The organism is Methylorubrum extorquens, from assembly GCF_024169925.1.
In the GTDB taxonomy this organism is placed as follows: Bacteria; Pseudomonadota; Alphaproteobacteria; order Rhizobiales; family Beijerinckiaceae; genus Methylobacterium; species Methylobacterium extorquens_A.
Genome location: NZ_JALJXF010000001.1, coordinates 550815 through 607157, shown reverse-complemented (window position 1 = coordinate 607157; position 56343 = coordinate 550815). Strand labels below are relative to the sequence as shown.

Sequence of the window (56343 nt, the reverse complement as noted above, 5' to 3'; positions counted from 1 at the left end):
CCGCTCGATCAGCCGCAAACCGCTCCAGCAGGCGGCGCAGAGAGCGTGCGGCTGACCGGTCGCCGCTCCGCAGGACACGCAGGTCGGAGGATAGATCAGACCGATGACGGTCGAAGCGATGCGCCCTACGCCGCTCCACAGAGCGGGTCGTCCGGGCGCCGCCATCGATAGACGAATGTCGTCAAGCTACGCTGTCAGTGCGCGCCGTTTTGCTGAGCGCCCTGCTGAGCTGCCTTATCCCGCTTGTTCGCCTGATGCCGGCCGACGGCACAGCCAGCCGCGGCACCCATGACGCCGTGTCCGGCCATGTGCCCGGCCACGCCACCCACCATGGCGCCCTTCAGGCAACCCTTGGCCTCCGCGGTGCTGGCCAGCGCGACGGCGACAAGGATCAGAGCGGCGCGGATCAGAATCCGTGTCATCTTCAACCTCCTCGATCGACGAGCAAAACGGAGAGACCCGGATTCCGTTCCAAGGCCATCCCAACCGATGATAGTGCAGAGGCACGATTCGCGAAATCGTGAAACGGCGCCTGCACGAACAAAGAGATGCCTGCGGACACAGCGCCGGAGCCGAACTCACGCCCTGGCCGCCGCACCCTCGGATCCCCATCTCCCCGATCGATGAACGAGTCCGCCCCCCTGTTTGATCCCGCTCTCGTTCGCCGCCGCATCGCGCGTGCGCAAAGATCGGGTTATGCCGGCTTCCTGCTAGAGCGGGTCGCCGAGGATCTGGAGGATCGTCTTGCGGCGGTCACCCGCTCTTTTCCCGTCGCACTCGATCTCGGTACGCCGCTTCCCGTTGTGTCCGAGCGCCTATTGCAGAGCGGCCGGGTCGAGCGGATGATCCGCCTCGCTCCGATCTCTGAGCCAGCCGGCTCGGTGGTCGGCGACCCTGAAGTGCTGCCATTCGGTGGGAATGCCGGGTTCGACCTTGCGGTGTCGGCCCTGGCGCTTCAGCACGTCAACGATCTGCCGGGCGCCCTGCTGCAGGTGCGCCGGGCACTCAAGCCCGACGGCCTGTTCCTCGCCGGCCTGCTCGGAGGTGCGACGCTGACAGAGCTGCGCCAGGCCTTCCTCCAGGCCGAGAGCGAGATCGAAGGCGGCGTGAGCCCGCGCGTGGCACCTTTTGCCGAGCTGCGCGACCTCGGCGGCCTGCTCCAGCGGGCGGGCTTCGCCCTGCCGGTGGTGGACGCGGACACGATCACTGTGCGTTACGGCGACCCCTTCGCGCTGATGCGCGATCTGCGTGCCATGGGGCTGACCAACGCCCTGCACGACCGCCGCCGCGTGCCGCTGCGCCGGGCGACGCTGATGCGGGCCGCCGCGATCTACGCAGAGCGCTTTTCCGATCCGGACGGGAGGCTGCGGGCGACCTTCGAGATCCTGTGGCTGTCCGGCTGGGCACCGCATGAGAGCCAGCAGAAGCCGCTGCGGCCCGGTAGCGCCAAGACGCGGCTCGCGGACGCCCTCGGTGCCGCCGAGCATCGGTTTCCGATCCGGGAGGAGCCGGCATGAAGGAGCCCGGCCCCGCTCATCCGATCACCATCACGCCCCACCCGAGGCCCGTGCGGGTACGGCTCGGCGGGCGCGTCGTTGCCGAGACGCGGCGGGCGCTGAAGCTGTGCGAGGCGGGCTACGACCCCGTTCTCTACCTCCCGCGCGAGGATGTCGCTGCGGAGGCGCTTGCCCCGAATCCGCGGCGGACCTTCTGCCCCTACAAGGGCGAGGCCTTCTATCTCGACCTGAGCGTCGGCGGCGCGACCCAGGAAGCGGCGGCGTGGTCTTACGAGAACCCGTTTCCGGCGGTGGCGCGCATCCGCGGCCACGTCGCCTTCTATCCCGACCGGGTCGATGCGATCGAGGCTTGAGGGTCGCCCTACCCCTCAACCTGAGACCAGAACCCCGACTTGCGCCCATGCGCCTTGCGAAGCTGTGCCGCGTACTCGGCGTGGCTCGGCGTCAGATCGCCCGGCGCCAGTTCCCGCGCGAGTTCGCCCAGGCGCATCAGATGGCGGGCGCCGTGACCGTAGGCGGGCGAGCGGCCGCGTTCGAGGATGTCGTCGATGAGCGCGCGATAGAGCACGCTCGCCGCGAGCGGATGGTCCGGCTCCAGCGCTTCGGCGGCCGGGGCGAGCAACTCCCAGATCCGGCCCGACCATGCGTCGCGCCGATCGAGCACGAGGCGGGCGGCGCGGTCCAGATTCGGCCAGCGGATCAGGAAGTAGAGGCCGCCATGCGGGTCCTTGCGGTTCGCGGCGTGGGCGAAGGCGCGCTCCAGAGCCTCCTCGTCCTCGAAGTCCGGCAGGCGGGCGAGGTAATCGCGCAGGGCCTGCGGATCGAGGCTCTTCTCGAACCGCGACCAGCGTAAACCTTGCGCCTCGTCCTTGTGGCCGAGCGCGTCGAGGATGCGGATCTCGACCGCCTCGCGCTCGCGTTCCGGGCCGTCGGGATCGAAGCCGCCGACGATCAGATCCTCGCGGGTCATCACGACCGTGCCGCGCTTCTGCTTGCGGCGAATCCAGTCGAGGGCCTCGGCGGCGCGGCCTGCCGCGAGCAGCCGCTCGGCCACCGCCCCGAGATCGGGCCGCTCGGGCGACATCTCCAGTTCGAGGGCGATGAACGCGTCGGCGTCACCGCGGGCGTCGGCGATGACCTGACGCAGGCGGATGAGGCTCAGACGGTGGTAGCGCCGCTCCCATTCCTGCCCGGCCATCTCGAAGACCGCCGGCCCGGCCTTCTTCGTGGCCGATGCCGGAAGCTTGGCGAGGGCTTCGACGAGATGTGCGTCGAGCGGTTCGAGCGCGGCCTTCGGCAGCTTCGGCAGGAGATCGACCAGCAGGGCACCGACGAGGCCGAAGCCATCGTCGTCGAGACCGTCGAGTGCGCGGGTCGCGAAGCCCAGCGCGGCATCCGCCGAGAGCCCCGCCGCGAGGCCTGCGGCGGCTTCGGCGGCGGCCTCGTAGACGGCATGCACCTGTCCGGCGGAATCATCGACCCGCTCCAGCGTGGCGCTGGCGCTCTGGAGGAAGCGCAGCAGCCGGTCGAGGGCCATGCCGGCATCGAGCGGCTTCAGGTCGGAGAGGATGGTCGCGAGCGTGGCGTCGAGGTCGGAGGCGAAAGCCCGGCGCTTCTGCCAATCGATGTAGCCGCGGGCCTTTTCCAGCGCCGAGAGGCGGCGGTCGATCAGGGCCGCCACCCTGTCGGGTCCCTGGAGCGCGGCGATCGCGGCACTCACCCGCTTCTTGAACGGCGCGCTCTGGCCAACCTCTTCGAGGATCAGGGCGATGAGCCGCTCCTGGCTGAGTGCCGCGAGGTTTTCAGCCGTCGGCGTGGTGCTGCGGGATTTTTTGGGCGGCTTCGATTGGGTAGGCGCTTTCGCCGACACTCCACTCTCGACCGCCGCCTTCGCCCGTCGCGCCATCGTTTCCCCCTTCAGGCCTCGGGCCCGGTCAGGGTCCGAGCAGATCGATCAGGAAGGGGATCAGCGGCAGATCGGCCGGCGGCATCGGTAGATCGCGCAAAGCCCCCGGCCGCACCCAGCGGAGTGCCTGCGCCTCGCGCGACTGCGGAAGCCCCTCCCAGCGCCGACAGATGTAGAGCGGCATCAGCAGGTGGAAATCCGGGTAGGCGTGGCTCGCGAAGGTGAGCGGCGCAAGGCACGGCTCCTTCACCGTGATGCCGAGTTCCTCGGCGAGTTCACGGATCAGCGTCTCCTCCGGCCGCTCGCCGGGCTCGACCTTGCCGCCGGGAAACTCCCAGAGGCCGGCCAGCGCCTTGCCCTCGGGGCGCTGGGCCATCAGCACCCGCCCGTCGGCATCGACCAGGGCCGCCGCGACGACGAGAAGAAGCTTGAGCGGGGTGCTCATCGGCTGATCGCGAACACGGCATCGACCTCGGCCGAGGTCTCGATCGCTCCCGCCACGACCGGCACGGCGGTGCGGCCGCGGGGGGCCGGCGCTTTCATTGCCATGGCGGAGGGCATGGGCCGGGGCGACTCGGCTCGCGGCGGCGATTCGATCGAGACGACGGTGCCGAGTTTCACACCGGTCGCCTCGGCGATGCGCTCGGCCTGGGCGCGGGCATCCTTGACGGCGGCGACCTGCACGGCGGCCTCCGCCGCGGCTGGGTCGCGCAGGCCGAAGCTGATCCCCTGGATCCGGTTGGCCCCGGATTCGAGGGTGCGCCGCATCAGTTCGCCGAGCTTGCCCATCTCGGCTAGGCGCACCCGCACGCGATTGCCCGCCGTGTAGCCGTCGTCCCGCTCGCCCATCGAGCCGTCGGGTTGGCGCACGGTCTTGGTCCGCGGCTGCAGGGTGATCGAGGAGGTGCCGATATCGGCCTCCGCCACACCCATTTCCCTGGCGCTCGCGACGATGCCTTTCGCCGCTTGGCTCGCAGCATCGAGGGCGGCGGCCGGCGTGGCGCCGCGGGTTTCGACGCCGATTTCCACCGAGGCAAAATCCGGCGCGACCTCCTGCGAGGCCCGGCCGATCACCCGGATGCGGCCGTTCTCGTCATCGGCCACGGCAGGCGTCGCCATGGCGAACAACAGGACGGGAACGGCGAGCGCGGAAAAGAGCTTCACGAGCGGTAGTCTCCGTTGATGGCGACGTAAGCCTTGGTGAGGTCGCAGGTCCAAACGCGCGCCCGACCCTGGCCGAGGCCGAGATCGACCCGCACGGTGATCTCGGGCCGCCGCATCACGGCGCTGGCCGCTTCCTCGCTGTAATCGGGGTCGCGTGCGCCCTGCACCGCGACGCGCACGTCGCCGAACCAGATCGCGAGGCGGTCGCGGTCGGCGGGCTCGCCGGCCTTCCCGACGGCCATCACCACGCGGCCCCAATTGGCGTCCTCGCCGGCCACCGCGGTCTTCACCAGCGGCGAGTTGGCGATCGACATCGCGATGCGGTGGGCGGAGGGATCGCTTTCGGCACCCTCGACCTCGACGGTCACGAGCTTGTTGGCACCCTCCCCATCGCGGGCGACGAGCTGCGCCAGTTCGATCAGCAGATCGTCCAAGGCCGCCCGGAATCCGGCGAGCCGCGGATCGTCGGCCTGCGTCACCGCCGCGTTGCCGGCGGCACCGGTGGCGAAGAGCAGCAGCGTGTCGGAGGTGGATGTATCGCCGTCCACCGTCACGCAGTTGAATGATGTCTTCGTGCCCGCGCTCAGCAGGTCCTGGAGCACGTCCTGCGGCAGCGCCGCGTCGGTGAAGGCGAAGGCCAGCATCGTCGCCATGTCGGGGGCGATCATGCCCGCGCCCTTGGCGATTCCGTTGATCGTTACCGGCACGCCGTCGATCTCGACCCGGCGGGTGGCGAGCTTGGGGAAGGTGTCGGTCGTCATGATCGCCTGCGCGGCCTGCGCCCAGGCGTCGGCGCCACCCTCGGCGCGTCCGGCGCATTCGGCCAGCACGCCCTCGAACTTGCGCGCGTCGAGCGGCTCGCCGATCACGCCGGTGGAGGCGATCATCACCGCCTCCGGGGCGCAGGCGGCGGCCCGGCCGGCGATCTCTGCCGTCAGCGCCACGGCTTCGCGACCCTTCAGCCCGGTGAAGGCGTTAGCGTTGCCCGAGTTCACGACGAGCGCCCTTGCGCCCTTCCTGGCTTTCAAGGCGTCACGGCACCAATCCACCGGCGCGGAGGGACAACGCGAGCGGGTGAACACCCCCGCCACTTGCGTGCCCTCGGCCAGGGCGACGTAGAGCACGTCCGTGCGGTTCTTGTAGCGGATGCCGGCCTGCGCCGTGGCGACGCGCACGCCCGCGATCTCTGGCAGCGACGGCGAAGCGGCGGGTGCCAGGGGGGAGATCTCGGTGGATGACATCGTTCGTCGGCTCCGTCTCGTACCCGCTCTCGCCCATTCGGCCGCATCGGGAGGGGCGGCCTCGCATGCGCAGGCGACACGGGCATGAACGTCATGGTCGCGGGTCGCTGTCTTGCGTCCTCCGGGCCTCACGTCAACACGCGCGGTAAGGCCCCCGGCCGTGAGACGGCGTCTCCCCGGCGCTTCTCATGCGGGGCGCAGACCGGTTGGGTCGGGATAGCTCGTTTTTCAGCGATGCAACTCAACGATGCAGAAGACAAAGGCCTGTCGAATCCGCCCTCGAAATCTGTTGCGGAAACTGTGTCTCGAAAAATGCACCTTCGCCACGGTCGAGCGTTGCCGCTTGTATGCCTTACGCAACCTGCTTAACCTAGAATGATGCAGCGCACCCAAGATCGTGAGGAAGCGACCATCGACCTCGATCCCGTCCGCTCGGATGGACAGGTGGGTGGCAACGCGGCCCCGCGCAGTTGCTACGGGGTCCAGGTGCTGGTCGCCGGACGCCGCAAGCAGTGGCGCGATGAGATCAACGGGCAGATCCGCCGGGCCGGCTACAGCGCCATCTCCGTTGATTCGGCCGTCGATGCCCTCACGGTGCTGGTGCTCGGCCTGCCCGTCGATGTTCTGGTGACCGATGCCGAACTGCATGGCGCGCTCGGCCTCAGCGAGCTCGCCGCCGAAGCGCGCGCATTGCGACCGAATCTCGGCATCGTCGTCGCCTGCGACTCGGCGGTCAACGACTGTGCCGACCTCGTGCCGGCGGACGCGCTGCTGATCTCCTCCCTGGGCCCGGAGGAGGCCGTCGCCTCTTCGGTCCGCGAGGCGATGGCGGCCCGCGCCGGCTGATCCCGCCTCCCCATCGCCGCGCCCGCGACGATGGGGCCCGTACCCGACGGTAGGCCGGGTATGGCAGCCTCCGCGCCGGAGGACCAACGCCATGACGATTCGCCGCCGGGACTGCCTCGCGATGCTCGCCGTTCTCGCGGCGGGCCGCGCCCATGCCGCGGAAGCCGGGCCGGCGGGCGCCTTCGCCTTCGACAAACCGGAGGGAGGCGGCCTTCCACTCTCGGCCTATGCCGGCAAACCCATCCTCGTGGTCAACACCGCGACCGCTTGCGGCTACGCCCCGCAATTCGTTGGCCTTCAAGGCCTCTGGACACGCTTCGGCGCGCGGGGCCTGACGGTGATCGCGGTGCCGTCGCCCGATTTCGGCAATCAGGAGCCGCTCGACGGCGCCGCCATCGCCGAGGCCGCGCGAAAGAATCACGGCGTCACCTTCCCGGTCACGGACAAGACCCATGTCCGGGGGCCGTCCGCCCATCCGTTCTACCGCTGGGCGGCCGAGCAGAAGCCGGGGCAGAGCCCGCAATGGAACTTCCACAAGTACCTCGTCGGCCGTGACGGCACCCTGCGCGCCGCCTTCGCGACCCAGGTCGATCCGAGCGATCCGCGCATCGTCAGTGCCATCGTCGCGGAACTGGGGCAGGCCTGAGCGAAGGTCCGTGTGGTTCTACCGGCCCGGAATGTCGGCCGGCGGCAGCAACCCGCGCTCGATCCGCCCCGACGGTAGGGGACGCCGGGCGCGCGGAGCCTGAAGGCGCCGCTCCCGCTCGGCCATGAGCGGCGCTGCGGACGGGCCGCTCGAGGGGTAGTTCGAGGCGAAGGGGTTCGGTGGCACGCCTTGGGCCCGGCATGGCAGGGCCGCGAGGCAGAGGCTCGCGGCGGCGAAGACGGTGCTGGAGCGCATCGGCGGCAAGATTTTCCGGTCGTCGGGGACTCGCGCCGGCACGGGGCGCCTCCCCACATGCCAGCCGGCCGCGTCATCATTGCGGCCGGAAAGATCGAGCCAAAGATCGCGTCATGGAACCGCACAGTTTCGAGCAGGACGGCACCGTCTACGAGGTTCGCTTCGAGCGGACGCCGGAGGGCTGGATTGCGCATATCCGGCCCGAAGGCTGGACCGAGGCTCACGTCGTCGCCTTTCCGGAAGGCGTCGGCTTCGATCGGGACGACGTGCGCGGCTCCCTGATCGCCGGCTGCGAAGCCGCTGTGGCCCGCCTCCCGCGCCGTCCGCCGACCCGGCATTGAGAGGGGTGAAACGGAACCTACGGCATCCTGGCCGGTTCGGGCTCCAGCACGTGCAACGAAACACGTTGGAAGCGAACGGGATTTTGCGATGACCGAGGTGACCTACCACATCGTCGAGCACGACGGCGGCTTCGCCTACAAGGTTGGCGACGTGTTCTCGGAGACCTTCCCGAGCCGGGCGGAGGCGTTGCAGGCGGCGCAGGCCGCAGCCGCCGAGCAGCAGGTTCCAGGCTCGACCGAGGGCATCCGCTACCAGGACGGGAGCGGCCAGTGGCACGACGAGACCGCGCAGGGCAACGACCGGCCGGTGGCCAAGGTCGCGGAGGACTGAGCTCCCTCAGCCTTCCAGGGTGATGAGGCCGACGCTGCCGCCCGCAGCAGCGGTGTTGACGGTCAGCGTCCGCTCCGTGGCGAAGCGAGCGAGATAATGGGGACCGCCGGCCTTCGGGCCGGTGCCCGACAGGCCGGAGCCGCCGAAGGGCTGGCTGCCGACGACGGCGCCGATCATGTTGCGGTTCACGTAGACGTTGCCGTGCGGCAGGGCCTCGGCGATGCGCTCGGCAGTCTCCTCGATCCGCGAATGGATGCCGAGGGTGAGCCCGTAGCCGCCGGCCCGGATCGCCGCGATGACCGAGCCGAGGCCGTCCGCCGGGTAGCGGGCGACGTGGAGGATCGGCCCGAACACCTCCTGCCGCAGATCGGCGACGCCGCCGATCTCGAAGATGTGGGGCGCCACATAGAGGCCGCCCGGCGCCGCGCCGGCAAAGTGCTCCCTCGCCGAGGCCTTCATGGCCAGGATGTGCGCGTCGAGCCGTTCCTTCGCCCCGGCGTCGATCACCGGACCGAGATCGGTGGCCAAATCGCGGGGGTCGCCGACCGTCAGCTCCCGCGCCGCGCCGGCCACCGCCGCGATCATCCTGTCGGCGACGTCCTCCTGCACGAGGAGCAGGCGCAGGGCCGAGCAGCGCTGGCCGGCGGAGCGGAAGGCCGAGACCACCACGTCGTCGGCCACCTGCTCGGGGAGCGCCGTGGCATCGACGATCATCGCGTTGATGCCGCCGGTCTCGGCGATCAGCGGCAGGATCGCGCCGTCGCGGGCGGCCAGCGCCCGGTTGATCCGCTGCGCCGTCGCCGTGGAGCCGGTGAAGACGACGCCGGACAGGGCCGGATGCTCGATCAGCGCGGCGCCGGTCTCCGGTCCGCCGGGGACGAGGTGCAGGGCGCTTCCCGGAATGCCGGCCGTGTGGAGCAGGCGCACGGCGAGGTCCGCCGCCAGCGGCGTCTGCGGGGCCGGCTTGGCGACGACGGCGTTGCCGGCCATCAGCGCCGCGGCGACCTGCCCGGTGAAGATCGCGAGCGGGAAATTCCAGGGCGAGACCGCGACGAACACCCCCCGGCCGACGAGGCGCAGGCTGTTGGCCTCGCCCGCCGGGCCGGGCAGGCTCTGCGGTTCGCAGAACAAATCCCGGCCCTGCGCCGCGTAATAGCGCAGGAAGTCGATCGCCTCGCGCCACTCGGCCACGGCATCGTCGAGGGTCTTGCCGGCCTCGGCTTGCAGCAGGTGCAGGAGCCGGTCCTGCTCCCGCACGAAGGCGTCGACGGCTCGCTCGAGGCAGGCGGCCCGCGTGCGGGCGGGCGTCGAGGCCCAGGCCGGGAACCCCCGCGCGGCTGCCGCCATGGCGAGCGCGGCGGTGGCGGGGTCCGCCTCAATGACGCTGCCGAGCGCCGCGCCGTCGATGGGGCTGACCACCTTTCGGGCACGGCCGGTCTGGGCGGTCCCGTCGATGATCGGCGCGGCCTCGGCGGGGCCGGCGCCCCTCGCGACGGCCTCGGTCCATCGCTGCAGCGCCGCGCCGTCGCCGAAGGCGAGCCCCGGCGAATTACGGCGCTCGCGCCCGAATAGGTCGCGCGGCAGCGGGATCTTGGGGTGCCGAGCCTGCGAAGGCGTCTCCACCAGGGCCTGAGGCCGGGCGAGAAGGTCGGCCACCGGCACCGCGGGATCGGCGGCGCGGGCGACGAAGGAGGAGTTCGCGCCGTTCTCCAGCAGCCGGCGGACGAGATAGGCAAGCAGCTCGCGGTGGCCGCCGACGGGCGCGTAGACCCGCTGGCCGATGCCCGGCGCCCGCTCGGCGAGCCGCTGATAGAGCGCCTCGCCCATGCCGTGCAGGCGCTGGAACTCGAAGCCGGCCTCCTCGTCCGCCGGACGATCGAGTAGCCCGGCCAGGCCGAGCACGCTCGCCACGGTCAGCGCGTTGTGCGTGGCAAATTGCGGGTAGAGGCGCGGGCGCAGCGCCAGCAGCCGCCGGGCGGCGGCCAGATAGTTCAGGTCCGTCATCGCCTTGCGGGTGAAGACGGGATAGTCGGCCACCCCTTGCGTCTGGGCGAGCTTCACTTCCGTGTCCCAGTAGGCGCCCTTGACGAGGCGTACCATCAGCCGCCGGTCGTGCCGCTCGGCGAGTTCCGCGACATGGTCGATCACCGGAAGGCAGCGCTTCGAATAGGCCTGGATCGCCAGCCCGAACCCGTCCCAGCCGGCGAGCGCCGGATCGGCCAACACGGCGGCGAACACGTCGAGGGAGAGTTCGAGCCGCTCCGCCTCCTCGGCGTCGAGGGTGAAGTTGAGGTCGTGGGCGCGGGCGTCGCGGGCGAGGTCGCGCACCACCGGCACCAGCTCGGCCATCACCCGCGCCGCTTGCGTCGGGGCATAGCGCGGATGCAGCGCCGAGAGCTTCACCGAGATGCCCGGCCGGGCCGGAATCGGCGCGTTGCCGGCCTCCCGCCCGATCCGGGCGATGGCGCGGGCATAGGCTTGGCGGTAGCTCTCGGCGTCGTCGGCCGTGCGGGCGCCCTCGCCGAGCATGTCGAAGGAGAAGCGGGAACGGCGGGCCGCGCCCGAGCCGGCCCGCTTGAGTGCCGCGCCGATCTCCTCGGCCAACACGAATTGCCCGCCCATCACCCGCATCGCCCGGTGGGCCGCCGCGCGCACGGCCGGGCGGCCGAGGCGGCGGACCATGCTTCCCAGCGTCGCCTCGGGCGTGTCCTGCGGGCCGACGAGGCGGGCGCCGAGGCCGAGCGCCCAGGACGCGGCCTGGGCAAGACCGCTCTCCGACCGCACCGCGTGATGGGCGAAATCACCCTCGCGCAGCTTGTCGGCGATCAGCCGGTCGGCGGTGGCCGCATCGGGCACCCGCAGGAGTGCCTCGGCGAGGCTCATGAGGGCGAGACCCTCGCGGGTCGTCAGCGCATATTCCCGCAGCAAGGCCTCGACGGCGCCGTGGCCGGCATCCGCGCGGATCGCGCCGATCAGGTCGGAGGCGAGCCGATCGACCGCCGCCTCCGTGGCCGCCGGCAGGGGCGCCTCCCACAGCAACGCCTCCGCCAAGGCGGCATCGTCCGGGGCATAGCAGGCCTGAAAACGCGACGGAGACATCGGACCATCGGTCATATGAGAGAGTAGCACTCTCTCTGTCGTCCGACAGACCAATTCCGTCATTTAAGAAAACGGCGGTCCGTGATCGCCCCGCGCTCGCTCTTACGGCCTCGCGCCGGGCGGGCTGATATCGAGCGGCTGCGCCTCCGGAGCAGGCGCCGGCTCGGCTTCGATCCGGGCGCGGCGGGCGGCTTCCTCAGCCTCGCGCTGGCGGGCTTGGCGCGCTGCCTCCTCGGCGGCGGCCTGCTGCGCCTTGATCCGGGCCTGCCGGGCCGCCTCCTCGGCGGCGATCCGGGCGCGGTCCATCTCGATGCGGGCGCGGCGGCGCTGGCGCTCGCTCTGGTCGGCATCGAACAGCTCGATCTTCTCGAGTTCGCGCTGGAGCACGAGGGCGGCAAGGCCCGTCGTCAGAGGCGCCGCGTCGAGCCGCCGCTCGGGCGCGGTGAGCGGCCCGCCGAACCCGAGCTGGATCGAGGGCGCCGCTCCGGACCAGCCCTTCGGCCCGGCCGCCGCCGTCAGGGCGCCGCGGGCGTCGAGAGCACGACCGCGCAGATCGACCTGAAGCGTGCCGTTCCAGCGCGCCGAGCCGAGATCGATGCCGAATGGGCCCGTGCGCAGGGTGCCGGCCGAGAGAGTGAAGGGGGCCGAAATCGGCCCCTTGGCCCGAAGCGCACCGGCGGACAGCTCTTCCGACACGAGCGCCTGGAGCCGTCCCTCGCGCAAGGGATCGTCCTCGGCCAGCGCCTTGCCGAGTGCCCGGTCCACGGCGCCCGCGTCGGCGCTGGGGAGCGCGAGATCGGCGAGCCGGATCTCGCCGTTGCCCGAAAGATCGTTCGCCAGGGCGCTCAGGCTCACGCCCGTGGCGCCGAACCGCAGGGCTGCCGAGAGCCGGCCGGTGATCGGCCTTGCCCCGATCAGGCCGGTCAGATCGGCGCCCTCGACGCTGCCCTCGCCCGACACCGCAGCGGCGCCCGCCGGCCGGGCCAGGGTGATGCTGCCGGCCAGCCTCCCTCCGGCGAGACCGGCCGAGAGGTCGCGCAGGCTCAGCGCGTCGCCCTCGCGCACCAGCGTCAGGCTCGCATTGTCGGCGACGAGGCCCCGGCCGAGATCGAGCCCACCGATCTTGAGGCCGAGGCTGACCTGCGGCTGCGCCGGCACCGCGGCGAAGCGTCCGGTGCCGTCGGTGGGCAGGACCGTCGCCGCAACCAGCGCCGGCAGGGACAGGCGGGCGAGCGTGGCGCTGCCGGTCAGCGCGCCGTCCGGGGCGCGGTCGAGGGCGGCGGTGAGGTCGGTCCCCGCCACCTGCCCCGTGACGTCGGCGTGCAGCGCCGCATTCCGGCGCGACAGGGCCACGGTGAGAGCCACGGGCAGCGGCCCGGCCACAGGGCCGGCACTGCCGGCGAGGATCAGGAAGGGGGCAAGGTCGGGCGCTGCCAAGCGCAGCGTGCCACCGGTCGGAGGGCGGTCGAGGGCATCGAGCAGGATCGGGCGCGACGTCGCGACCGTGAGGCCGGCAAGATCGCCTTCGATGCCGAGCGCGAGCGGCGGCGTGCCCTCCTGTCCGGCCTCGGCGGCGGGCCGGGCGCCGGTCAGCCGCAGGCGCCCCGGCTGGCGCAGGGCGACAATGTCGTCGCGGCCGAACCAGCGGCCGGTCCTCTGCATCGTCAGCGCCGCGTCGAGGCGGTCGATTCGGCCGGAGCGAGTCAGCAATGCAAGGTCGAGATCGCCCTCGCCGGCCTTGCCTTTCGCGGATGCGCGCAACGCATCCGCCTCACCCGATTCCCGTTCCAGGGTTAGATCGAGGGCCAATCCGCTCTGGCGGACGCTCTGTGGCACGAGGCGGGCCTCGGGCAGGAAGCCGCGCTCCAGCAGGGCCAGCAGCGGTGCCGCCTTGCCGGCCGTTACCCGGCCCTCGATCCGGCCCGAGCCGTCCGGCGCGATCCGCCCGGCGAGCTGGGCGCTCGCACCCGCGAGGTCGGCGATGTCGAGCGTATCGACGACGAGGCTGGCCCCGTCCGATTGCAGGCTGACCGCGATGGTGCCGTTGCCGGAATGCGCGCCGGCCGGTCCATAGCGCACGTCACGCGCCTTCAGCGTCAGTCCGAGGTCGTGCCGATGCAGGCCCGACATGAGCTCACCGAGGGGGGGCAATTCGGCGATGTCGATGCCGTTGGCGGAAAGCTGTGCATCGAGCCGCCCGCGCCCGTTCGCATCGGCCCGCAGGTAACGGGCGTTGCCGGTGACGCGGGCCTCGCCCAGGGCGAGGCGCAGGTTGCGCAGCGACAGGTCGCTGCCGGCCGCCGAGAGGTCCGTGCCGATCTCGAAAGCGCGCCCGTCGAGAATCGCCGTCACGCTTTCTTCGGCGCCGATCCGGCCGAGATAGCGCCCGACGGCCTCCGAGTTGCGCGCGGCGATGTCGATATGCCCGGTAAAGCGCGGCGAGCCCGACAGCTCGGCCTCGCCGGTTGCTGCGACGGTCGCGGCCCCCGGCGCCCTGCCCTCGAAGCGGCGCAGCACGAGGCCGCCGGTGCGATCGAAGGTGCCGCGAAACCCGACATCGGCCCAATCATCGAGGCCGAGGGCGACACTCTCGGCGGCGATATCGAGGTCAAGCAGAAGCGGCGGCGCCAGCGCACCCGATGTCAGCCCCTGCGCCAGCAGCCCGCGGGCGCCGCCGGAAAGCAGCAGCCCATCGAGGTCGAGGCGGCGGGTCCGCAGGGTCAGGCCGAGCCGGGCCTCGCGCAGATCGAGGCGGCCGCTGCCCGACAGGCGGGCGGCCTTGCCGCCGGGGTCAAGTTCGAGATCGACGGTCTTGGCCTGCACCACGGGGCCGCGCGACGCGAACTTGGCCGCCAGGGTAAGCGGCAGGGCGGCGCCCGCCGGCTGCACCGGCGGGCCGACGGTGAGCCGGGCGCTGCCCTCCGCCTCCGGCACGAGGCTGCGGCGTGCCCCGTCCGCACCCGACCCGTCCTCGGGCTTGAGGGTGATGCGCGCATCGAGTTCCAGGCGGGGTATGGTGTCGCCGCCCCCCGTCAGCTTCAGCGAGAGGCCGCCATCGCTGCCGGCCACGCTGGTGGCGATGTGGAACGGGCTGCCCTTCGCCGTTCCCTCCGCCAGCCAGGGCCCGGCGAGCGCGGGCGCCCTGAGGCGCAGGTTCTCGGCGGCGAACTGCTCCTGCGGCGCCTCACCCGTCCGTACCGTGGCGACCGTAAGGCGCCGAATGCGCAGGTCGTCGATGACGATGTCGCGGCGCAGCGTTTGCGGTTCGCGCGGCAGGAGCACCGCCTCGTCGGAGACCGGCAGGTTGAGCCCAGCCCACTCGACCGAGGTCTGGACGAAGCGCACCTCACCCTTGAGAAGGGGGGCCAGGGCGATCTCCGCGTCGACGGCTTGCGCGTCGAGGGCCGGCCCATCCTCGGCGCCGAGCCGCAGGCGGGCGAGGCGAAGATGCGGCGAGGGCAGCAGACGCAGGTCGATGGCGCCCTCGCTGCGGGCACCGGCCCCGAGGGAATCGCTCACCATGCGGTCGATCAGCGCGCGATGCGCCGACCAGTCGATGAACGGCGGCACCGCAAGGGCCGCCACGAGAATCAGCACGACGGCGCCCGCGAGCGCGGTCAGGGAATCACGCACCGTTATCGCTTCCGCCTGGCCTGCGGACCGCAGGACTTCGTTCGCGTTTCACACGCGTTCGAACGGCCGATGCCACTTGAACGGTGAAAAACCCGCGTCCCTGCGGCCATAGCACAGGCCGTGGCCAGCCCGCATCTCACGCTCAAGCTTTCGCCGATCGTCAGCGGCGGATGCCGAAGGATGGCCCGGCCGGCGGCGGAACGTTGAGCGGCGCCCGCTGGATCTGGTTGCGGATGGCGCTGTTCTCCAGAGTCTGTCGCTGTTCGAAGTTGCGGTTCTCGTTCCGGTACTCGAACGACTGGTTCTGCCGGCTCGTGGCGCCACGGTTGCCGGGGCTCTGCGCCCAAGCAGGCGTGAGTGCGGTGAGCAGGGTCAGGAGGGCGAGAGACGGGGCGCGCATGGCCTCACATCCTTCATCGGCGTGGGTTTCGGGCTTCCGGAGTGACGCGTGGGGGGTGGAGCCGGTTCCGGATCGGGTCTCGACGGCGTTCGCCTTTTGGTCCAGGGATGCGCGTATGATGCAAGAGCCCAACGACGCGCACGGCGCGTTCCGGCCGCGCCCGTCCGACGACGAAGCGCCGTCGGCCCCGACCTCCATCGCCGCCCGCGCCATGGCCGCCCTTCGGCCCGAGGGCGCGTCCTACCTCTCCGGCCTCAACCCGGAGCAGCGCCGCGCCGTGGAGGCGACGGAGGGCCCCGTGCTCGTGCTCGCAGGGGCCGGCACCGGCAAGACGCGGGTTCTGACGACGCGCATCGCCCACCTCATCGCCACCGGCAAGGCGCGGCCCTACGACATCCTCTCGGTGACCTTCACCAACAAGGCCGCCCGCGAGATGAAGCACCGCATCGGCGGGCTGATCGGGCCGGCGGGCGAGGGCATGCCCTGGCTCGGCACCTTCCACTCCATCGGCACCAAGATCCTGCGCCGCCACGCCGAACTGGTCGGCCTCAAATCCGACTTCACGATTCTCGGCACCGACGACCAGCTCCGCCTGATGAAGCAGGTCATCAGTGACCAGAACATCGACGAGAAGCGCTGGCCGGCGCGCGCGCTAGCTCACACCATCGACGGCTGGAAAAACCGGGGCTTGAGCCCCGAACAGGTGCCGCCGGGCGAGGCACAGTCCTTCGCCTTCGGTAAGGGCGGGCAGCTCTACACGGCGTATCAGGCCCGGCTCGCGACGCTCAACGCGGTCGATTTCGGGGACCTCCTGCTGCTCTGCCTCAAGCTGTGGCGCGAGAATCCGGACATCCTGGCCAATTACCAGGACCGCTTCCGCTACATCCTCGTGGACGAGTATCAGGACACCAACGTCGCCCAGTATCTCTGGCTCAGGCTGCTGGCCCAGGCCCGCAAGAACGTCGCCTGCGTCGGCGACGACGACCAGTCGATCTACGGCTGGCGCGGTGCCGAGGTCGACAACATCCTGCGCTTCGAGCACGATTTTCCCGGCGCCACCGTGGTGCGGTTGGAGCGCAACTACCGCTCGACCGGGCACATCCTCGCCGCCGCCTCCGGGCTCATCGCCAAGAACGAGGGCCGCCTCGGCAAGACCCTGCGCACCGAGGACGAGGCGGGCGAGCCCGTGACGGTCACGGGCTCGTGGGATTCCGAGGAGGAGGCGCGTCAGGTCGCCGAATCGATCGAGTCACTCCAGCGCAGGGGGCATGCGCTCTCGGAGATCGCGGTGCTGGTGCGGATCTCGGCACAGATGCGCGAGATCGAGGACCGGTTCGTGCAGGTCGGCCTGCCCTATCGCGTTGTCGGCGGTCCGCGCTTCTACGAGCGGGCGGAGATCCGCGACGCGCTGGCTTACCTGCGCGTCACCATGAACGGCGCCGACGACCTCGCCTTCGAACGCATCTTCAACACGCCCAAGCGCGGCCTGGGCGACGCGACGCTCCAGACGCTCCACGCCTTTGCTCGTGCCGACCGGGTTCCTCTCCTGGCGGCCGCGCGAAAGCTGATCGAGACCGACGAGCTGAAGCCGCGCGCCCGCTCGATGCTGCGCGGCCTCGTCGAGAGCTTCTCGCGCTGGGTGCGGCTGGTGGAGACCAAGCCGCATCCGGAGGTCGCCCAGACCATCCTGGAGGAATCCGGCTACACCGAGATGTGGCAGAAGGACCGTTCGGCCGACGCCGCCGGGCGGCTCGAAAACCTCAAGGAATTCGTTCGCTCGATGGAGGAATTCCCCGACATGGCGGCCTTCCTCGAACACGTCTCCCTGGTGATGGAAGCCTCCGAGGCGGAAGGGGCCGACCGCGTCTCGCTGATGACGCTGCACGCGGCCAAGGGTTTGGAGTTCGACACCGTGTTCCTGCCGGGCTGGGAGGACGGCCTTTTCCCGAACCAGCGCGCCATCGACGAGAGCGGTCGGGCGGGCCTGGAGGAGGAGCGGCGGCTCGCCCATGTGGGGCTCACCCGCGCCCGCAAGCGCGCGAAGCTGTCGTTTGCCGTCAACCGGCGCATCCACGGGATGTGGTCCTCGACCATCCCCTCACGCTTTATCGACGAGCTGCCGCCGCAGGCCGTGGACGTGGTCGAAGCGCCCGCGCATTTCTCGGCCGGCGCCTCGCGCTTCGACCGCAACCCGACCCCGTTCGGCTCCTCCTACGGCACGCCGGGCTGGCAGCGGGCGCAGGCCAACACGTCGGGCAATTTCGGCGGGGGACTCGGGCAGGGCCGGGGCGGCCGCTCGGGGGGACCACGGGAGATCGAGGGCGAGCTGGTCGCCAAATCCACGGCCGCACCCTCGGCGTTCGAGCACGGATGCCGCGTCCTCCACACCAAGTTCGGGCCTGGCACGGTCGCCGGCATCGACGGCAACAAGCTCACCGTTGACTTCGACAAGGCCGGCCGGAAGATGGTCCTCGACAGCTTCCTCCAACCCGGTTGAAGCGTCCCGTCGGCGGTTCTCCGCCGGCCGCCCCTCGCCCGAGGAGGGCGATGCCCGCGATGGCCCAGGCAAGGATCGTCCCGGTCCGCAGGCGGCACCGACAGGTGCTGGGGTCATCGCTTCTTCGCAAAGCCGTCACGCCCGCGTCGCCCCCGCCTGCAACCTTCGCAGTGAGAGCGAAGCGTTGCCGTAAAGTCGCTCTCCACAGACATCACGTCATACAGTGGAACCGACTCATGGGGTTTGGCTTTGCTCTTGCGTACAGTTGAACGAAGATCGGCGATGTCTTCGCCGAATCGAAGGAGAGACGGACAAGTCGAGACTGGTTGAAAAAGCGAGTTTGCGAGAGTCACGCACGAGTCAAGGTGGAGTATCGATCCATGAAGAGACGACGCGCACGGCTTGAACTGGTTGAGGACCGACCGATCCGGATGCATCGGACCCGCTTCGACGAGGAACGTAACCTCGCACCCATTCAACCACTGACCGATCGACAAGGTCAGTACCTCGACGCGCTCGCGTCATCTTCGCAAGTCATCGTCTTAGGCCCGGCCGGCACCGGAAAGACCTTCATCGCCGGCACCCGCGCCGCCGATCTTCTCCGTCAACGCCGGATTTCGAAGGTCGTCATCACCCGTCCGAACGTGCCGTCCGGCCGCTCCCTCGGCTTCTTCCCCGGCACGCTTGAAGAAAAGATCGCGCCCTGGGTCGCGCCCCTCACCGAGACCATGAAAGAGCGCATGGGTGCGGCCGCCTTCGACATCGCGGTGAAGACCGGCGACATCGAGGTCGTGCCGTTCGAGGTGATGCGCGGGCGCACCTTCAAGAACTGCCTCGTGATCCTCGACGAGGCGCAGAACACCACCACCGCCGAGATCAAGATGTTCCTGACCCGCATCGGCGACGATTGCCAGGTCATCATCAACGGCGACGTTTCCCAGACCGACCTGCGCGAGACCTCGGGACTTCGCACCGTCATCCACCTCGTGAAGAGCCGGATGATGACGATCCCGATCGTGGAGTTCACCCTCGACGACATCGTCCGCTCCGGCATCTGCGCGGAATGGGTGAGGGCGTTCGAGGAAGAGAAGTTGTAGCAGTCGCGAGATCTGATGGCGCGTGATGACGGGGCACGGAGGCTGCCTCGTCGTCACGCGCCGACCACGGTCAGATTTCAACGCCCCTCTCGACGATCGTCGTCTCGACGATGTCGGCAGGCTCGTAGAGCCATCTTGCCACAACGCCGGCCGCGATGGCTCCGGCGATCGGCGCAAGCCAGAATAGCCAGAGCTGCGCGATATAGTCCGTGCCCGCGAACAGGGCCGGTCCCGTGCTGCGCGCCGGGTTGACTGATGTGTTGGTCACCGGAATCGAGATCAGGTGAATGAGCACGAGGGCAAGCCCGATGGGGATGCCGGCAAAGCCCGCCGCGGCGCCCTTCGACGTTGTGCCGATGATGATGAACAGGAAGATGAACGTCGTCAGGGCTTCGATGATCAAGCAGGCGGCAAGGTCGTACTTGCCGGGGCTGAGTTCGCCGTAGCCGTTCGCAGCAAATCCGTTCGGCACCCAGCCCGCCTTGCCGGAGGCGATGGTGTAGAGGGCGAAGGCGGCCACGGTTGCACCGATGACCTGAGCGATAATGTAGGGCAGGACGTGCCGGCTCGCGCACCGTCTCGCCGACCACAATCCGAGTGTGACGGCCGGATTGAAGTGGCCGCCGGATATGTGGCCGACGGCGTACGCCATCGTCAGCACGGTGAAGCCGAAGGCGAAGGCGACGCCCAGGAAGCCGATTCCGAGTTCTGGAAAGGCGGCGGAGAGGACGGCGGCACCGCAGCCGCCGAAGGTCAGCCAGAAGGTGCCGAAGAATTCGGCGGTCGTCCGACGCATCGTATCGTGATCCATGGCGACACCTCTTGCTGCGAAGGTCACGCGGCCCACACCAAACGGTCGTGTCGAAGGTCTGATCGGCGCACCGTGAGACTGAGGTCGTCTGCGTCGGCGCCCGCCGAAACGCAGCGGGCGAAGATTTCACGCGCGGATCGCGCTAGCAATGAGCGGTGTCATACGTTGAGGGGCACGAAAGAGTGGTACTGCTCGCGCGCCTGATGCGCCTTGACTGGCAATTTTGCTTTGTCTCAGCGCAAATGCTGATCACATCGTGCAGTGTCAGGCTGCGGCGGCGCCCTTGATCCGCAGCGGTCCGACGCTCTTGCCCTCAAGCAACTGGCGCAGCCGCTCGACATCGTCGAAATTGTTCGACGTCAGTTCGGTGATGTCGCCCTCGACCAGCGCATCGACATGGCGGCAGCGGCGGCGGTGGGTGCCCGCCGGGCAGGAACAGCGCAGATAAGGCCCGTCGGTCCGTTCCTCGAACTCGAGCAGGTAGCGGTTGCCGGTGCTGCCCCGCATGGCAAAGCGCAGCGCGTTCGAGGGCCGGAGATCGACGATGCCCGAGGCGCGCAGGGCCTTCGCCGAGGTCGAGCGGGTCATGTCCCGGCGCGGCGTCGTGAGCCCACGAATCGGGGTGAGACCGAGGCCGCGAGCGAGGTCGGCGATGTCGGTCGCACCCGTCTCACGCAAGGCCGCGAGGGCGATCTCGGCGCAGGCATAGGCATCCTCGCCCGCATCGTGGTGTTCGAAGCGGATACCGAGGCGGCCCGCAACCTTGGCAAGACCGTGGCCTGCCGGATCCGGGAAGACGCGCCGGGCGATCTGGAGGGTGCAATGGCCGGCCATGTCCGGCACCGGCTCGCCCCAGGCGGCGAGCGAGGCGGCGAGCACGCCCATGTCGAAGCCGGCATTGTGCGCGAGCATCAACCCGCCGGATAAGTCGGGGAGGAACTCGGCGATCGCCTCGGGAAAGGTCGGCGCGTCGCGGACATCGGCCGGCAGGATGCCGTGAACGCGGATATTTCCGGGCGAGAACCGCATCTGCGGCGGGCGGATCAGCCGGGATACGCGCCGCACGACGCGGCCCCCCTCGATCCAGGCGAGCCCGACCGCGCAGGCACTGTCGCGCCGCTCGTTGGCGGTCTCGAAATCGATCGCGACGACGCTCATGCGGACAAGATTAACGGGTCGCGGACTCATCCCGCAAGGCGCGAACGTCACTATCTCCCTCCGGCTCGCCGAGCCGGCGGTCGAAGATCGTCCGCACCGTCCGCCGTTCCTCGTCGAGCCGCGCGCTAAGCGCCTTGGCATCGGGCAGGTTGGCGGCGCGGGCGAGGCGGGCGAGCGCCACATCGGAGGCTTGGGTCGGGTCCCCCTCGACCATCAGGCGCTGCCACTGGTGCACGTCGTCGAGGAGCCGGTAGGCGTCGCCGAGTTGCTCCGCCTCGACGTCCGCGATGATCCCGCCTTCGGCCGCGCGGGCGAACACCTCGGGCGCGTCAAAGCCGATCAGTTCGGGATGGGCGTGGGCATGGCCGAGGACGAGAGCCTGCGCCAGGAAATCGAGGTCGAGCAAACCGCCGGGGCTGAGCTTGAGGTCGAGGGGGCCGTGATCGCCCTTCTCGTTCTCGACCGTGGCCCGCATGCTGCGCACTGAACGGTTCACCGTGTCGGCGTCACGCGGCTGCATCAGCGCATCGCGGATCGTTGCTTTCGCCTCTTCGGCAAGGCTGGCGTCACCGGCGATGACGCGGGCGCGGGTCAGCGCCATGTGCTCCCACAACTCCGCTTCCTCGCGCTGGTAGGCGCGGAAGCTGCGGAACTGCGCCGCTACCGCGCCCTGGCCGCCGCCGGGACGCAGGCGCAGATCCACCTCGTAGAGCAGGCCGCGGCGGGTCGGGGCGGTGAGTGCGGCGACGAGGCGCTGGGTCAGCCGGTTGTAGGCCACCGCCGCGTCGAGGGGCTTGGGGCCGGTGCTGGCGCGGTTCTCCGGATCGAAGTCGTAGAGTACCACGAGGTCGAGGTCCGATTCCGCCGTGAGCTGGTGCGAGCCGAGGCGGCCATAGCCGAGCACGACGATGCGGCCGTTCGGGATCGGGCCGTGATCGGCGAAGAAGGTCTGGGACACGGCGTCCAGCGCGGTCGCGACGGCTGCGTCGGCGATCGCCGAGAAGGCGCGGCCGGCCGCCTGCGGGGTCAAGATGCCGGAGAGGAGCCGCGCACCGGTGAGGAAGCGAAGCTGCCGCGCAGCGTCGCGGCTGCGGTCGAGGAACACCTCGTGGCTGTCGGGCCGGCCCAGAAGGGCGCGGTAATGCGCGGCAATGGCTGCGGCATCCACCGACGGATCGACGAAATCGGGGTCGATCACCGCATCGAGCACGTGCGGTGAGAAGGCGACGGTGCTCGCCAAGCGCGGGGCGCTGCCGAGCAGATCGGCAAAGAGCAGCCGCAGGCGCTCGTGCTCGCGCAGGATGGTCAGCAGTTCCACCGCCGCCGGCATCCGGCCGAAGGCGCGGTCGAGATTGGCCAAGGCCGCATCCGGATCGGGCGTGCCGGAGAGAGCCTTGAGCAGGGCCGGGACCAGCTCGGTCAGCACCTCGCGGGCGCGCGGGCTGCGCACCGCTGCTCGCCGCCCGAAATGCCAGCCGCGCACCGTGTCGGTGACGCGTTCCGGATCGCGGAAGCCGAGGCTGCGCAGGGTGGCCAGTGTCGCCGGATCGTCGGCGGCGCCGCTGAAGACGAGGTCACCCACCTCCGAGGAGAGGTCGAGCCCGGCCTCGAACAGCAAGGCGTAGTGCGCCTGCACCCGGCCGGCATGGGCGAGCAGGGCTGCTTCGAACCCGGCGAGGTCGGCAAAGCCCGCGAACCGCGCGAAATCCTCGAGTTCGGTCCGGTCCGTCGGCAGGCGCTGGGTCTGCTCGTCGCGCACCATCTGCAGGCGATGCTCGACCGTGCGCAGGAAGGCGTAGGCCACCCTGAGTTCGTCGCGCGCTTCCGCCGAGATCCAGCCGTCCTCGTGCAGACGCGCCAGCATCGGCACTGTGGAGCGCCCGCGCAGCATCGGGCGGCGGCCGCCGAAGACGAGCTGCTGGGTTTGGACGAAGAACTCGATCTCGCGAATGCCGCCGCGTCCGAGCTTGATGTCGTGGCCGGCCACCGCGAGCGCCTCGTGCCCGCGCACGGCGTGGATCTGCCGCTTCATCGCGTGCACGTCGGCGATCGCGGCGAAATCGAAATACTTGCGCCAGACGAAGGGGGTGAGGTCGGCGAGAAACTGCTCGCCCGCCGGGATGTCGCCGGCGATGGGCCGCGCCTTGATGAAGGCCGCCCGCTCCCAGTTCTGGCCCGTGGTCTCGTAATAGACATAGGCCGAGGCGAGGCTCATCGCGGTCGGCGTCGAGCCGGGATCGGGCCGCAGGCGGTAATCGACCCGGTGGACGTAACCGTCGCGGGTGCGCTCCTGCAGCAGCTTCGAGACGCCCTGGGCCAGCTTGGTGAAGAACGGCGTCGGCTCCAGCCCCTCCTTCAGGGGGGCCGCCTCGGGATCGAAGAAGACGATCAGGTCGATATCGCTCGAATAGTTCAACTCGCGTCCGCCGAGCTTGCCCAGGCCCAGCACGACGAGACCCGAGCCGGCCTGCGGCTCGGTTCGATCCTTCGGCAGGAAACGGCCGGAGGCTGCCGCTTGCAGCAGCATCGCATCGACGGCCGCCGAGACCGAGGCGTCCGCGAAATCGGAGAGCGCGGCGGTCACCCGCTCCAGCGGCCAGAGACCGCCGATATCGGCGAGCGCCACGAGGAGCGCGTGCTCGGCCCGGTTCCGCCGCAGGGTCTTGCCGACGGCATCGAGGTCGGGAGCAGCGCCCTCCCCCGCCCGGCCGGCGGCGCGCTGCGCGGCGATGATGCGGGCGTCGGCCGCCTCCGGCGCCTCTTCGAACAGGCGGACGAGGCGCGCGGGATCGCGCGAGGCGAGCGACCACAGGAAGGTCGAGTGGTCGGCGAGCGCCGCGAGGAGGTCGCGGGCCGGGCCCTCGCGCAGGGTGGCGGGGAGTGCGTCGGCGATCTCGTCGAGGCGCGCTTGTGCTGCCTCGGGATTCGAGAGCGGCGGGGCTTGCCCCAGCCGCGCGATCAGGGGTGCCGTGCCGTCGTCGCGGGCAATCTGCCCGTCGTTTCGCCTGCCCATGCCGTCCCTTCTGCGATTCGAAGCGTCCGCATCGCCGCCATGCCGCGGCTCTGCCCATCAAACGCGCAAATCGGGATCTGCCAAGGGACTTTCGGGACGGCACGACAATGTAGGGGCGGCGCGACGCCCTCGGGCTCAGGCTGCGCGGAGCGTTCCGACGAAGTCGCGGACGGTCGCGGCGAGCGCGTCGCATTCCCCGGCCAGACGCTCGGAGGCATCGAGGCCGGCTGCGGCGGCGGCGCCGGTGAGGTCAGCGGAGCGGGCGAGGCCGTCGAGGTTGTCGGAGACCGCGCCCGTCCGCCGGGCCGCCCGCTCGGCGTTGTCGGCGATGGCGCCGGTCGCCGCCCCCTGCCCTTCCACCGCTTCGGCGACCGAGCGGGTGATGGTGCCGAGTTCCTCGATCGTCCCGCCGATCCGGCCGATCGCCGCCACCGCCTGACCCGTCTGATCCTGGATCGCGAGGATCTGCGCCTCGATCTCCTGCGTCGCGCGGGCGGTGCGGGCCGCGAGCGCCTTCACCTCGCCCGCGACCACGCCGAACCCCCGCCCGGCGGCACCGGCGCGCGAGGCTTCGATGGTGGCGTTCAGCGCCAGCAGGTTGGTCTGCTCGGCGATGGTGCCGATGAGAAGCACGATCTGGTTGATGCGCTGGGCCGCCTCGGCCAGCGCGCGCACGGTCTCGTCGGTCTGCCCCGCCTCCCGCGTCGCCCGGCCCGCCACCTCGGCGGCGCGGGTCATGTGGCTCCCGATCTCACGCACCGTGGCCGAGAGCGTGCCCGCCGCAGCTGCGACGCCCTGCACGTCGGCAGCGGTCTCCTGCGAGGCGGTGGACAAATCGGTCGTGCGGCGTGCCGCGTCGCCCGCCGCGGCCGAGAGATCCTGCGAAGCGTGCCGCACCCGGTTGGCGGATTCGGCCGCTTCCCGGACGAGGCGGTTCACGCTGCTCTCAAAACGCTCGGCCAGTTCGCCGGCCGTGCGGTAGCGCTCGGCGCGGGCCTCGGTTTCGGCCGCGCCCTGTCGGTGATGGGCTTCCGCCTCGGCGGCACGTGCGGCGTCGGCGGCGGCGAGCGAGCGGGCCGAGACCGAGAACAGGGACGCGAGTTGCACGCTGAGCCAGACGAGGACGGCCGTTTCCAGCACGACGATCACCGCGTGGAGCACCACCCGGCCGAGATCGGCCCCATCCGGATAGACCGCCGCCGGCAGGAGGAGGTTCAGGCCAAGATGGTGCAGGGCCGTCGCACCGGCGGCGGTCAGCAGCACGCGCCAGTCGCAATAGGCCGACAGCACCGCCAGGGCGGCGAAGAAGTACATGTGTAGATCGAGCTGCCAGGAATGGCCGGAAGCCGCATCGAGCAGAAGCGCCACCATGCCGACCATCGCCACCGACACGGTGAGACGCGTGGCGAGCCCGTCGCCGTTCAACCGCCACGTGGCGGTCGCCGCCGCCGCGAGGCCGAACGTCATCAGCCCCTGGGCCGCGATCGGGTTTCCGAGGGCGGCGGCCACCGCGACGTTGAACGGCACGTGCAGCCAGAGCAATCCTATGAGGCCGCGGCTCGCGGCGCGGCGCAGACTGTCGAGATCACGCGGGCGGGATTCTGTCATGGCGCTGAATCTCGGGGTGCCGGCTCTGGGAATCGCGGCGTATCGGGAGGGGTACAGAGGCCGAAGCCTCGTGGGTCGAACAGGACGAGGGCGCCGGCTGTCCGCAGGCGCTCGGCGAAGCCCGGCGCCGAGGATCGGGTGACGACGAGCCCCGGTAGGCGACCGAGGCCCATCACGGCGCCACCTGCGGCCACCGCCGCGCCGAGGCTGCGGCTCGGCTCCCACCAGGGTGGAAACAGGGCGGCAACCGGCCGGCCGGGCTCCGCCATCGGCGCTCCGAGCCATGCGGAGCCGATCAGGCTCGCCAGCAAGAGGGCCACGGGCGGCAGCCAGCTTCGAGCTGAGCCCGGTGTGGACGGCTGAGTCCGGATGCCTTCCACTGCCATCGACACGGCGCCACGGTACGACTTCGAACGATCAACAACTCAACATTGCTGACTAATGTTAAGTTGGGGTTACGCCGATGGCCGCGCACGCCCGACCGGGCGCAACTCTCTGCCCAATTTACAACTCTTCGCCCAATGATGGCCGGGTGGATGAGAACAGCTGGTCGAAGTGCGTCCCGGCGAAGGCCCATCACTCAAGGGAATTTTTCGGCGGCCCGTCCGTCCTGTCATGAGGGGCCCGGGGAGCCGGAACGCGCTTTCTTCGGTTGATCCCGGCTCGGCCGAAGCGGCATTCTTTCGGGGTACCTCAGGCGGGCGATACGGCGACCGAGGACGAAAGCGAATCGATGAGCAGCACCAACCTCGTTCCCTTCGCCGAAGCCGCCGTCTTCACGCTCGGCTGCGCCCTGATCGCGAGCCGCCGTTTCGAACCGCAGCGGCTCGGTGCGGTGCTCGGGCTCGCCACCATCACGCTGGCGGTTCTGCTGGTGGTCCTGGCGCTTCCCGACAGTCCGCAGGCGACGCTCGCCGACCCGGACGGCGTGCGCAATTTCCTGAACTGAGTTCGCTTCAGGCCGCGCCGGCCGGAAGGCTCAGGGTGACGGCAAGGCCCGGGGCATTGTCAGCGAGGTCGAGGCTTCCGCCGTGCAGCCGGGCGACGGCGGCGACGAGGCTGAGGCCCAGGCCGAAGCCGGGGCGAGTGCGGGCGGCGTCGAGGCGCACGAAGCGGTCGAGCACCCGATCGCGCTCGGCCTCCGGAATGCCGGGCCCGCGATCCGCGACGGTGAGCCGGATCATGCCGTCGGCGCGCCCAGCGGCGACCGTGATCGCCTGCGGATCGGATGGAGCGGACCGGGCGCCGTACTTGATGGCGTTGTCGAGGAGGTTGGCGATCGCCTGCCCCACCAGTTCACGGTTGCCGTCGAGGATCAGGTCCGGCTCGATATCGACGGTGAGGCTCAGCCCCCTGTCTTCGGCCAGCGGCTCGTAGAGTTCGGCCACCTCCTGCGCCACCGCCCCGGCATCGAAGCGGCTCACGCTTTCGGGCGCGTTGCCGGCCTCTAGGCGGGCGATGGTGAGGAGCGCGTTGAACACACGGATCAGCCCGTCGCTGTCCTCGATTACGCCTTCCATCGCCGCGCGCAGCGCCTCCGGCGTCTCGGCGGTGCGCAGGGCCTCGTCGGCGCGGTTGCGCAGGCGGGTCAGCGGCGTCTTGAGGTCGTGGGCGATGTTGTCGGAGACTTCCTTCATTCCGCGCATCAGCTCGCCGATGCGCTCCAGCATCAGGTTGAGATTCTGGGCGAGGCGATCCAGCTCGTCCCCGGCGCCGCCGACCCGCAGGCGGCCGTCGAGATCGCCCGCCATGATGGTGCGGGTCGTCTCGGTCATGTCGTCCACGCGCTTCAGCACGCGGCTCGCCACGAACCAGCCGCCGAGCACGCCGAGCAGCACGACGAGAGCCAGCGAGGAGCCGAAGGTGTTGCCGATCGCCGCGCGCAGGCGGTCGCGCTCCTCGGTGTCGCGGCCGACCACGAGCCGGAAGCCGCCGGCGAGGTTGAACACTCGCATGATCGCGCTGTGCCCGCTCGAGTCCGCCTCGGAGCCGCGCCCGTAATAGCTCTCGTACTGGCCGGGCCGTGCGAGGATATCGGCCGGCAGGCGGCTCACATTGCCGACGATGTGCTCGCCCGCGGGCGTGGTCACGAGGTAGAGCGAGGCGCCCGGCTCCCCCGCGCGCCGCTCCACCACGGCGATGAGCCGGCGCAGCCCCCCCGCCGTGTATTGCTCGGACAGCCCGTTGATCTCGGCATCGATGGTCGAGACGATCTGGTCGTCGAGGACCCGCCGCGCGTTCCAGGCGACGTAGCCGAGCCCGAGCGAGGCCAGCACCGCGAACAGAACGAGATAGGCGAGCGACAGCTTGAACGCCGTCGTGCGGAAGATCTTTCCGATCCGCGCGATGAGACCGTCCGGCGGCGATGCAGAAGGGCTCACGAGGCTTGCGGCTCGTCCGGCCGGATCACGTAGCCGGCCCCGCGCACCGTCTGGATCATCGGGTGCTCGAACCCGCGATCGATCTTCGCGCGCAGGCGCGAGACGTGGACGTCGATGACGTTGGTCTGCGGATCGAAATGGTAGTCCCAGACATGCTCCAGCAGCATCGTCCGGGTCACGACCTGCCCGGCATGGCGCATGAGGTACTCGAGCAGCCGGAACTCGCGCGGCTGCAGCACGATCTCGCGGCCCGCCCGCGTCACCCGGTGCGAGAGCCGGTCGAGTTCGAGGTCGCCGACCCGGTAGGCGGTGGCCTCGCTCTGACCGGTCGTGGCCGTGCGGCGGCGGGCCAACACCTCGGTGCGGGCCAGAAGCTCGGAGAAGGCATAGGGTTTCGGCAGATAGTCGTCGCCCCCGGCGCGCAGGCCCTTCACCCGGTCGTCCACTTGCCCCAAGGCCGAGAGGATAAGGACCGGCGTGGCGATGGCCTGCTCGCGCAAGGAGCGCACGAGCGAGAGCCCGTCGAGCTTGGGCAGCATGCGATCGACGATCAGCACGTCGTAATCGCCTTCGCGAGCGAGCGCGTAGCCGTCGAGGCCGTCGCCCGCATGGTCCACCGCGTGCCCGGCTTCCCGGAACGCTTTGACCAGATAGGCGGCGGCCTCGCGGTCGTCTTCGATGATGAGCAGGCGCATGACGCCCGTCAGATACGCCGCGCCACTCAGGAGCGCGAGGCGTTCACCGACAATTCCGGCTTATGGTTGAGGGTCTGGAACACGACGCAGTAGCGCTCGGTCAGCTTGAGGAGCTGGTCGAGCTTCTCCTGGGGGGCGTCAGTGTCGAGGTCGAACTTCAAGCGGATCGAGCGAAAGCCCACCGGCGCCTCCTTGTCGACACCGAGCGTGCCGCGAAAGTCGAGATCGCCCTCGGCGCTGACCGTGCCTGCCTTCAGCGGGATTGCCAGCGCGGTCGCCACCGCCTTCACCGTCACGCCCGCGCAGGCGACGAGCGCTTCGAGCAGCATGTCGCCGGAGCAGAGTTCGGCGCCCGAACCGCCGGTGGCGGGGTGCAGGCCGGCCACCGCCAGCGCGCGGCCGGTCTCGACCTTGCAGGCGATGCTGGTGTCGTCCAGCGAACCCTTCGCCTTGAGGGTGATGACGGCGGAATCCGGCGTCTCACGGTACTTGTTCTTGAGCGGGGCCTGGAGAGCGCGCAGGGCGTCGGCGTCCATGGATTTCCTCCGATTTTCTTGGTGGCGAGGATTTAGCGGCTTTCGCGCGCAAACGACACCTCGACAAGGGTCATCTCAGAACGAGCTGCCCCCGGCGAGTTCCGGCTTACGGGAGGCGTCGCGTGGGCGCAGGGAATGATCGAGGGCGGCGAGGATGTTGCGGGTCGCCGCCTCGCTCGGCGGCGCGGCCGGGTCGCGCGGCCGGCGCATCGGCAGGGCCACTGTGTCGTCGAGGCGGCCGGGGCGCGGGCGCATGACGATGGCGCGGTCGGCCAGCGCCACCGCCTCGGCGACGTCGTGGGTGACGATCAGCACCGTCGGCCGCACCTCCTCCCACAGGGCGAGGAGATGGCGGTGGAGATCCTTGCGGGTGAAGGCGTCGAGCGCCGAGAACGGCTCGTCGAGGAGCAGCACCCGCGGGTTGGCCACGAAGGCGCGGGCGATCGAGACGCGCTGCTGTTGCCCGCCCGATAATTCGCGTGGCCAGCGCCCGGCCTGCTCGGCGAGGCCGACCCGCTCCAGGGCGTGGGCGACGCGGTCCCGCCGCTCGCGCCTCGGCCGATGCTCGATGCCGAAGCCGACATTCTCGGCGACCGTCAGCCAGGGCAGCAGGCGCGGTTCCTGGAAGACGAGGCCGACGCCGGGATGGGGGCCGGTGATCGGCTCGCCGTCCAGCGCGATGCGGCCCGCACTCGGCCGGTCGAGCCCGGCGATGAGGCGCAGGAGCGTGGTTTTTCCGCAGCCCGAGCCGCCGATCAGCGCGACGATCTCGGCGTTCGGGACGTCGAGGTCGATGCCGTCGAGCGCGCGGGTGCCGTCGGCATAGGTCTTGGACAGGCTTTGGATGCTCAGCATGGCGGCCTCACAGCGTCTCGCGCGCCGTGTCCTGCCAGCGCACCAGCGGGCTGGTCAGGGCGACGAGCCCGGCATCGGCCGCCTTGCCGACGACGGCGAAGCTGATGATCGCGGCTAGGATCTGGTCGGGCTTGCTGAATTGCTGGCCGTCGAGCAGCAGGTAGCCGAGCCCCTCGGAGGCGCCCATCAGTTCGGCTGCCACCACGAACAGGAAGCCGAGGCCGAGCCCGGTGCGGAGCGCCGTTAGCGTCGCGGGCAGCACGGCGGGCAGGAGGATGCGCCGGGCGAGCGCGACACGCGAGAGGCGGAAAATGCGGCCGACCTCCACCAGCTTGCGATCGACCGAGGCGATGGCGCCTGCCACACCGATATAGACGGGAAAGAACACGCCCACCGAGATCAGGGCCACCTTCGGCGTCTCGAGAATGCCGAACCACAGGATGAACAGCGGCACCCAGGCGAGCGAAGGCACGGCGCGCAGGGCCTGGAGGCTTGGATCGACCAGCCAGCGCAGGGTCGGCAGCGTCGCGGTGAGCGCGCCCGCGAGGATGCCGGCGCCCGCCCCGAAGGCGAAGCCGAGGCCGACGCGGATCAGCGTCGCCTCGACATGGGTCCAGAGTTCGCCCGACGCCGCGAGCGTCCAGAGCGCGGCCGCGATCCGGCTCGGCGGCGGGAGCAAGCGCCCGGAAGCGAACCCTGCCGCGACCGCCGCCTCCCAGCCGAGCGCCAGGGCGAGCGGCAGCAGCAGGCCGAGCGCCAGCCGCGCACTGCCGCCGAGGATGGCGGAGCGACGCGCGGGCGCCGCCTTCGCTTCGGTGTCGTCGGAGATAACGGTGGTGACGCTCATGCGAGGGGGCCGCGCCGGATTTGCATAGTGTTCTCGACAAGTCCCTGCCGGATCGGCCGTTCAGCGCCGTGCATCGGTTGCCGCGCGCAGGGCAAGGCCCGCCAACACCGTTCCCATGAACCAGCGTTGCGCGAGGAGCCAGACGGGCCGCCCCTTCAGGAAGGCCGCGACGGACCCGGCCGACAGGACGATCACCGCGTTCACCGTGAGACTGACGGCGATCTGGACGAGGCCGAGGGCGAGGGACTGCGTCAGCACCCCGCCCGCCGCCGGATCGATGAATTGCGGCAGCAGCGATAGGTACATCACCGCGATCTTCGGGTTCAGCAGGTTCGTCAGAAAGCCCATGGCGAAGAGCCGCACCGTCCCGTCAGGCGGCAGCGGGCGGGTGTCGAAGGGCGAGCGGCCGCCGGGTCGCACGGCCTGCCATGCGAGGAAAAGGAGATAGACAGCACCCGCCAAGCGCAGGGCGTCGTAGGCGAAGGGCACCGCTACGAGGAGGGCGGTGATGCCGAAGGCCGCGCAGAGCAGGTAGACGAGGAAGCCCGCCGCGACGCCCGTCAGCGAGACCAGCCCGGCCGCCCGCCCCTGCACGACGGTGCGCGAGACGAGGTAGGCCATGTTCGGGCCGGGCGTCAGCACCATCCCGAGGCAGACCAGGGCAAAGGCGGCGAGGTGCGCAGCATCCGGCATCGGCAGGCTCAGCGCGCCGGAGCCGGGTTGAACTGCGGATCGATCAGGCCGTCCACCGCCGCCGCCACGTCGGTCGAGGCGGGGATGACGCCCGCCTGCTGCAAGGCAAGTCCGGCGGCACGAATGCTCTCGGCCTGGGCCGAACCGACGGCCGGCTGGCTGAGATCCGTGCGCTCGATCTGCTTGGCGATGACCGCCTCGGGCAGCTTGGTCGCCGAGACGAGCGCGCTCTTCAGGGCGTCCGGGTTGGCGAGCGCGTAGGCGCGGGCCTGCTCGTAGGCGGCGATGACGACGCGCACGAGATCTGGATGCGCCTTGGCGAAATCCTCGCGCACGTCGAGCACGCCCCAGGTGTTAGCGGCGGCGTCGCGGTGGAACAGCACGTCGCCGCTCTCGATCTCGGCGGCGGCCATCATCGGATCGAGCCCGGCCCAGGCATCGACGTCGCCGCGGTCGAGCGCCGTGCGGCCGTCGGCATGCTGGAGCAGGACGAGCTTGGCATCCTTCTCGGTGAGCCCGGCGCCCTGGAGCGCGCGGATCAGGAAGATGTGCGGATCGGTGCCGCGGGTGACGGCGATGCGCTTGCCCTTGAGGTCGGCGGGGCCTGCGATCCCGGTCTCCTTGCGGGTGACGAGCGCGGTCCATTCCGGCCGGGAATAGGCGTAGACGATCCTGACCGGGTTGCCGTTGATACGCGCCAGGAGTGCTGCCGCCCCGGCCGAGGAGCCGAAATCGATGGCGCCGCCGTTCAGGAATTCCAGCGCCTTGTTGGAGCCGAGCGACTGGACCCAGCGCACCTTGATGCCGCGGGCCTTCAACGCCTCCTCCAGGAACCCCTTCTCCTTCAGGACGAGGCTGACCGGATTATAGGTCGCCCAATCGAGCCGGATCTCGGAGACCTCGGCCGCCCGCAGGTTCGAACCCGTCGCGAACAGGCCGAACAATCCGGCGAATGCGGAGAGGACGGTGCGGCGTCGGATCATGCGGCTGTCTCCCGTGTCGGCCCGGCTTGTCACCCGGATCTCCGTAAGGGCTAGAACAGTCTCGTTCGTTTCGTCAAACGAAAATCCGCGAAACAGAACGGCTGAGTTGCACGCAACCGACCGATGCCGCCGCCGGCTTTACATGCTAACGGGACGGCCATGTTCGACCCCGTTCCCGTCCTGGAAAAGATCGTCGCCTCCCTCGACCGCGACGCCCGCGAACCGACCAAGCTGCGAGGGCTCCTTGTGCCGGAGTTGCGCAAGGTGATCGAGACCGGGCACGCGGAGGCCGAGCGGCTCCTGTTGAAGGAACGCGACGGCCTCGCCTGCGCGCAGCGTCTGAGCCGCCTCACCGACGCGGTGGTGCGGGCGATCTACGACGCCGTGGTCTGGCGCCTCTATCCCAACGACAACCCGTCCACCGGCGAGCACCTCGCGATCGTCGCCACCGGCGGCTACGGCCGAGGAACGATGGCGCCGGGCTCGGACATCGATCTGCTGTTCCTGCTGCCCTACAAGCAGACCGCGTGGTCCGAGAGCGTCGTGGAGGCGATGCTCTACGTGCTGTGGGACCTCAAGCTGAAGGTCGGCCACGCCACGCGCTCGGTGGAGGAGTGCCTGCGCGAGGGCCGCGCCGACATGACGATCCGCACCGCCTTGCTCGAATCCCGCTTCCTGTTCGGCTCGCGCTCGCTGTTCGAGGAGATGGTCACCCGCTTCGACACCGAACTGGTGATCGGCTCGGCCTCCGAGTTCGTGGACGCCAAACTCCGCGAGCGCGATGCCCGCGTCGCCAAGGCGGGCGCCTCGCGCTACCTCGTCGAGCCCAACGTCAAGGACGGCAAGGGCGGACTGCGCGACCTCAACACGCTCTTCTGGATCGCGAAATACACCTACCGCGTGCGTAACCAGGCCGAGCTGGTCCATGCCGGGCTGTTCACGCCGGACGAATACCGCCTGTTCGAGCGCTGCGAGGAGTTCCTGTGGCGGGTGCGCTGCCACATCCACTTCGTGACCGGGCGGCCGGAGGAGCGCCTCTCGTTCGGGCTGCAGCCCAAGATCGCCGAGCGGCTCGGCTTCGGCTCCCGCGGCGGCCTCTCGGGCGTCGAGCGCTTCATGAAGGCGTACTTCCTCATCGCCAAGGATGTCGGCGACCTCACCGCCATCGTCTGCGCCGAGCTGGAGGCGCGTCACGCCAAGCGCACGCCGGTGCTCGACCGCTGGATCGGCCGCTTCCGCGACCGCTTCCGAGCCACCTCGATCGAGGCGGAGGATTTCTGGATCGACAACGGCCGGGTCAATATCCGCGGCGAGGACACGTTCGAGCGCGATCCGGTCAACCTGATCCGTCTGTTCTGGCTCGCCGACCGCCACAACCTCCCGATCCATCCGGACGCGGCGCGCCTGGCCAACCGCTCGCTCAAGCTCATCACCCACGCGGTGCGCATCGACGCGGAAGCCAATCGGCTCTTCCTCGACATCCTCACCTCGAAGAACGCTCCGGAGACGATACTGCGTTCGATGAACGAGGCGGGCGTGCTCGGCCGGTTCATCCCGGAATTCGGGCGCATCGTCGCGATGATGCAGTTCAACATGTATCACCACTATACGGTGGACGAGCATCTGCTGCGCTCGCTCGGCGTGCTCGCGGCGATCGATTCCGGCCGGGTGCGCGACGAGCATCCGCTGGCCACACGCCTCATCGATACGATCCACAACCGCCGCGCCCTCTACGTCGCGATCCTGCTCCACGACATCGCCAAGGGGCGGCCGGAGGACCACTCGATTGCCGGCGCCGCCATCGCCCGCAAGCTCGGGCCGCGCTTCGGCCTGAGCCAGGCGGAGACCGCGACGGTCTCGTGGCTGGTCGAGCACCACCTGCTCATGTCGATGACGGCGCAGAGCCGCGACCTCTCCGACCGCAGGACGATCGAGAAGTTCGCAAGCGAGGTGCAGAGCCTGGAGCGGCTCAAGCTGCTGGCCATCCTCACCGTCGCCGACATCAAGGCGGTCGGCCCCGGCGTGTGGACGGCCTGGAAGGGCACGCTGCTGCGCACCCTCTACGACGAGACCGAGGTCGTCCTGTCCGGCGGCCATTCGGAGATCGCCCGCACCGACCGGGTGCGACTGATCCAGATGGCCCTGCGCGAGCAGCTCTCGGACTGGAACTCGGAGGTGTTCGACGCCTACGCCGGGCGCCACAACCAGGCCTACTGGCTCAAGGTGGACTCCACGCGCCACTTCAAGAACGCCCGCTTCCTGCGCACGGTCATGGAGGAGGGCCGCACCAGCGCCACGACCTACGAGACCGACCCGGTGCGCGGCGTGACCGAACTGACGGTCTATTCCCCCGACCATCCGCGGCTGCTCGCCATCATCACCGGCGCCTGCGCCACCATGGGCGGCAATATCGTCGATGCGCAGATCTTCACGACCACCGACGGCTTCGCCCTCGATTCGATCTTCATCTCCCGCGCCTTCGAACGGGACGAGGACGAGCTGCGCCGCGCCGGCCGCATCGCCACGGCGATCGAGCGAGCGCTGAAGGGCGAGATCAAGATCGCCGAACTCGTCGCCGACAAGCACCCGAAACAGCCGCCCAAGACCTTCCTCGTGCCGCCGGACGTGTCGATCGACAACGCCCTGTCGAGCCGCGAGACGGTGGTGGAGATCACCGGCCTCGACCGGCCGGGCCTGCTCTACGAGCTGACCACCGGGCTCAACCGCCTGAGCCTCAACATCACCTCGGCCCATGTGGCGACGTTCGGCGAGCGGGCGGTGGACGTGTTCTACGTGACCGACCTCACCGGCACCCGCGTGGTGCAGCCCGACCGCCTCGCGATGATCCGCGCCGCGGTGATGGAGGTGTTCGCCAGCGACGTCGCCGCGCTCCGCGCGGAAGGGCTCGACGCCCTCGTCGATTCACCGCCGCCGCGGGAACTCTGACCCGTCCGCCGCGCGGTGCGCTTGATTTCGGGGTTTGCCCGAATGATATCAGCCCCTTCCCGGAACACTTCGAGACCTGATCGATCGCACGATGATGGCTGACGACATGGAGAAGCAGGAGCGGCACGACGGCGCGGAGGCGGAGGCTTCGCCGCAATCCGGTGCCGCGCAGGCGGGCGCGGATTCGGAGGGGCTCGCCACTGCGATCGCCGAGCGCGACGAGTTCAAGGATCGCCTGCTGCGCACGCTGGCCGAGATGGAGAACCTGCGCCGCCGCACCGAGCGCGAGGTGGCGGATGCCCGCACCTACGCGGTGACGAACTTTGCCCGCGACATGCTCAACACCGCCGACAACATCCGCCGCGCGCTCGAAAGCGTTCCGGAGGAGGCGCGTGCGGGTGCCGAGGGCCCCTTCAAGGGTCTGATCGAGGGCATCGACCTCACCGAGCGGGATCTCGGCAAGACGCTGGAGCGCCACGGCGTGAAGGTGGTCGATCCCAAGGGACAGCGCTTCGACCCGAACCGCCATCAGGCGATGTTCGAGGTGCCCAACACCGAGGTTCCCAACGGCACCGTCGTCCAGGTGGTGCAGACCGGCTACGTCATCGGCGACCGCACCCTGCGCCCGGCCCTGGTCGGCGTCTCGAAGGGCGGCCCGAAGCCCGAGGCCAACAAGGACAAGCCCGCCGACGCGGCGTAACGCTTTTCCTTCAGTCGAAGAAAAAAGGCCGGCACCCCTGTGCCGGCCTTTTTCGTATGCGCTCTGGCTATTCCGCCGCCTGCCGCGTCGTCTCGCGAAACGGGTGAGCCGGGTAGGTGCCGATGATGCGCAGCTCCTTCGAGAAGTAGCGCAGCTCTTCGAGGGCCCGGCGCAGGCCGTCATCCTCGGGGTGGCCATCAACCTCGGCGTAGAACTGGGTCGCGGTGAACTGGCCCTCGACCATGTAGCTCTCGAGCTTCGACATGTTGACGCCGTTGGTCGCGAACCCGCCGAGCGCTTTGTAGAGCGCCGCCGGGATGTTGCGGACCCGGAAGATGAAGCTGGTCACCGTCGGGCCGTTGCCGGGCTCGCACTCGGCGGGGTCGGGCGAGAACACGACGAAGCGCGTGGTGTTGTGCGCCTCGTCCTCGACGTCGCGCTCCAGGATGTCGAGGCCGTAGACCTCGGCCGCCATAGCCGGCGCGAGCGCCGCGCGGCTGGGATCGCGCGCCTCCGCCACCTCGCGGGCCGCGCCCGCCGTGTCGCCGGCCACCACCGCCTTGAGGCCGAGCCGCCGGATGATCCGGCGGCACTGGCCGAGCGCGTGGATATGGCTGTGCACGCTCGTCAGCCGCTCCGCGCCGACGCCCGGCAGGGCCATGAGCTGGAAGTGGATCGGCAGGAAGTGCTCGGCGATGATGTGCAGCCGAGAGGTCGGGATCAGGTGGTGGATGTCGGCGACCCGGCCTGCGATCGAGTTCTCGATCGGGATCATCGCGAGGCTCGCCTTGCCCTCGTTCACCGCGGCGAAGGCGTCCTCGAAGGTGGCGCAGGGCAGAGCGGTCCAGCCGGGATAGGCCTGCGAGCAGATGATGTGCGAGTTGGCGCCGGGCTCGCCCTGGTAGGCAATGGTGCGGTCGGTCATCGGTGCTCTAGCGCGTTCAGTTCAGGCGGCGGATGGCGAGCAGCGTGCGGGCGCGCTCGAGGTCGGCGGGGGTGTCGACGCCGAGCGGCAGATCCTCGACGATCATCGCATCGATGCGCATGCCGGCCTCCAGCGCGCGCAACTGCTCCAGCTTCTCGCGCTTCTCCAGCTCGCCCTGCGGCAGGGCGACGAAGCGGGCGAGCGCCTTCCGGCGATAAGCGTAGAGGCCGATATGGTGGAACAGCGGCCCGTCGCCCCAAGGGGCGCGGGCGCGGGTAAAGGCCAGAGCGCGCAGGCGGTTGGGTCCCACCGTGTGGCCGATGATCTTGACCACGTTGGGATCGTCCATCTCCTCGGGCCGGTGGATCACCGCGCAGAGGGTGGCGATGTCGACCTGCGGGTCGGCAAGCGGCATCACGGATGCGGCGATGATCGCCGGGTCGATGGTCGGCAGGTCGCCCTGGACGTTGACGACGACATCGTGGTTGCCGTCGGGATCGACGATCTCAAGCGCTTCCGCGAGACGATCCGAGCCGGAAGGGTGGTCGGGCCGGGTCATCACCGCCAGCCCGCCCTGGGCCTCGATCGCCTCGGCGATCGCGTCCGTATCAGTGGCGACCACCACGGGGCCGATCCCCGCCTCCACCGCGCGGCGCCAGACATGCACGATCATCGGCACGCCCGCGATGTCGGCGAGCGGCTTCGACGGCAACCGGGTCGCGGCGAGGCGGGCCGGAATCAGGATCAGGGGATCGGACATGGCCTCAGAGGTCGGACGAACTGGGGCGGAAGAAATTTGAGCGCGCGGGAGCGCTCTAGCAGCGGCCGTCCGGCTTGTCATGGCAGGGCGTCCCCCGTCGCGGTGCGGCAGAGCTGCAACGAAAATGCCCGCTCGCGCGAAGCGTGTGACGAATAGCGGTGTGCGACAGCGCGCAGCGCGCATGGCCCATTGTCAAGATCGGGCCCGAGCGGCTAATCACCCTTGAAATCCTCCAAAGTCCGGCGTCTGCCCGTCGGGCCCTCATCCGCCGGGTCCTGATCCCGCGCGCCGGAGCTGTCGAGCATGGATTCCTTCGAGCTGAACAAGGTCGCGGGCGCGGTCCTGGGTGCCCTCCTGTTCGCGGTCGGGTCGGGCTTCGTTGCGGAGCTGATCTATCACCCGAAGCCCGCCGGAAGCGCCGGCTACCCCTTGCCCGAGCCGGAGCCGAAGAGCGGCGGCGCGGCAGCGGAAGCGCCGAAGGCCGAGCCCATCGCCGTGCGGCTCGCCAGCGCCGATGCCGACAAGGGCAAAGGCGGCACCAAGGCCTGCCAAGCCTGCCACAGCTTCGAGAAGGGCGGCCCCAACAAGGTCGGCCCGGATCTCTGGGAGATCGTGGAGCGCGAGAAGGCGCATGCCGCCAGCTTCGAATACTCCGCCGCGCTCAAGGAGAAGGGCGGCACGTGGACCTACGAGGATCTCGACCACTTCCTCGAGAACCCGAAGGGCTACGTGAAGGGCACGAAGATGGCGTTCGCCGGCATCGGCTCGCCGACGGACCGCGCCAACGTCATCGCCTATCTGCGTAGCCTCGCCGACAGCCCGAAGCCGCTGCCGGCCGCCGAGAAGAAGGCCGAGGCGGCACCTGAGGGTGACAAGAAGGCGGAAGCCGCCAAGCCGGCGGAAGGCAAGACCGAGGACAAGAAGGCCGACGGCAAGGCACCCGGCAAGTCCGAGGAGCGGCCGGTCGAGAGTGCGACCGGCGACAAGGACAAGGCGCCCAAGACCAACGCGCCGAAGGGCGACACGCAGTCCGGCGACGGCAAGGACACGGCCCGCCCGGTCCCCGCACCGCAGACCCAGCCGCAGCGCAACGAGGTTGCCCCGACGCAGGCCCCCGAGGCGAAGCCCTCGGGCGATATCCCGACCAAGGCGGAGCCCGGCTCCGAGTCCACGCCGGCCACCGAGCCGCCGGCCAAGGCCGATCCCGAGGCGCCCAAGCCGTAAGGCGAAACGGAAAGCGGATTGTTGTGAAAAGGCCGGGCCCCGCAAAGCCCGGCCTTTTCCATGTCGCACCCCCGGCTGCACGGCCTGCGCGCTCGCGGCGGGTTGGCGCCGGCCCCGGCCTCGTCCTAGAACGACGCCCGACTGACCTCTCACGGGATCGGGAGACCGCGCCAACGTGACGGAAACCACCGTAATTGCCCGCCGCAGCTTCCTTGCCGGAGCGCTCGTCCTCATGGGGCTGCGAGGCTCCGCCTCGGCCCAGGAGCCCGCCGAATCCGCCTCGAAGGTCTCGGCGCAGGAGGCACCCGGCAAGGGTTCGGGTTCCTGGCGCCACGCGCTGACTCTGCTCGGCGAGCCGAAATACGGGCCGGACTTCCCACATTTCGACTATGCCGACCCCAAGGCACCGGTCGGCGGCATGGTGCGGCTCGGGGCCCAGGGCGGCTTCGACAACCTCAACTTCATCGTCAACGGCCTGAAGGGGGATCTCGAAGGCGGGATCACCCAGATCTACGACACGCTGATGGAGGATTCCGGCGACGAGCCGTTCTCTTCCTACGGGCTCCTCGCCGAGGGCGTGCGGATCGCCGAGGACGGCCAGTCGGTGACCTATCGCCTACGGCCGAATGCGCGCTGGCATGACGGCAAGCCGGTCACCGTCGAGGACGTGATCTGGTCCTTCGACACCCTGAAGGCCAACAGCCCGTTCTACGCCGCCTACTACCACACCGTGGCCAAGGCCGAGCCGGGTGCCGAACGCGAAGTCGTCTTCCGCTTCAGCGAGGCCGGCAACCGCGAGCTGCCGCAGGTGCTCGGCCAGATGCAGGTGCTGCCGAAGCACTGGTGGACCGGCACCGACAAGGCCGGCAAGCCGCGCAGCGCCACCGAAACGACTCTGGAAATCCCGCTCGGTTCGGGCCCCTATCGGCTAACCAAGGTCGATGCCGGCCGTTCGGCCGTCTACGAGCGGGTGGCCGATTACTGGGGCAAGGACCTGCCGGTGAACCGCGGCCGCAACAATTTCGGTACGGTCCGCTTCGAGTATTTCCGCGACGGGTCGGTGCTGCTGGAGGCGCTGAAGGGCGACCTCTACGATTTCCGCAGCGAGAACATCGCCCGCAACTGGGCCACCGTCTACGACGACTTCCCGGCGGTGAAGGAGGGACGCCTCATCAAGGAAGAGTTCCCCGGCCGCGGCACCGGCATCATGCAGGCGTTCGTGTTCAACCTGCGCCGGGACAAGTTCAAGGACGAGCGCGTGCGCCGCGCCTTCAACCTCGCCCTGAACTTCGAGGAGATGAACCGGCAGCTCTTCTACGGCCTCTACAGCCGGATCGATTCCTACTTCTACGGCTCGGACCTCGCCTCGTCGGGCCTGCCCGACGGGATCGAAAAGGTGATCCTGGAGAGCGTGAAGGACAAACTGCCGGCCAGCGTCTTCACCGAGACCTACACCAACCCCGTCAACGACACGCCCGAGGCCGCGCGGGCCAACCTGCGCAAGGCGGTCGGCCTGCTGCGTGAGGCCGGCTACGAGCTGAAGGGCGGCCGGATGGTCGCCAAGGCGACCGGCGAGCCGCTGACCGTCGAGTTCCTCGAATTCCAGAACGTGTTCGAGCGGGTGATCCTGCCCTACGCCGCGCAGCTCAAGCTGATCGGCATCGAGTCCTCGATCCGAGTGATCGATCAGGCGCAGTACCAGAACCGCCTGCGAAGCTTCGATTTCGACATCACGACCTCGAACTGGCCGGAATCGCTGTCGCCCGGCAACGAGCAGCGCGAGTACTGGGGCTCGGCGGCGGCCGACAAGCCCGGCTCGCGCAACATCGCCGGGATCAAGGATGCCGGCATCGACGCGCTGATCGAGAAGCTGATCTTCGCTGGCGACCGCGAGACCCTGGTCGCCGCCACGCACGCCCTCGACCGGGCGCTGCTCGCCCACCATTTCATGGTGCCGCAATGGTCCTCGCCGGTCACGCGGACGCTGCGCTGGAACCGCTTCGGCCGCCCGGCGGTGCTGCCGAAATACGGCGCTTCCGGCTTCCCGACGACGTGGTGGTACGACGAGGCGCTCGCCGCCAAGACGGGGGCGCCGCGATGAGCGCGGGCGCGACCCGCCGGAGCGTCGTCCTCGGCTCGGGGGTGCTGGCACTCGCGGGCGCCCTGCCCTGTTCGGCCCGCGCCGAGGAAGTGCGCAAGACTCACGGCCTATCAAGCTTCGGCGAGCTGAAATACGCGCCGGACTTCCCGAACTTCGACTACGTGAACCCGATGGCGCCGCGCGGCGGGCGCTTCGCGACCCATCTCGTCCAGACCTTCGGCAATCAGGCGTTCGACACCTTCGACACGCTCAACCCCTACGTCTTCCGCGGCAACGGCGCGGCCGGCATCAATCTCACCTTCGACAGCCTGATGGTGCGCGCGCTCGACGAGCCGGACGCGCTCTACGGCCTCCTCGCCCGCTCGGTCGAGATCAGCCCCGACGGCCTGACCTACCGCTTCGCTCTTCGCCCGCAGGCGCACTTTCACGATGGTTCGCCCCTGACCGCGCGGGACGCGGCCTTCTCCCTCACCATCCTCAAGGAGAAGGGCCACCCGACGATCGCGCAGGTGATCCGCGATGTCGCGGAGGCGATCGCCGAGGGCGACGAGACCCTGGTGGTCCGCTTCGCCCCCGGTCGTAGCCGCGACCTGCCGCTGATCGTCGCCGGACTGCCGATCTTCTCGGCCAAGTTCTTCGAGGGGCGCGACTTCGAGGCCCAGACCCTCAAGCCGCTGCTCGGCTCCGGCCCGTATCAGGTCGGGCGGCTCGACATCGGCCGCTTCATCGAGTTGGAGCGCGTCACCGATTACTGGGCGGCGGATCTGCCGGTGATGGTCGGGCAGAACAACTTCGATCAGCTCCGCTACGAGTATTTCCGCGATCGGCAGGTGGCGTTCGAGGCGTTCAAGGGCGGCGCTTACACCTACCGCCAGGAATTCACCTCGCGGATCTGGGCGGCGGGATACGATTTTCCCGCCGCGCGCGAGGGCCGCGTCAAGCGCGAGACCCTGCCCGACACCTCGCCCGCCAACATCCAGGGCTGGTTCTTCAACACCCGCCGCGAGGTGTTCAAGGATCCCCGCGTGCGCGAGGCGATCGGCCTCTGCTTCGACTTCCCCTGGACCAACCGCACGGCGATGTTCGGCTCCTACGAGCGCACCGTCTCGTTCTTCCAGAAGACCGACCTGATGGCGACGGGCAAGCCCTCGGCGGAGGAGCTGGCGCTGCTCGAACCCCTCAGCGGGCAGGTGCCGGCCGAGGTTTTCGGCGAGGCCTGGACGCCCCCGGTGCCGGACGGCTCGGGGCAGGACCGGGCGCTGCTCGCCCGCGCCGTGGCTCTGCTCAAGGAGGCGGGCTGCACCCGCGAGGGCGGCGCCCTCCGGCTGCCGAGCGGCAAGCCAATCGAGCTCGAGTTCCTCGTTTCGGATTCGGTCTGGGAGCCGATCGTCCAGCCCTTCATCCGCAATCTCGGGCTGATCGGCATCAAGGCGCGCCAGCGGGCGGTCGATGCCGCGCAGTATCAGGCGCGGGTGCGCGACTTCGACTTCGACATCACCTCCCGCGCCGCCTCGGGCGATGCGACGCCGGGGCCGGAGCTGCGCGAGGCCTACGGCTCGCGTGCGGCGGCGATCCCCGGCTCCAACAACCTCGCCGGCATCAGCGATCCGGCGATCGACGCGCTGCTCGACCGCATCGCCAACGCGGATTCGCGCGCAAACCTCGCGGTGGCCTGCCGCGCCCTCGACCGGGTGATGCGGGCCGGCCGCTACTGGATCCCGATGTGGTACTCGCCCGAGTACCGCCTCGCCCTGTGGGACGTGTTCGGCCGCCCGGCGAAGCTGCCGACCTACGGGCTCGGCGTGCCGGGCCTGTGGTGGTACGACGAGGCCAAGGCGCGCCGGATCGGCCGGGGCTGAGGATCAAGCATGCTCGCCTACATCCTGCGCCGCATCGCGCTGATGATCCCGACGATCTTCGGGATCATGCTCATCACCTTCGCCATCATCCAGTTCGCCCCCGGTGGGCCGGTGGAGCGGGTGCTCGCCCAGCTCCAGGGCCAGCAGGAAGGCTCGCTCTCGCGCATCACCGGCGGCCAGGGCGACCTCGGCGGCGGGGCGGTCCGTGGTGGCAGCGGTGAATCCTCGAAGTACCGCGGCGCGCAGGGGCTCGACCCGGCCTTCATCAAGAAACTCGAAGCGCAGTTCGGCTTCGACAAGCCCGCCTACGAGCGCTTCGGCAAGATGCTGTGGGACTATCTGCGCTTCGATTTCGGCCGCAGCTACTTCCGCGATGTCTCGGTGCTGGACCTGATCAAGGAGAAGCTCCCGGTCTCGATCTCGCTCGGCCTGTGGATGACGCTGATCTCCTACGCGATCTCGATCCCGCTCGGCATCCGCAAGGCGGTCTCCGACGGTTCGCGCTTCGACGTCTGGACCTCGGCCGTCGTCATCGTCGGCTACGCGATCCCGAGCTTCCTGTTCGGCATCCTGCTGGTGATCCTGTTCGCGGGCGGCTCCTTCTTGCAGATCTTCCCGCTGCGCGGCCTCACCTCCGAGAATTTCGAGTCCTTGAGCCTCTGGGGCAAGGCCTTGGACTATGCGTGGCACCTCGTGCTGCCGCTCTCCGCCCTGGTGCTCGGTGCCTTCGCCACCTCGACGCTGCTGACCAAGAACTCGTTCCTCGACGAGATCCGCAAGCAATACGTCGTCACCGCCCGCATGAAGGGCGTGAGCGAGCGGCGCGTCCTCTACGGCCACGTCTTCCGCAACGCGATGCTCATCGTCATCGCCGGCTTTCCCGGCGCCTTCATCACCGCCTTCTTCACCGGCTCGCTGCTGATCGAGACGATCTTCTCACTCGACGGGCTCGGGCTCCTGTCCTTCTCCTCCATCGTCGGCCGCGACTATCCGGTGGTGTTCGCCACGCTCTACATCTTCTCCCTGCTTGGGCTCGCGGTGAACCTGCTCTCCGACCTCACCTACACCTGGATCGATCCGCGCATCGATTTCTCGGCGCGGGGCGCCTGACCAAGGCCTCGGTTTGCCGGCTACCCGGCTGGCTGCTATCGGCCGGGCAGACCTCGCTCGCCGGACGCCACCCGTGACCGCCCTCCCCCTCGTCATCCGACCCGAGCACCCGGACGACGCCGCGGCGATCGAGCGGCTGCACGCCCGTGCCTTCGGCCCCGGCCGCTTCGCCCGCACCGCCTACCGCCTGCGCGAGGGCGCAGCCCCCCTGCCCGATCTCTGCCTGACGGCGCTCGTCGGCACCTATCTCGTCGGCTCGGTGCGGATCGGGCCGGCCGAGACGCAGGGCAGCTCGCTCCTCGTGCTCGGGCCGCTCACCGTCGATCCGAGCTTCTCCGACCGCGGAATCGGCACGAGCCTGATGCAGGCAAGCCTCGACGCCGCCCGCATGGCCGGCCACGGCCTCGTCGTCCTTGTCGGCGATGCGCCCTATTACCGCCGCTTCGGCTTCCTGCCCGTGCCCGCGGGCCGGCTCACCCTGCCGGGGCCGGTCGATCCCGCGCGCTTCCTCTGGCTCGAACTCAAGGACGGGGCGAGCGCCGGCCTCTCCGGCACGATCCGGTCACCGCGCGGATAGTGCGGCTCGCGACGAACAGGCCGCGCTTGACCGCCGGGATCGAGGATCGGACACCAGGGCAAACACCAAAATCACCGGAAACGCCCGCCGTGCCGAGCATCGACGACCGCCAGCCCCCACTCCGCTTCAACGCCGCCCGCTACTGCCTCGCGGAAAACGCTCGCCTGCGCGGCGATAAGACCGCTCTGATCATGGTCGGTGACGGCGGTACCGTCAGCCGCCTCACCTATGCGCAAGCCGACCGGGCGGTGCGCGGCATCGCGGCGGGGCTGCTCGGTCTCGGGCTGAAGGCCGGCGACCGGGTGATGATCCGCATGGGCAACGAGGCCGACTACGTGCTGGTCTATTTCGGTGCGCTGGCCGCCGGGCTCGTCGCCCTTCCCTCCTCGCCGCAACTGACGGCCGACGAAGCCGCCTTCCTGATGGAGAATGCCGGCGTCGCCGCCGTGGTGACCGGCGAAGGATTCTGTGGCGCGCCGCCGACGAATTGCATCCCGCTCGACTCCGAGACAATCGCGGCGATGAAGGCGGGCGAGCCGCTCGCCGACTACGCCGACACCGCCGCCGACGATCCGGCGACCCTCGTCTACACCTCCGGCACCACGAGCCGCCCGAAAGGCGTGCTCCACGCCCACCGCGCCGTCTGGGGCCGCCGACCGATGCATGCGCATTGGCTCGGCCTCACCGAATCCGACGTGATGCTGCATGCCGGCACGATGAATTGGACCTACACGCTGGGCGTCGGCATCACCGACCCCTGGGCCTGTGGCGCGACGACGGTGCTCTATAACGGCCCCCGCGACCGCGGGATCTGGCCCCGCCTGATCGCCGAGCAGGGCGCGACGATCTTCGCGGCGGTGCCGAGCGTCTACCGCCAGATCCTCAAATACGCCGACCTCGCCGAGCACGATCTCTCCCGCCTGCGCCACGGCGTCACCGCCGGCGAGGCGCTCTCGGCCGACCTCCTCGACGCCTGGACGGAGGCCACGGGCAAGCCTCTCTACGAGGCGCTCGGCATGAGCGAGATCTCGACCTACGTGTCGAGCGGCCCGACCATCCCCGTTCGCCCCGGTTCGCCCGGCCGACCTCAACCGGGTCGCCACGTCGCGATCCTGCCCGCCGACGGGCCGCCCGAACCGCTGCCGCCGGGCGAGACCGGCCTGCTGGCGATCCACCGCTCCGATCCCGGCCTGATGCTCGGTTACTGGCAGCGGCCGGAGGAAGAGGCGGCGGTACTACGCGGCGAATGGTTTGCCGGCGGCGACCTCGCGAGCTTCGATGCCGACGGCTACCTCTGGTTCCACGGCCGCAACGACGACCTGATGAACGCCATGGGCTACCGTGTCTCGCCCGTCGAGGTGGAGGGCGTGTTGGCGGGCCATCCCGACATTGCCGAGGTCGGTGTGACGGAACTGGCCGTCCGCGCGGATCTGCGGGTCATCGCCGCCTTCGTGGTTCTGCGCCCCGGCGCCGAGCCCGACGCCGACGGGCTCATTGCGTGGTGCGGCGAGCGGCTGGCCGCCTACAAGGCACCGCGCGCCATCCGCTTCGTCGAGGCGCTGCCCCGCACCGCCAACGGCAAGGTTCAGCGCAAGCGTCTGGCGGAGGCCGCCGGATAGCCGCGCTTGTTCGCGCGAAATCCGGCCGGTACAGCGATGGCGCCGCACGTATCGAGACCCATGGCCCCGCTTCCGTTCTCCGTCTTCATCATCGTCAAGAACGAGGCCGACCGCATCGGCGCGACCCTCGCGGCGGTGCGTGATCTCGCCGACGACATCGTCGTGGTCGATTCCGGTTCGACCGACGGGACACAGGCGCTCGCGGCCTCGCTGGGCGCTCGGGTGATCCACAACGACTGGCCGGGCTACGGCCGGCAGAAACGCTTCGCGGAAGGCCAGTGCCGCCACGCTTGGGTGCTCAACCTCGACGCCGACGAGGTGGTGCCGCCCGATCTCGCCGACCAGATCCGCGCCGTCTTCGCCCACGGCGAGCCCGCGCACGCCGCATGGTCCATTGCCATCGCCGAGATTTTTCCGGGCGAGACACGGCCCCACCCCTGGGCCTATGTGCTGACCCCCGTGCGGCTCTACCGGCGGGATTTGAGCACCTACTCCACCTCCCCGGTCCACGATCGGGTGGTACTCGGGCCCGGCGTCACCACGGGGCGGATCAAAGGGCGCATCCACCATTTCTCGGTGCGCTCGCTGGGTGACCAGCTCGCCAAGCTCAACCGCTATTCCGACCAGCAGGCCGACGACCTCGACGCCCGCGGCGTCACGATCCCGGCTTGGCGCCTCTACGTGGAACTGCCGGGCAACTTCCTGAAGGCCTATTTCGGCCGGCGCCACTTCGTCCGCGGCGCCTACGGCTTCCTCACGGCGATGAACTACGCGATCTCGCGCCATCTACGGGTGGCCAAGCATTACGAGCGCCGTGTCACAACCCCGCGCCGACCGGGTTGACCCGTCCCGCCGGAGCTTCTACAGCCAAGCGCAGTGGAGACGTGGCCGAGAGGCTGAAGGCACTCGTTTGCTAAATGAGCATACCCCTAATAAGGGTATCGAGGGTTCGAATCCCTCCGTCTCCGCCACCCCTACCAGCCCGCAAAACATGTTGATGAACAGCGGACAGGTTTGCGCCTAAAATCGGCTTGTCACCGATTTGTCCCGCGGAACGCCGCTGCGAAAAAGCCTGGGCGATGGCTGGGCGGGACCGACAGAACGTCGCCGAGCACCTTGCAGGTGTGCTCCGCCATCCGACTTCAAGTTGGCATGCTCCGGATTGCTGCGGTGCTGCAATCAGTTCGGCAGATCCCGTGCCGTGATTTCGCTCATGAGGCGTTGATAGCCCTCGTTCACGCTTTCAGATTTCGCGAGGCTGGTCGAGACGCTTGGGCTGCGGCCGGGCGGGGGCGGTCTGTTCGTTCAGGACGCGATTGCGAGGTATGGCATTCACCCTCCCTCACGCGTCAGGATGCCTGAAAAACCGGCGATCGGCGTGGACCGATTCGACGGGGCAGGATCATACGTTCGGTGCATCCGGACTGCGCTTGGACGGACGGTTCGGCGGAGGTGCTCGCGGCACCAGGGTCTGGCGCCAGACGTCGGCCTGAACCAGGGGCACTGTCCACACGGATCAGTGGCATGATCTCAAATTACTAGATTCAGTTCGGAACCGCTTTGCGCGCAATCCGTTTGAGCACCACTGCCGACTTGGCAGTTGGGTGCGAGAGGGAGCGACGCGGGCGTGACGGCGGATGTCGACAGGCATGAACTTCGGCAGATCATCGCCGGCCTGAGCGAAGGCGTGATCCTGGTCGAGCCTGACCAGACCATCGCCTACGCCAACGAGGCCGCGCTTGCCATGCACGACGTCGACACCCTCGACGCCCTCGGCGCGACCGTCGATGCCTACCGTGAGCGATTTGCCCTGCGCTACCGCAACAATCGGGCACCCGAGCCTTATCCGATTGAACGGGTGGTCGCAGGCGAACGCTTTCACGATGTCGTTGTCGAGGTCCGGCAGCCCGGCCGCCCGGACATGTACTTCGTTCATTCGCTCCGAAGCCTGGTCGCCACCGACCGCGACGGCAAGCCGAGTTGCCTTGCCCTGATCCTCAAGGACGTGTCGGACCAGTTCGAGGCCGAGGACCGCTTCGAGAAGACCTTCAACGCAAACCCGGCGCCCGCAATCATTACCCGGTTGTCCGATCTGCGCCACGTCAAGGTGAACGCGGGCTTCCTGGAAATGACAGGCCATGTCCGTGATGCCGTCATCGGGCGCAGCGTCTACGAGGTCGATGTGCTGGCCGGTGCCCGCAACCGCGACCTGGCCGTTTCGCGCCTGAACGAGGGCGGCACCATCCCGCAGATGGAAGCCTGCCTCGAGCTGCCCGATGGCGGTTCGCGTTTCGTCATCGTCGCGGGCCAGCCCATCGAGATGGGCGAAGAGCCCTGCATGCTGTTCACCTTCGCCGACCTCGAACTTCGCCGGAAGGCCGAGACCGCGCTCCGGCAGAGCGAGGAGCGCTTCGCCACGGCGTTCCGGCTGACCCCGGTGCCGACGCTGCTGGCGCGCCTGGATGGCTTCACGGTGACCAGCATCAACGACGCGTTCACCCGTGTGTTCGGCTACGGCAGCGAAAGCGTGGTCGGGCGCTCACTATCCGAGACCGGGCTGTGGCTTGCACAGACAGCCCGCGAGCGGTTCGAGGAAGCGGTCGGGCGCACCGGTTTCGTCCCCGGGCAGGAAGTGTGCCTGCGTCATCAGGACGGATCGGAACTCGATTGCCTCGTCTCCGCCGAGCGCGTCGAGATCGGCGAGGAGACCTTCGCTTTGCTCGTCCTGCAGGACATCACCGAGCGTAAGCGCGGCGAGCGCGAACTGTTCGAGGCGATCGAGGCGGTGATGGCCGACACCTCCTGGTTCAGCCGCGGGCTCATCGAAAAGCTTGCCAACCTGCGCCAGCCCAGCGGCCACGACCGCGATGGTGCGAGCCCGATCCTCACCCTGCGCGAGCGTCAGATCCTGAACCTGATCTGCACCGGCCTTGATGATGACGCCATCGCCAAGCGCCTCAACCTTTCCCGCAACACCGTCCGGAACCACGGTGCCGCCCTCTACCGCAAGCTCGGCGTCCACAAACGGGCGGAGGCCGTGATCTGGGGACGCGAGAACGGCTTCCCGCTTCACGCTTCCGGTACATAAAAACCGATCTACCGGTACGTCGATACTATTGATCGTTGGGCGCGAGCAGACATCTCTAGTCGACCGGATTTTTCCCAATCACTCGCGAGGTGCCCGTGACCGACCGCGTGAAATCGAGATCCACCACCGAAGCCAAGGCTTTGGTCAAGGAAGCCATCGGCAAGTTGACGGGTGATGCCCGCATCGAAGCCGAGGGCAAGGCGCAGAAGCGCCAAGTGCAGCCGTCCAAGGCGGCAGCGCACGGCGAATGACGCGAAGGTCATCCGGCACATCCGCGTGCCGGCTCATCAACAACACAAGGAGAATGACATGGTCGATACGGATAGGATCACGGGAGCCGCGAAGGAAATCGGCGGCAAGCTTCAGGGCGCGGTCGGCGACCTGACCGGCTCGAAGAACGACTCCGCCGAGGGCCGCTTCCGCGAAGCGCAAGGCTCCGCCGAGAACCTCTACGGGCAGGCCAAGGACGCTGTCCGGCACGCCGCCGACGAGGTCTCCGAATACGCCGAGGACGCCTACAGCCAGGGCCGCCGCTACCTGCGCGACGGATCCCGCGATGTCGGCGGGTACGTCTCCGAGGCGCCGGGCACCTCGCTTCTCATTGCTGCCGCCGTCGGCTTCGGCCTGGGCCTTCTCGTCAGCCGGCTCTGACACCTCCCTTCTTCCGACTTCTCTGACCACCGGAGTAATTGCGTGACCACAACTACAGGCCTTTCCCCCGTCGCCGCCGGCGATACGCGGGCCGTGCTGCTCAACGAGGTGTCCTGGGGCGCCATCTTCGCCGGCGCCGTGACCGCCCTCGTGACCCAGGTCGTCCTGAACCTCGTCGGGGTGGGCGTCGGCTTGGCCTCCGTCGGCACCAACGCCGCCGACAATCCCGCCGCCTCCACGTTCTCGCTCGGTGCGGGGCTGTGGTTCGTGGTCTCCGGCATCGTCGCTTCGCTCGCTGGCGGTCTCATCGCCGGCCGCCTCTCCGGCAAGCCGCTGCCCGGCGTGGCCGCCCTGCACGGCCTCGTCGCCTGGGCGGTGACCACGCTGGTGGTTCTGTACCTCATCACCTCGGCTGCGAGCGGCCTCGTCGGCGGTGCGCTCGGCACGGTTTCGGGCGCGCTCGGCGGCGCCGGCAACCTCGTCGGCGGCACGGTGCAGACCGCGGCCCAGGCCGCGGCACCCTCGCTGTCGAAGATCTCCAACCCGCTCGACGGCATCGAGCAGAAGGTTCGCGAGCAGGCCGCCGGCCAGGATCCGCAAGCCGCCCGTGATGCGGCCGTCGCGGCAGTCCGCGCGGTCCTGTCGGGCGACCCGGCCCAGAAGGAGCAGGCTAAAGCCCGTGCCGCCGATGCACTCGCCAAGGCGCAGGGCATCGCGCCCGACCAAGCCAAGGCGCAGATCGACGGTTACGAGAAGCAGTACGAGCAGGCCGTCGCCACGGCCAAGCAGAAGGCTGAAGCCGCCGCCGTCGCCGCCAAGTCCGCCGCCACTCAGGGCGCCTTCTACGCGGCCCTGGCGCTGATCCTCGGCGCACTCGCTGCCTTCTTCGGCGGACGCCTCGGCGCTCCGAAGCCCGCGACCTTCGTCGGCGCCTACGACGCTCGCCGCGTCTGATCACCCTCCCCTCGGCTCCCGCCACCGGCGGGAGCCCCCAACGACCGGCGCTGCCGGTGAACCCCTACCGCCAAAAGGAGAGCATCCGATGAGCAGCACGACCGACAAGATCAAGGGCCTGGCCAACGAGGCGACCGGCAACGTCAAGCAGGGCATCGGCAACGTGACCGGTAACGACAAGCTCGTGGCCGAGGGCAAGGCCCAGGAGTTGAAGGGCGAGGCTCAGAAGACGGTCGGCGACGTCAAGGACGGTGCCAAGAACCTCGCCGACAAGGTCACCGGCAAGCACTGATCCCGGAGTCGATCCCTGGGCGGGGCCGGCCGAGCCGGCCCCCCCTTTCCCCCTTCGCCCTTCCCACCCGTCATTCGGAGAGAGCCATGAACCGCGATCAGTTCCGCGGCGCGTCCCGTCACATCAAGGGCCGCGCCCAGACCGCGCTCGGCGGCGTCACCGGTGATCCGGTCCGCCAAGTGCGCGGTGCCGCGAATCAGGTGGCCGGAGGAGCGCAGTACGCCTACGGCAGCGCCCGCGACCGCATCGAAGATCTCGCCCGCGACGGCGAACACTTCGCCGATGCTGCACGCGAGCGGGCCAATGACCTGATTCAGGATGGGCGCCGTCATGCCGGCGAGGCCCGCCGCCGCGGCCGGGATTACGGTCGCCGGGCCGTCCGCTACGCCGATGCCAACCGCACCTCGACCCTGCTCGGCATCGCCGCCGCCGCCTTCACGCTGGGCTGGCTCGCACGTCCGTCGCGCTGAACGCCGCAATTCGGGAGACAACCATGATCCGCAAGCTTCTAACCGCCCTCGTTCTGCCGAGGGTCATCGCCTTCGTCAGCCGCCGGCTCACCGGCCGGGCCACGACTCCGACGCGTCATAGGCGCTGAGCCTCCGGAACAGGAGGAGAAACCCTGACCGGTCGAGTTCGCCCGCGCCGCGACCTTGGCCGGTCATTCGGCCCCGGTCGTTCACATGGGCCGGCCTCCGATGAACCCCTCGGTCCAGCGACCGTCCCTCCGGCGACATACTCTGGGGACGTGCGGCTATCGCAGCATGAACCGGTCGGCCTTCGGTGCCTCGCGTCCGATCTCGCCTAGGGCATCGAGGATCGCCGCATCGGCGGTGTGCAGCAGGGTGTCGAGGGGCAGGTCGTTGGCGTCGGTGCCGAACGGCTCCTCCAGCTCGTCGCCGAGCGCGTCGAGGCCGAAGAACGCATAGGCCACGAGCGCGGCGACGATCGGGGTGGACCAGCCGAGCGAGCCGGCGAGCCCGAACGGCAGCAGTAGGCAGTAGAGCCAGGCGGTCCGATACAGCAGCAGCGTGTAGGCGAAGGGCAGCGGCGTGCCGTGAATGCGCTCGCAGGTCGCCTGGATCGCGGAGAGGCTGGCGATCTTGTGCTCCAGGCTCACGAACAGCACATCGCTCAGCGCGCCGGCTTTCGCAGCCCCGGCGAGATCCCGCGTCAGTCCCGTCAGCGCCGCGTCGGCCCCGCTCGGCCTTTGCCCGAGGGTCGAAAGTTCTTCCGAGGTCAGCCAGGGGGCGAGCGCCTCGGCTTCGTCGAGCCCGCGCAGGCGGGCGTGCAGAGCATGGGCGAAGCCGGCCCCTCTGCGCAGGCAACGGCGGCGCAGGGCCTCGTGTTCGGGTTCCGGCAACAGCGCCGGCAGCAGCCGCGCGAGGCCGCGCAACTCGACGATCAGGTTACCCCAGGCCCGCCGCGCCTCCCACCAGCGATCGTAGCAGGCGCCGTTGCGAAAGCTCAGGAAGATCGAGAGCGCGAGCCCGACCAACGTAAAGGGCCCGATGCCGGCCGTGATCGGAAACCAAGCCGGGTGCCGCTGCTCGATCGCCACCACGAGGAAGGAGAGCGCGGCGATCACGATGACCTGAGGCGCGACCTTCGGCAGGATCGAACCGCGCATGGCGAACAGGATCGTCAGCAGGCCGGGGCGGGGGCGGACGATCATGGCGTGTGTCTCAGCCGGCGCAGGCCGCGACCAGCCGGCGCATGAAGGCCTCGCCACGGGTGAGCTCGTCGAGGGTGATGAACTCGTCGGGCTGATGCGCCTGATCGATCGAACCCGGCCCGCACACCACGGTGGGGATGCCGGCCCGCTGGAAGCGCCCGGCCTCGGTGGCGTAGGGCACGGTGATCGTCGCGTTTCGGCCGGCGAGCCGCAGAGCCAGCCGCTCGGCCTCCGAGCCCGGATCGGGCGCGAGCCCCGGCACGGAGACCTCCTCGACCGTCGCGATACGCCCGAATTCGCCGTAGCGGTTGAGGCGTTCGCGGGTCACCCGTTCGCAGGCCCATGTGAACAGGGCGGGGATCTCGGCCATGTCGAGATCGGGCAGTCCGCGGAACTCCCACAGGAAGGTGCAGAGCTTCGGCAGGATGTTGCGGGCGGTGCCGCCCTCGATCACGCCGACATGGACAGTGGTGTTCGGCGGGTCGAACCGGCCGGAGGCGTCGCCGCGGGCGACCATGGCGTCGGCGATGCGGTTCAGTTCGGCGATGAGGTCGGCGGCCGCCATCACCGCATTGGCGCCGAGCCCGGGCTTGGCCGAATGGGCCGCGTGGCCGTGCACCGTGGTGTTGTAGGTTACCACGCTCTTGTGTGCGTCCGCGACCTGCATCTCCGTCGGCTCGCCGACGATCACGGCGCCTGGGCGCGGCAGGTCCGCGCCGAAGCGGGCGATGGTGTCGGCGACCCCGAGGCAGGTGGTCTCCTCGTCGTAGGAGAGCAGGATGTGGATCGGCCGTGTCAGCCCGGCTTCCAGCGCCGCCGGCACCATTGCGAGCGCGAGGGCGTCGAACCCCTTCATGTCCACGGCGCCGCGGCCGTAGGCCCGTCCGTCGGCGACGCGGAGGCGGAACGGATCGGAGGTCCAGGCCTGACCCGTCACCGGCACCACGTCGGTATGGCCGGAGAGCACGACGCCGCCGTCGGTCATCGGCCCGAGGGTGGCGAACAGGGCGGCCTTGTCACCGGTCGCGTTCGGCACCCGGATATGGGGCACGCCCCAGCCATCGAGATAGCCGGCCACGAAGTCGATCAGCGCGAGGTTCGACTTGGAACTCTCCGTGTCGAACGCGACGAGCCGCTCCAGAAGCTCCAGCGGTGTCAGGCGGGTAGCGCCGGCCGGCGTCGTCAATGGACGACGCGACGCAGATGGGGCGAATCCAGCGAGAAGGCCGGGATCTCCGCCTCGAAGCTCTCCCCACCGACCGTGGACATCGTGTAGCTGCCGGCCATCAGGCCGTCCGGCGTGGTGAGGGGGCAGCCACTGGTGTAACTGAACGATTCGCCCGGCTCGAGAACCGGCTGCTTGCCGACGACGCCCGCGCCGCGCACCTCCTGGCAAGCGCCACGTCCGTCGATGATCCGCCAATGGCGCGAGCGAAGCTGCACCTGTTCGCTGCCGTTGTTCACGATCTCGACCGTGTAGGCAAAGAAGTAGCGGCTCTCGCCCGGCGAGGACTCCTCCTCGACGAATCGGGGCTCCACCGTCACCATGATGCCGCGCGTCTCGGCCTTGTACATCGCGTGAAAGCATCTCCGTGGACGGCGCGCAGGCCGCATCGCGACATCTGCGACGCGCCGTGGTACGTGGCGCCAGAAACCTCGTCAATCACGGTATCCTACGGTGAGCGGAGGCCGGAGACCACGTGCCGAACGCTTCGCACCGGGGAGAATTCGAGGGAGCCGTGACGGCTGCGCGGCCCGATCGACCGCTCTTGGCGGCGGGGCCGGCTCTCGGCTCCCTCCTGATGCTCACTCTCGCCCTCGCCTTCGCGTGGTGGGACCCGGCTCAGAACCGGTGGCCGGCGCTCGCGCTCGTGATGGCGCTCGGCCTCGATACCGCCGCACGGATCGCGGCTCGGGCCGTTCGACAGCGGACGGGCGTGGAGACTGAGATCCGCGGCCTTCCCTCGCCGATGCTCGCGCTCGGGAATGCGGCGTGGATTGCCGCGATCGTGGCGGCTGTCTCGGCCGGCTTGCGGCCCGCGCTTTTTCCGCTGATGGCGAGCGCGCTCGCCGGACTCGTGGCGATGGGCGCCGTCGCGCGGCTTGCGCTGGCGCGGATGGTCTTCGCGATCGAGGCGGCGGAGCGCGCGGCGGACGAGGCCAAACGCAAAGGCGAGGGGACGGGACGATGAGCGCAGACGTGCCGGCAGCGTCCGGTATCCTGCCGGCGCAGGCCATCACGGCGCTGACGCAGGCCGGGGCGATCCGCCCCGCGACAGCCTACGCCGCCGACCAGATCCAGCCCGCGAGCCTCGACCTGCGGCTCGGCAGCCGCGCCTACCGGGTGCGCACGAGCTTCCTGCCCGGCAGCGGACGCTCGGTCGCGACCTGTGTCGAGGCTTTCGCGCTGCACGAGATCGACCTGACGCAGGGCGCCGTCCTGGAGACGGGCTGCGTCTACATCGCCGAGTTGCAGGAAACTCTGGCGCTCCCCCCCGATCTCAGCGCCAGCGCCAACCCGAAAAGCTCGACCGGGCGTATCGATGTGTTCACCCGCGTCATCACCGACCGGGCCAGCGCCTTCGACCAGATCGAGGCGGGCTATGCCGGCCAGCTCTACGCCGAAATCTCGCCGCGAACCTTCCCGGTGCGGGTCCGGACCGGCTCGCGCCTGTCGCAGATCCGCTTCCGCCAGGGCGACCCGCGGCTGCGGGAGGTGGAACTCGCCGCGCTCCACGCCAGCGACCCGCTGATCGATATCGCATCGCCCTCGCTTCAGGGCGGCGTGCCGGTCTCGGTCGATCTCGCCGGCTTCGACGGGCTGATCGGCTACCGGGCCAAGCGCCATACCGGCTTGATCGATGTGGACCGGCCGCGCGGCCACCGCACCCGCGACTTCTGGGAGCCGCTGCCGGCCGACGGCAGCCGCACGCTGATCCTCGATCCCGGCCAGTTCTACATCCTGGCCTCTAAGGAGGCGGTGCGGGTGCCGGCCGACCACGCGGCCGAGATGGTGCCGTTCGATCCCCTCGTCGGCGAGTTCCGCGTCCACTATGCCGGCTTCTTCGATCCGGGCTTCGGCCTCAGCGAAGCGGGCGGGGCCGGCGCCCGCGCAGTGCTCGAAGTGCGCTCGCGCGACGTGCCGTTCCTCCTGGAAGACGGCCAGATCGTCGGCCGCCTCGTCTACGAGCGCATGCTGGAACGGCCCGCGACCCTCTACGGCGCCGCGGGTGCCGGCTCGAACTACCAGGCGCAGGGACTGAAGCTCTCGAAGCATTTCGCCAGTGAGCCGGAGCCGCCCGCGGCCTG

At 69.6% G+C, this 56343-nt stretch carries 53 protein-coding genes and 1 tRNA gene (2 of these 54 running past the window's edge); 27 read left to right on the top strand and 27 right to left on the bottom strand.

Annotation, left to right across the window (positions count from 1 at the left end; translation table 11 throughout):
• Positions 1-165 carry the 5' end (the start) of a ComF family protein gene (locus J2W78_RS02975; protein ID WP_253367926.1) on the bottom strand. The gene continues 603 nt to the left of window position 1, outside the view, so only the first 165 of its 768 coding nucleotides appear in the window; the start codon lies at positions 163-165; its stop codon lies off the left edge, out of view.
• A gap of 29 nt (positions 166-194) precedes the next feature.
• Positions 195-422: a hypothetical protein gene (locus J2W78_RS02970; RefSeq protein WP_253367924.1), complete on the bottom strand. Its 228-nt coding sequence runs from the start codon at positions 420-422 to the stop codon at positions 195-197.
• A 201-nt stretch (positions 423-623) separates the two neighbouring features.
• Here J2W78_RS02970 and J2W78_RS02965 point away from each other — a divergent pair, with 201 nt between their 5' ends.
• Positions 624-1517 (top strand): methyltransferase domain-containing protein, encoded by an 894-nt coding sequence (locus J2W78_RS02965; protein ID WP_253367922.1) that lies wholly within the window; start codon positions 624-626, stop codon positions 1515-1517.
• Positions 1514-1870: a DUF427 domain-containing protein gene (locus J2W78_RS02960; RefSeq protein ID WP_253367920.1), complete on the top strand. Its 357-nt coding sequence runs from the start codon at positions 1514-1516 to the stop codon at positions 1868-1870. The genes J2W78_RS02965 and J2W78_RS02960 overlap by 4 nt, the downstream gene beginning before the upstream one ends.
• Before the next feature lie 8 nt (positions 1871-1878).
• Here J2W78_RS02960 and J2W78_RS02955 read toward each other — a convergent pair whose 3' ends face one another.
• The 4 genes from J2W78_RS02955 to argJ are packed head-to-tail and all read right to left on the bottom strand — an operon-like array spanning position 1879 to position 5828.
• Positions 1879-3423, bottom strand: a complete 1545-nt coding sequence (locus J2W78_RS02955; protein ID WP_253367917.1) for a DUF6880 family protein — start codon at positions 3421-3423, stop codon at positions 1879-1881.
• A 28-nt stretch (positions 3424-3451) separates the two neighbouring features.
• Complete coding sequence (locus tag J2W78_RS02950) at positions 3452-3868, bottom strand: (deoxy)nucleoside triphosphate pyrophosphohydrolase (RefSeq protein WP_060768254.1); 417 nt, start codon at positions 3866-3868, stop codon at positions 3452-3454.
• Complete coding sequence (locus J2W78_RS02945; protein WP_253367915.1) at positions 3865-4587, bottom strand: SIMPL domain-containing protein; 723 nt, start codon at positions 4585-4587, stop codon at positions 3865-3867. Before J2W78_RS02945 ends, J2W78_RS02950 begins: the two co-directional genes overlap by 4 nt.
• Positions 4584-5828, bottom strand: coding sequence for a bifunctional glutamate N-acetyltransferase/amino-acid acetyltransferase ArgJ (gene argJ / locus J2W78_RS02940; protein ID WP_253367913.1), 1245 nt, complete (start codon positions 5826-5828; stop codon positions 4584-4586). The genes J2W78_RS02945 and argJ overlap by 4 nt, the downstream gene beginning before the upstream one ends.
• 375 nt (positions 5829-6203) lie before the next feature.
• Between argJ and J2W78_RS02935 the strand changes: the two genes are divergently transcribed.
• Positions 6204-6674, top strand: coding sequence for a histidine kinase (locus tag J2W78_RS02935; RefSeq protein ID WP_253367912.1), 471 nt, complete (start codon positions 6204-6206; stop codon positions 6672-6674).
• A gap of 91 nt (positions 6675-6765) precedes the next feature.
• Entirely contained in the window at positions 6766-7320 is a 555-nt protein-coding gene (locus J2W78_RS02930; protein ID WP_253367910.1) for a glutathione peroxidase, read from the top strand.
• 18 nt (positions 7321-7338) lie between these two features.
• Here J2W78_RS02930 and J2W78_RS02925 read toward each other — a convergent pair whose 3' ends face one another.
• A complete protein-coding gene (locus tag J2W78_RS02925) occupies positions 7339-7575 on the bottom strand; it encodes a hypothetical protein (RefSeq protein WP_253367908.1) in 237 nt (78 codons plus the stop codon).
• Positions 7576-7688: 113 nt separating this feature from the next.
• On the opposite strand from J2W78_RS02925, the gene J2W78_RS02920 reads away from it, so the two are divergent.
• On the top strand, positions 7689-7916 hold the full coding sequence (locus J2W78_RS02920) for a hypothetical protein (RefSeq protein WP_253367906.1): 228 nt from the start codon (positions 7689-7691) through the stop codon (positions 7914-7916).
• 88 nt (positions 7917-8004) lie between these two features.
• On the top strand, positions 8005-8247 hold the full coding sequence (locus J2W78_RS02915; protein WP_135298182.1) for a DUF2188 domain-containing protein: 243 nt from the start codon (positions 8005-8007) through the stop codon (positions 8245-8247).
• Between the two features lie 6 nt (positions 8248-8253).
• On the opposite strand, the gene putA is transcribed toward J2W78_RS02915, so the two are convergent.
• The 3 genes from putA to J2W78_RS02900 form a co-directional block, all read right to left on the bottom strand.
• Positions 8254-11361 carry a bifunctional proline dehydrogenase/L-glutamate gamma-semialdehyde dehydrogenase PutA gene (putA, locus tag J2W78_RS02910; protein WP_253373947.1) on the bottom strand — a complete coding sequence of 1036 codons (3108 nt, stop codon included), beginning with the start codon at positions 11359-11361 and terminating at the stop codon, positions 8254-8256.
• 87 nt (positions 11362-11448) lie between these two features.
• Complete coding sequence (locus tag J2W78_RS02905) at positions 11449-14979, bottom strand: AsmA family protein (protein ID WP_253367904.1); 3531 nt, start codon at positions 14977-14979, stop codon at positions 11449-11451.
• A 160-nt stretch (positions 14980-15139) separates the two neighbouring features.
• On the bottom strand, positions 15140-15379 hold the full coding sequence (locus J2W78_RS02900; protein ID WP_253367902.1) for a hypothetical protein: 240 nt from the start codon (positions 15377-15379) through the stop codon (positions 15140-15142).
• A 115-nt stretch (positions 15380-15494) separates the two neighbouring features.
• Here J2W78_RS02900 and J2W78_RS02895 point away from each other — a divergent pair, with 115 nt between their 5' ends.
• Together J2W78_RS02895 and J2W78_RS02890 are read left to right on the top strand one after the other, a co-directional pair.
• Positions 15495-17876, top strand: a complete 2382-nt coding sequence (locus J2W78_RS02895) for an ATP-dependent helicase (RefSeq protein WP_253367900.1) — start codon at positions 15495-15497, stop codon at positions 17874-17876.
• A 380-nt stretch (positions 17877-18256) separates the two neighbouring features.
• Complete coding sequence (locus J2W78_RS02890; protein WP_253367898.1) at positions 18257-18973, top strand: PhoH family protein; 717 nt, start codon at positions 18257-18259, stop codon at positions 18971-18973.
• A gap of 70 nt (positions 18974-19043) precedes the next feature.
• Here J2W78_RS02890 and aqpZ read toward each other — a convergent pair whose 3' ends face one another.
• The 5 genes from aqpZ to J2W78_RS02865 all read right to left on the bottom strand — a co-directional run bounded on the left by aqpZ (position 19044) and on the right by J2W78_RS02865 (position 25883).
• Entirely contained in the window at positions 19044-19784 is a 741-nt protein-coding gene (aqpZ, locus tag J2W78_RS02885) for an aquaporin Z (RefSeq protein WP_253367896.1), read from the bottom strand.
• A gap of 264 nt (positions 19785-20048) precedes the next feature.
• Positions 20049-20942, bottom strand: coding sequence for a 3'-5' exonuclease (locus J2W78_RS02880; protein ID WP_253367894.1), 894 nt, complete (start codon positions 20940-20942; stop codon positions 20049-20051).
• Between the two features lie 10 nt (positions 20943-20952).
• Complete coding sequence (locus J2W78_RS02875; RefSeq protein ID WP_253367892.1) at positions 20953-23955, bottom strand: bifunctional [glutamine synthetase] adenylyltransferase/[glutamine synthetase]-adenylyl-L-tyrosine phosphorylase; 3003 nt, start codon at positions 23953-23955, stop codon at positions 20953-20955.
• Positions 23956-24090: 135 nt separating this feature from the next.
• The gene (locus tag J2W78_RS02870; protein WP_253367890.1) at positions 24091-25563 is read right to left on the bottom strand and encodes a methyl-accepting chemotaxis protein; all 1473 of its coding nucleotides are present in this window, start codon (positions 25561-25563) and stop codon (positions 24091-24093) included.
• Entirely contained in the window at positions 25560-25883 is a 324-nt protein-coding gene (locus tag J2W78_RS02865; protein WP_253367888.1) for a hypothetical protein, read from the bottom strand. Before J2W78_RS02865 ends, J2W78_RS02870 begins: the two co-directional genes overlap by 4 nt.
• A gap of 413 nt (positions 25884-26296) precedes the next feature.
• Between J2W78_RS02865 and J2W78_RS02860 the strand changes: the two genes are divergently transcribed.
• Entirely contained in the window at positions 26297-26512 is a 216-nt protein-coding gene (locus J2W78_RS02860; RefSeq protein WP_253367886.1) for a hypothetical protein, read from the top strand.
• Between the two features lie 7 nt (positions 26513-26519).
• Here J2W78_RS02860 and J2W78_RS02855 read toward each other — a convergent pair whose 3' ends face one another.
• The 7 genes from J2W78_RS02855 to J2W78_RS02825 form a co-directional block, all read right to left on the bottom strand.
• Complete coding sequence (locus J2W78_RS02855) at positions 26520-27944, bottom strand: sensor histidine kinase (RefSeq protein ID WP_253367884.1); 1425 nt, start codon at positions 27942-27944, stop codon at positions 26520-26522.
• Positions 27941-28639: a response regulator transcription factor gene (locus tag J2W78_RS02850; protein ID WP_253367882.1), complete on the bottom strand. Its 699-nt coding sequence runs from the start codon at positions 28637-28639 to the stop codon at positions 27941-27943. Before J2W78_RS02850 ends, J2W78_RS02855 begins: the two co-directional genes overlap by 4 nt.
• 26 nt (positions 28640-28665) lie before the next feature.
• On the bottom strand, positions 28666-29175 hold the full coding sequence (locus J2W78_RS02845; protein ID WP_253367880.1) for an OsmC family protein: 510 nt from the start codon (positions 29173-29175) through the stop codon (positions 28666-28668).
• Positions 29176-29250: 75 nt separating this feature from the next.
• Positions 29251-30030, bottom strand: a complete 780-nt coding sequence (locus J2W78_RS02840) for an ABC transporter ATP-binding protein (protein ID WP_253367879.1) — start codon at positions 30028-30030, stop codon at positions 29251-29253.
• Between the two features lie 7 nt (positions 30031-30037).
• Entirely contained in the window at positions 30038-30877 is an 840-nt protein-coding gene (locus J2W78_RS02835; protein WP_253367877.1) for an ABC transporter permease, read from the bottom strand.
• 60 nt (positions 30878-30937) lie between these two features.
• Positions 30938-31570, bottom strand: a complete 633-nt coding sequence (locus J2W78_RS02830) for a LysE family translocator (protein WP_253367875.1) — start codon at positions 31568-31570, stop codon at positions 30938-30940.
• Between the two features lie 8 nt (positions 31571-31578).
• Positions 31579-32553: an aliphatic sulfonate ABC transporter substrate-binding protein gene (locus J2W78_RS02825; protein WP_253367866.1), complete on the bottom strand. Its 975-nt coding sequence runs from the start codon at positions 32551-32553 to the stop codon at positions 31579-31581.
• Between the two features lie 159 nt (positions 32554-32712).
• Between J2W78_RS02825 and J2W78_RS02820 the strand changes: the two genes are divergently transcribed.
• Together J2W78_RS02820 and grpE are read left to right on the top strand one after the other, a co-directional pair.
• Complete coding sequence (locus J2W78_RS02820) at positions 32713-35499, top strand: [protein-PII] uridylyltransferase (protein WP_253367857.1); 2787 nt, start codon at positions 32713-32715, stop codon at positions 35497-35499.
• Between the two features lie 91 nt (positions 35500-35590).
• Complete coding sequence (gene grpE / locus J2W78_RS02815) at positions 35591-36199, top strand: nucleotide exchange factor GrpE (protein WP_253367840.1); 609 nt, start codon at positions 35591-35593, stop codon at positions 36197-36199.
• 67 nt (positions 36200-36266) lie between these two features.
• Here the strand turns inward: grpE and J2W78_RS02810 are convergent, their stop codons facing one another.
• Positions 36267-37124 carry a prephenate dehydratase gene (locus J2W78_RS02810; protein ID WP_253367838.1) on the bottom strand — a complete coding sequence of 286 codons (858 nt, stop codon included), beginning with the start codon at positions 37122-37124 and terminating at the stop codon, positions 36267-36269.
• 16 nt (positions 37125-37140) lie between these two features.
• Complete coding sequence (locus tag J2W78_RS02805) at positions 37141-37884, bottom strand: 3-deoxy-manno-octulosonate cytidylyltransferase (RefSeq protein WP_253367836.1); 744 nt, start codon at positions 37882-37884, stop codon at positions 37141-37143.
• A gap of 303 nt (positions 37885-38187) precedes the next feature.
• Here J2W78_RS02805 and J2W78_RS02800 point away from each other — a divergent pair, with 303 nt between their 5' ends.
• From J2W78_RS02800 to J2W78_RS02735, 14 genes are all read left to right on the top strand, one after another.
• On the top strand, positions 38188-39108 hold the full coding sequence (locus tag J2W78_RS02800; protein WP_253367834.1) for a c-type cytochrome: 921 nt from the start codon (positions 38188-38190) through the stop codon (positions 39106-39108).
• A 175-nt stretch (positions 39109-39283) separates the two neighbouring features.
• Positions 39284-41209 (top strand): extracellular solute-binding protein, encoded by a 1926-nt coding sequence (locus J2W78_RS02795; RefSeq protein WP_253367832.1) that lies wholly within the window; start codon positions 39284-39286, stop codon positions 41207-41209.
• On the top strand, positions 41206-43068 hold the full coding sequence (locus J2W78_RS02790) for an extracellular solute-binding protein (protein ID WP_253367830.1): 1863 nt from the start codon (positions 41206-41208) through the stop codon (positions 43066-43068). Before J2W78_RS02795 ends, J2W78_RS02790 begins: the two co-directional genes overlap by 4 nt.
• A gap of 9 nt (positions 43069-43077) precedes the next feature.
• Positions 43078-44178: a microcin C ABC transporter permease YejB gene (locus tag J2W78_RS02785; protein WP_253367828.1), complete on the top strand. Its 1101-nt coding sequence runs from the start codon at positions 43078-43080 to the stop codon at positions 44176-44178.
• 73 nt (positions 44179-44251) lie between these two features.
• Complete coding sequence (locus J2W78_RS02780; RefSeq protein WP_253367826.1) at positions 44252-44755, top strand: GNAT family N-acetyltransferase; 504 nt, start codon at positions 44252-44254, stop codon at positions 44753-44755.
• An 89-nt stretch (positions 44756-44844) separates the two neighbouring features.
• The gene (locus tag J2W78_RS02775; RefSeq protein ID WP_253367824.1) at positions 44845-46374 is read left to right on the top strand and encodes a class I adenylate-forming enzyme family protein; all 1530 of its coding nucleotides are present in this window, start codon (positions 44845-44847) and stop codon (positions 46372-46374) included.
• Positions 46375-46434: 60 nt separating this feature from the next.
• A complete protein-coding gene (locus J2W78_RS02770; protein WP_253367822.1) occupies positions 46435-47217 on the top strand; it encodes a glycosyltransferase family 2 protein in 783 nt (260 codons plus the stop codon).
• Positions 47218-47252: 35 nt separating this feature from the next.
• A tRNA-Ser gene (locus tag J2W78_RS02765) sits at positions 47253-47345 on the top strand.
• A gap of 656 nt (positions 47346-48001) precedes the next feature.
• On the top strand, positions 48002-49462 hold the full coding sequence (locus tag J2W78_RS02760) for a helix-turn-helix transcriptional regulator (RefSeq protein ID WP_253367820.1): 1461 nt from the start codon (positions 48002-48004) through the stop codon (positions 49460-49462).
• Positions 49463-49557: 95 nt separating this feature from the next.
• Entirely contained in the window at positions 49558-49713 is a 156-nt protein-coding gene (locus J2W78_RS02755; RefSeq protein WP_253367814.1) for a CsbD family protein, read from the top strand.
• A gap of 58 nt (positions 49714-49771) precedes the next feature.
• Complete coding sequence (locus tag J2W78_RS02750) at positions 49772-50113, top strand: CsbD family protein (RefSeq protein ID WP_253367812.1); 342 nt, start codon at positions 49772-49774, stop codon at positions 50111-50113.
• 42 nt (positions 50114-50155) lie between these two features.
• A complete protein-coding gene (locus J2W78_RS02745) occupies positions 50156-51067 on the top strand; it encodes a PhnA-like protein (RefSeq protein ID WP_253367810.1) in 912 nt (303 codons plus the stop codon).
• A gap of 88 nt (positions 51068-51155) precedes the next feature.
• Positions 51156-51359 (top strand): CsbD family protein, encoded by a 204-nt coding sequence (locus J2W78_RS02740; protein WP_253367808.1) that lies wholly within the window; start codon positions 51156-51158, stop codon positions 51357-51359.
• 86 nt (positions 51360-51445) lie between these two features.
• Positions 51446-51829, top strand: coding sequence for a CsbD family protein (locus J2W78_RS02735; RefSeq protein WP_253367806.1), 384 nt, complete (start codon positions 51446-51448; stop codon positions 51827-51829).
• A 284-nt stretch (positions 51830-52113) separates the two neighbouring features.
• On the opposite strand, the gene J2W78_RS02730 is transcribed toward J2W78_RS02735, so the two are convergent.
• Genes J2W78_RS02730 through apaG form a run of 3 tightly spaced genes read right to left on the bottom strand, consistent with a single transcriptional unit; the run spans position 52114 to position 54609 of the window.
• Positions 52114-53034: a bestrophin family protein gene (locus J2W78_RS02730; RefSeq protein WP_253367804.1), complete on the bottom strand. Its 921-nt coding sequence runs from the start codon at positions 53032-53034 to the stop codon at positions 52114-52116.
• Positions 53035-53044: 10 nt separating this feature from the next.
• Positions 53045-54220 carry an acetylornithine deacetylase gene (argE, locus tag J2W78_RS02725; RefSeq protein WP_253367802.1) on the bottom strand — a complete coding sequence of 392 codons (1176 nt, stop codon included), beginning with the start codon at positions 54218-54220 and terminating at the stop codon, positions 53045-53047.
• Positions 54217-54609: a Co2+/Mg2+ efflux protein ApaG gene (gene apaG, locus J2W78_RS02720; protein WP_253367797.1), complete on the bottom strand. Its 393-nt coding sequence runs from the start codon at positions 54607-54609 to the stop codon at positions 54217-54219. The genes argE and apaG overlap by 4 nt, the downstream gene beginning before the upstream one ends.
• Before the next feature lie 164 nt (positions 54610-54773).
• On the opposite strand from apaG, the gene J2W78_RS02715 reads away from it, so the two are divergent.
• Both J2W78_RS02715 and J2W78_RS02710 read left to right on the top strand, forming a co-directional pair.
• Positions 54774-55226 (top strand): hypothetical protein, encoded by a 453-nt coding sequence (locus J2W78_RS02715; RefSeq protein WP_253367796.1) that lies wholly within the window; start codon positions 54774-54776, stop codon positions 55224-55226.
• A protein-coding gene (locus tag J2W78_RS02710; RefSeq protein ID WP_253367795.1) for a 2'-deoxycytidine 5'-triphosphate deaminase crosses the window boundary here: on the top strand, positions 55223-56343 show its 5' portion. It continues 1 nt past the right edge of the window; 1121 of the gene's 1122 nt are visible here — the first part of the coding sequence; the start codon lies at positions 55223-55225; only part of the stop codon is in view: it crosses the right edge, with 2 bases visible at positions 56342-56343. The genes J2W78_RS02715 and J2W78_RS02710 overlap by 4 nt, the downstream gene beginning before the upstream one ends.

Coding starts and splice junctions, on each gene's coding strand:
- J2W78_RS02895 (WP_253367900.1), top strand. CDS start 15,495: ATGATGCAAGAGCCCAACGACGCGCACGGCGCGTTCCGGCCGCGCCCG.
- argJ (WP_253367913.1), bottom strand. CDS start 5,828: ATGTCATCCACCGAGATCTCCCCCCTGGCACCCGCCGCTTCGCCGTCG.
- J2W78_RS02770 (WP_253367822.1), top strand. CDS start 46,435: ATGGCCCCGCTTCCGTTCTCCGTCTTCATCATCGTCAAGAACGAGGCC.
- J2W78_RS02875 (WP_253367892.1), bottom strand. CDS start 23,955: ATGGGCAGGCGAAACGACGGGCAGATTGCCCGCGACGACGGCACGGCA.
- J2W78_RS02800 (WP_253367834.1), top strand. CDS start 38,188: ATGGATTCCTTCGAGCTGAACAAGGTCGCGGGCGCGGTCCTGGGTGCC.
- J2W78_RS02935 (WP_253367912.1), top strand. CDS start 6,204: ATGATGCAGCGCACCCAAGATCGTGAGGAAGCGACCATCGACCTCGAT.
- J2W78_RS02845 (WP_253367880.1), bottom strand. CDS start 29,175: ATGGACGCCGACGCCCTGCGCGCTCTCCAGGCCCCGCTCAAGAACAAG.
- J2W78_RS02860 (WP_253367886.1), top strand. CDS start 26,297: ATGAGCAGCACCAACCTCGTTCCCTTCGCCGAAGCCGCCGTCTTCACG.
- grpE (WP_253367840.1), top strand. CDS start 35,591: ATGATGGCTGACGACATGGAGAAGCAGGAGCGGCACGACGGCGCGGAG.
- J2W78_RS02950 (WP_060768254.1), bottom strand. CDS start 3,868: ATGAGCACCCCGCTCAAGCTTCTTCTCGTCGTCGCGGCGGCCCTGGTC.
- J2W78_RS02890 (WP_253367898.1), top strand. CDS start 18,257: ATGAAGAGACGACGCGCACGGCTTGAACTGGTTGAGGACCGACCGATC.
- J2W78_RS02810 (WP_253367838.1), bottom strand. CDS start 37,124: ATGACCGACCGCACCATTGCCTACCAGGGCGAGCCCGGCGCCAACTCG.
- J2W78_RS02880 (WP_253367894.1), bottom strand. CDS start 20,942: ATGAGCGTCGTCGCGATCGATTTCGAGACCGCCAACGAGCGGCGCGAC.
- J2W78_RS02820 (WP_253367857.1), top strand. CDS start 32,713: ATGTTCGACCCCGTTCCCGTCCTGGAAAAGATCGTCGCCTCCCTCGAC.
- J2W78_RS02740 (WP_253367808.1), top strand. CDS start 51,156: ATGAGCAGCACGACCGACAAGATCAAGGGCCTGGCCAACGAGGCGACC.
- aqpZ (WP_253367896.1), bottom strand. CDS start 19,784: ATGGATCACGATACGATGCGTCGGACGACCGCCGAATTCTTCGGCACC.
- J2W78_RS02955 (WP_253367917.1), bottom strand. CDS start 3,423: ATGGCGCGACGGGCGAAGGCGGCGGTCGAGAGTGGAGTGTCGGCGAAA.
- J2W78_RS02805 (WP_253367836.1), bottom strand. CDS start 37,884: ATGTCCGATCCCCTGATCCTGATTCCGGCCCGCCTCGCCGCGACCCGG.
- putA (WP_253373947.1), bottom strand. CDS start 11,361: ATGACCGATGGTCCGATGTCTCCGTCGCGTTTTCAGGCCTGCTATGCC.
- J2W78_RS02835 (WP_253367877.1), bottom strand. CDS start 30,877: ATGAGCGTCACCACCGTTATCTCCGACGACACCGAAGCGAAGGCGGCG.
- apaG (WP_253367797.1), bottom strand. CDS start 54,609: ATGTACAAGGCCGAGACGCGCGGCATCATGGTGACGGTGGAGCCCCGA.
- J2W78_RS02930 (WP_253367910.1), top strand. CDS start 6,766: ATGACGATTCGCCGCCGGGACTGCCTCGCGATGCTCGCCGTTCTCGCG.
- J2W78_RS02830 (WP_253367875.1), bottom strand. CDS start 31,570: ATGCCGGATGCTGCGCACCTCGCCGCCTTTGCCCTGGTCTGCCTCGGG.
- J2W78_RS02870 (WP_253367890.1), bottom strand. CDS start 25,563: ATGACAGAATCCCGCCCGCGTGATCTCGACAGTCTGCGCCGCGCCGCG.
- J2W78_RS02960 (WP_253367920.1), top strand. CDS start 1,514: ATGAAGGAGCCCGGCCCCGCTCATCCGATCACCATCACGCCCCACCCG.
- J2W78_RS02915 (WP_135298182.1), top strand. CDS start 8,005: ATGACCGAGGTGACCTACCACATCGTCGAGCACGACGGCGGCTTCGCC.
- J2W78_RS02965 (WP_253367922.1), top strand. CDS start 624: ATGAACGAGTCCGCCCCCCTGTTTGATCCCGCTCTCGTTCGCCGCCGC.
- J2W78_RS02840 (WP_253367879.1), bottom strand. CDS start 30,030: ATGCTGAGCATCCAAAGCCTGTCCAAGACCTATGCCGACGGCACCCGC.
- J2W78_RS02785 (WP_253367828.1), top strand. CDS start 43,078: ATGCTCGCCTACATCCTGCGCCGCATCGCGCTGATGATCCCGACGATC.
- J2W78_RS02900 (WP_253367902.1), bottom strand. CDS start 15,379: ATGCGCGCCCCGTCTCTCGCCCTCCTGACCCTGCTCACCGCACTCACG.
- J2W78_RS02970 (WP_253367924.1), bottom strand. CDS start 422: ATGACACGGATTCTGATCCGCGCCGCTCTGATCCTTGTCGCCGTCGCG.
- J2W78_RS02750 (WP_253367812.1), top strand. CDS start 49,772: ATGGTCGATACGGATAGGATCACGGGAGCCGCGAAGGAAATCGGCGGC.
- J2W78_RS02735 (WP_253367806.1), top strand. CDS start 51,446: ATGAACCGCGATCAGTTCCGCGGCGCGTCCCGTCACATCAAGGGCCGC.
- J2W78_RS02850 (WP_253367882.1), bottom strand. CDS start 28,639: ATGCGCCTGCTCATCATCGAAGACGACCGCGAGGCCGCCGCCTATCTG.
- J2W78_RS02825 (WP_253367866.1), bottom strand. CDS start 32,553: ATGATCCGACGCCGCACCGTCCTCTCCGCATTCGCCGGATTGTTCGGC.
- J2W78_RS02730 (WP_253367804.1), bottom strand. CDS start 53,034: ATGATCGTCCGCCCCCGCCCCGGCCTGCTGACGATCCTGTTCGCCATG.
- J2W78_RS02925 (WP_253367908.1), bottom strand. CDS start 7,575: ATGCGCTCCAGCACCGTCTTCGCCGCCGCGAGCCTCTGCCTCGCGGCC.
- J2W78_RS02790 (WP_253367830.1), top strand. CDS start 41,206: ATGAGCGCGGGCGCGACCCGCCGGAGCGTCGTCCTCGGCTCGGGGGTG.
- J2W78_RS02920 (WP_253367906.1), top strand. CDS start 7,689: ATGGAACCGCACAGTTTCGAGCAGGACGGCACCGTCTACGAGGTTCGC.